The following is a 54,777-nucleotide window of genomic DNA, read 5'->3' as shown; positions in this document are numbered from 1 at the left end:
AGCAGGCGCTCGACTCCTACGAGAAGGCCAAGACGCAGCTCAACGCGGTCCAGCGGGCCGACCAGGTCCGCGAGGTCACCCAGACCCTTGAGGACGGCCGTTACGCGCTGGCCGTGGTGAAGGCCAAGGTCAACAACCGGCCGATCCCCGAGCGGCGCGCCCCCTGCTTCTTCAACCCGCAGCACGGCCCGTCGGCCCGTGACGTGCGCTGGGCCCCGCCCGGCGGCGCGGTGCGCGACGTGCCGGCCTGCGCGATGGACGCCGAGGCCGTCGAGCGCGGCTTCGACCCGCAGATGCGCGAGGTCATGGTCGACGGTCACCGTCGCCCCTACTACGACGCGGGCCCGGCCTACCAGCCGTACGCCTACGGCTACTACGGCGGCTTCGGCGACATCATGACCGGCATGTTCATCGGCACGATGATGGGCAGCATGTTCCACGGCGGCTGGGGCGGCGGCGGCTACGGCGCCGGTTACGCCGAGGGCTACCAGGACGGCGGCGGCGGGGGCGACCTCAGCGGCGGCGACTTCGGCGGCGGAGGGGACTTCGGCGGCGGTGGCGGCGGCTGGGGCGACTTCGGCGGCGGCGGCGGAGACTTCGGCGGTGGCGACTTCGGCGGCGGCGACTGGTAACCCTGCGCCGACCCTGACGGGCGCCCCCCCCCAATCCGGGGGGGGCGCCCGTTTAGTGTTTCGGGGTTAAACATCCCCGCACACTTCCGCGTTGAGGCCGTGTGAGTGAATCCGACGACGCCTCCTACGCCGCCTTCGTGGCGGCGGCCTGGGACAGGCACATGGCCGTCGCCGTCCTGCTCGCCGGCGACCGGCACCGGGGCGAGGAACTGCTGCAGGACTGCCTGGTGCGGCTGTACGTCCATTGGCGGCGCGTGCGGTCCGCCGACCCGCACGCCTACCTGCGGCGCATGCTGGCCAACGGCAACGTCAGCCGGTGGCGGCGGCGACGGCGGGAGGTGCCCACCGCCAGTCCGCCCGAGCACACCGATCCCCGTCAGCAGCTCCACGAGCCGCACGAGGACCTGCGTCGCGCCCTGCTCGCCCTGTCGCCCAGGCAGCGGGCGGTGGTGGTGCTGCGGCACTACGAGGACCTGACGGAGAAGGCGGTCGCGGCCGTACTCGGCTGCTCGGTCGGCGCCGTCAAGAGCCAGCACTCCAGAGCGATGGCGCGCCTGCGTACGGCTCTGCGCGAAGATCAGGAGACAGCACGATGAAGGACGACCAGGAACTCCTGGCGCGGGCACTGCGTGTTCTCGCCCAACGTGAAGAGCCCACGCCCGCGCCGGTGCCCGCGCTGGTGCGACGAGGGCGCCGGGCCAGGCGGATCCGCACCGCGACGCGGGCCGCCGTGGGGGCGCTGCTCGCCTCGGCGGCCGCCGTCGTGATCCTCGGCGGCGCCGGGATCGGCCCCGCGGGCGCGCCACCGAGCGCCCTTCCGGCCGGTACGCCGGCGTCCTCGGAAGGAGCGCGCCAGGCGTTGGACGCACGTTCCGTGTTGCTGGCCGCGGCCGAGTCCGCCGGGCACGGGCCCGCCGCCTCCGGCCGGTACTGGCACGTTCGCGCGCGCACCACCCAGCCGGTACGCCACCCGCAGGCGAAGAACCCGCCGTTCTCGGCCAGGCTGACGAACACCCAGGACACCTGGTACGCGGCCCGCCGGGGTGCGCCCAGCCGGACCGTGACCCGCCAGGACCCGAAGGTCACCTTCGCCTCCCCCGAGGACGAGGCTCGATGGAGGCGGCTCGGCTCCCCCGACCTGAGCGGGGGAAAGCCGTCGAGCAATGACTACGACATGCAACTCCACTTCCTGATCGGCAGCCACCGCTACACGCTCCGCCAACTGCTGGCCCTCCCGGCCGACGAGGAGAAGCTGGCGAGCCTGCTGCGGCGGCTGTTCGACGAGGAGGAGCCCGGCGACTGGTGGCCCGGCAAACCGACGTTCACCGCCTATGTGTGGGCGACGGCGCAGGACCTGCTCTCCGGTCCCATCAGCCCGGGAACCCGGTCCTCTCTGTATCGGGTGCTCGCGGAGCAGCCCGCGATCAGGTCGCTGGGCGAGGTCACCGACCCGCTGGGCCGTACCGGCGTCGCCCTGGCGCTGACCACGCCGGGCAGCGGCGAGGGCGCGGGCGAGTCGCGCCTGGTCGTGGACGTCGCGACGGCGCGGTTGCTCGCCTACGAGCTCCGCCCGCCGGGCCGGTCCGAGCCACTGATCCAGACCGCGTACGAGGAGACGGGCTGGGTCGACCGCCTGGGCGCACGTCCGTAGCGCGGCCGGCGACTCGAACGGTCTTCCGGTCGCGCGGCCTGCGAGCGGCCCGCCCGCTCGCGGGCCGCTCCGGGGTCGGTCAGGGGATCTGGCCTGGTTCGTCCACCACGCCCGTCGCCAGGTCGGCGCTCGCGTAGAACGTGCCCTTGCGGGCCATCACCTCACCGCCGATGACCTCGTCCTGGAGGGTGTCCACGCGCCTGCCGAGGAAGCGGTAGGTCGCGGCGTCCAGCACCAGGTACGACCGCGAGACGATCCGGCCCTGCGCGTCCCGCATCGGCCCCCCGGGGACGGAACCGGCGGGCTCGTAGGCGATGCCGATCCCCGCCCGGCCCGCCGCGTCCCGTACGCCGAGGTCCACCCGCACCCCGGGGAGCTCCGCGAGCGCGCGGAAGATGGCGGCCTCGACCTGCGGCGGCATGGGGACACCCGCGTCGAGGTAGACCGACAACACGCGGAACGCCCGCGCGTCCGGCTGCTCGGCCTCCGCTCCCTTCGGCAGGGTCGACCAGTGACGGTCGCCCCTGACGTGGTCCAGCAGCGCGGCGGGATCGGCGGGCAGGTCGGCGAGCTTGGCCGCGTACTGCCGGGGTGTCAGGTCGTCGTCGTCCGGGTCGGGGGTGATGTCCAGGGATTCCATGGAGCCGCCGTTCTGGCGGTACGCGTACCGGGTGCCGTCGTACCGGGTCCAGTATTCCTGGACCGTGCCTTGCTCCTCGGAGGGCTGCTTGACCAGATCCTTCCGGTACAACCACTGGTCGGGGCGCGGCTCGTGGTGCTTGCGGCGTCCCTCGGCCACCAGGGCGGCTTGGCGCAGCACCGTCTCGGCCCGTACCGGCATGGTGGTCACGGCGCCCGGCGGAGCGGGGGCCGGGGTGTGGGAACCGTTCACCGCCACGACGACGACGGCGGCGGCTGTCGCGGCGGCCAGCAGCGACGGCACCGCCCAGAACCGGCGCCGCCTCCGGGCCGGGGCCGGGGCGAGGACCGGCGGCGACGCCGGGGCCAGGGCTCGGGCGCGCACGGCGCGCAGGCGGTCGGCGTCGGGTTCGGGGGCGTCCGCGCGCAGCTCGCGCAGGAGCGTGAGGTCATCGTCCACGGCCGGGCTCCTCCTCGTCGGTGTCGTGGATGGCTGACGGCGCGGCGTCGTGGGTGGTTGAGGGGGCGGTGTCGTGGATGGCTGACGGGTCGATGCCGCCCAGGGCCGCCCGGGTCTTTCTCCTGGCGCGGTGCAGGCGCGAACGCACGGTCCCGATCGGGACGCCAAGCGCGCGGGCGACCTCCTCGTAACTGAGGTCGGCCCAGGCAATCATCAGCAGCACCTCGCGGTCCTGCGGCGACAGCGTCGCGAGCGCCCCCGCCAGCTCGCGGTGCGCCGCCCCGGCCGACACGCGGGCCTCTACCCGGTCGGCGTAGCTCTCGGCCACCGCGTCGAGGCCCGTCCTGGCCAGGGCGCGGTAGGCCCTGATCTCGGTACGGCGGTGCTTGCCGATCAGGTTGGCGGCGATGCCGTACAACCAGGGGCGGGCGTCGCGGTGGGTGGTGTCGTAGCGGGCCAGGCGGCGGAAGGCGTCCAGGAACGTCTCGGCCACGATGTCGTCGGCCAGCGAATCGCCCAGGCGGCGGGTGACGTATCTGTGGAGCGCGGGGGCGTGCCGGTCGTACAACGCCGAGAAGGCGGCGGGGTCGCTGCGGGCACGTCCGATCACCTCCGCGTCGTCCACCTCGGTGTCCTGCATCAAGATTCTCGGCTCCGTTCTTCGGGCTGGACACCCTCTTTCACCCGATGAGGCGGAACGAGTTCTCGCGGGGTCGACGGACGCGGCTCAGGTGCTGGCGCGGACGGCCAGACCCGGGGCCAGGAGCGTGGACTCCGGCACGGCCAGCTCCGGCCGGTCGAGCAGCAGGTCGCGCAGGGTCTCGTGGACCTCGTCGAAGGTTTCCTCGCAGGCCAGGGCCGTGCCCTTGAGTCCGTGCCGGGCCAGGGCGGCCACGAAGCCCTCGCGGGTGCGCCCGGCGAAGCCGGTGCCGCGTTCGTGCACCACCGACGGCGCGCCGAGCAGGGCGATCCCGGTGTGGCCGCGTTCGGCGAGGTGGGCGACACAGCGCGCGCCCGCGGCGGCGAAGTCGAGATCCACGCAGGTCAGCCCGGCGGGCTCGGCCGGGAACCCGATGAGCACGCTGGGCTCGGCCAGCTCGCGCAGCAGCGGGACGCGGCGGTCGTCCAGCTCGACGTCCATGAGGATCAGGGCGTCGACCATGGCGCCGGCGGCCACCCGGCGGATCCCGGCGGCGCCCTCGTCGGCCGTGAGCAGCAGCACGTCGTGGTCGAACCGGCGGGCGGCGGTGACGACGGCGCCGGCGAAACGCATGAGCACGGGCACGTGCATGCCCGCGCGCAGCGGCAGCACCAGCGCGATTACGTTCGACCGTTTGCTGGCCAGGGCGCGCGCGCCGGCGTTGGGGTGGTAGCCGAGGGCGCTGATGCTGTCGAGCACGCGTCTGCGGGTGCCGGCCGAGATCGTGCGCTTGCCGCTCAGCACGTACGACACCGTGCTGACGGCCACGCCGGCGTGCCTGGCGACCTCGGAGATCGTGACGGCGCGCTCGCTCAAGCCCCCGCTCCGAGGAGGTCGAGGTGGACCAGGGGCACGCCATCGTTCTCGAACACGACATAAACATCGTGCACGCCGCCGGGCGCCGCAAGCCCCGCGGTGAGGTCGTGGAAGTCGTACCGGGCGGTGTATATGTGGGGGCCAAGCCCCCATACCCCCGAGGGGCCCTGCCGGTCCCCGCACCCCTTGAACGCGGACCCGGTTACCGATGAACGCACTGCGCGTTGTCACCGCTGGCGCTGGACTTGCGCCACTCCGCGCCTTCAAGGTTCAGCTCGTCCATGTGGCTCACCGCGTTCTCCTGTTGAGTGTGCGCTGATTGCTGTCGTGCCCACTTTTCCCCCTCCGGCCACGGCTCCGAGGACGCTGTTCGGGCAGATGTGCCACGATGTTGAGCCACAGATGGTCCATCTGCACCCGCCCGGCACGTGGTGCCCGTCTCCGCCGGGCGTGCGCGGAGAGCTGGTATTCGACAGTCAGGCAGCGGGATGCTGATCAGCGAGCTAGTGCTTGAGAACATCAAGGGTTTCGGGGAGAAGGAGACCGGGGTTTCCCTCAGCTTCGTCCGCCCCGACGGCAGCCTGCCACGCTGGATAGTGATAGCGGGCCGCAACGGAGCCGGGAAGTCCTCGTTCCTGCAGGCCGTGGCTCTGGCCATCGCAGGCCCTTCGGTCGCCCGGACGTTGCGCGAGACCTTCTCCGACTGGATCCGTGAGGGCGCCGGCGAGGGACAGGCCAGGGTTCATCTGAGGTTCTCCGATTTCGACGCGTTCGCGCCTGGGCGGAAACCGAACTTCGACCCCTGGGCCGGGCTGCGGTGGATTCGCGAAGGCGAGGGGCCGGAGCCGTTGATGGAGAAGACGCGGGACAAGGCCCGGGAAGCGTGGGACCCCGGGCGCGGCCCTTGGTCCGCGAACCCCCAAGGCTGGTTCCTCGCGGGGTACGGCCCTTTCCGCCGCCTGTCACTCGCTCCGACGGAAGCGCAACGCCTGATGATGACGCCGGGGCGGCCGGCGAGTCTTGCCAGCTTGTTTCGGGAGGAGGCGTCTCTGTCCGAGTCGGTCCTGTGGCTGCAACAGCTCTATCTGCGAAGACTGGAAGGGTCCGAGGACGCCAGGAAGGTCGAGCAGGCGGTTCTCAGACTGCTGGACGACGGGCTGCTGCCGGAGGGGATGAAGGTCGAGCGGGTCACGTCCGAGGGCCTGTGGGTCACGACGCCGGACGGGATCGAACTCCCCCTCCGGTCCCTGAGCGACGGTTATCGTACGGTCGCGGCGTTGGTGCTGGACCTGGTGAAGCAGTTGTATTCCGTGTACGGCGACCTGAAGGAAGTCGACGGCGACCGGGTCGCGTTCGGGCATGAGGGTGTCGTCCTGATCGACGAGATCGACGTCCACCTTCATGTCTCATGGCAGCAGAGAATCGGTTTCTGGCTGAAGGAGCACTTTCCGAACCTCCAGTTCGTGGTCAGTACGCATAGTCCGTTCATCTGCCAGGCGGCGGACGACAGAGGACTGGTACGCCTGTCCGCCCCCGGCGAGCGGGAAGCGGCGAGAATCGTCGAAGGCGAACTGTTCAACCGTGTGGTGAACGGCACCGCCGACGACGCGGTCCTCACCGATCTGTTCGGCCTGGAGACGGCCTATTCGGCGCAGTCCGTGGCCCTGCGCAGTGAAGCGGCGGCACTGGAGAAGAAGGCGGTCGCCGACCATATGTCGTCCACCGAGCGCGCACGCCTGAAGGAGATCAGGTCGAAACTGCCGCGAACTCCGTCGCAGGACGTGGCGGACGCCATCAACCAACTCACCCTGAGTTTTGACGATGCAGAGGATTGAGCGGCTGCCTCTCGATGACGCTGTCGTGCGGAAGCTAGAGAAACTCACGCAGCGTGTCACCGCGGCGCCGGATCCGAAGACCGCGGCCCGTGACTTGTGGGCGAACCTCGACCGAGGGCTCAAGGAGGACATCCACGAAGTGCTGGCCCGGATGAGCACCGGGCTTGAGAGGTGCATGTACTGCGAGGACAGTCAGGGCACGGACATCGAGCACTTCCGCCCCAAGGCGGACTATCCACAGCAGGCATTCGCCTGGCTGAACTATTTGCTCGCCTGCAATCGCTGCAACAGCAACCACAAGCGGAACAGATTTCCGCTGGACGCTGCCGGAGAGCCGTTACTCATCGACCCCACATTCGATGATCCCGCGGACCATCTGTCCCTGAGTCCGACGACGGGAATGTACGCCGCCTTGGACGCCAGAGGCGCGGCGACCATAGACGTCTGCGGCCTCAACAGAAATGTCTGCGCGACCGGCAGGGCCAATGCGTGGACGGCTCTCGAATGCCTGATCGCCGCGTATGTCAGGTCCGTCGCGGACGGACGTCCGAGCAGAGCCGGAAAGATACTGGACGCCCTGCGGCAATACCCGTTCCAATCGGTCAGGACGATGATGTCCAGAATCTATCGGGAAGCGGAGGACCCGGCTCTGCTGCTCGCCGACGACGTCCTTCTGGCGTTCAAGGAGCATCCGGAACTCCTCTGATCGCGTCTCCGCGATCGGGCGTCCTAGCGGAGCACCTGGTAGGTCAGGTGGGTGACCAGGGCGGTGCCAGTGGGGGGTTTGGTGGGGGTGAGGGTGATGTCGCCGGCGTCGGCCAGGAGGCGTTCACCCCTGCCCAGGATCACCGGGGCGATGTGCAGGCGCAGTTCGTCGATGTGGCCGGCGGCCAGGTACTGGTTGACGGTGGCGGCGCCACCGGCGATGGAGATGTCGCGGTCCCCCGCGGCCTCGCGGGCTCGGGTCATGGCGGCTTCGATCCCGTCCGTGACGAAGTAGAACGTCGTGCCGCCCTTCATGGGCAGCGGCTCGCGCGGGTGGTGGGTGAGGACGAACACCGGCGCGTGGTACGGCGGCTCCTCGCCCCACCAGCCGGTCCAGTCCGGGTCCCAGTCGCCGCGGCCGGGGTCGAACATGTTGCGGCCCATGATGAACGCCCCGGCCGCTGTGATGGCCTCGATCACCTCGGCGTGCCGCTCCGGCTCCTCGAACATCCACTGGTGCAGCCGGTCGCCCACACCGTCGCCGAACGGGTTCTCCAGGCTCTGGTTGAGCCCCGCCACGTAGCCGTCGAGGGACGTTCCCATGTCGCAGGTGACCTTGCCCATCTCGGTTCGCCTCCTGTCTCGTGGCGCCCTGGCGGCGCCATCACCAGGGAGTCGGAGCCGGGGAGGGGTTCTCTACACGGCGCGGGGAAACTTTTCGCGAACGGGGGCGGGAGGAGTCGGGCGGGCGGCGGTCGGGTAGGTTCGCCGGTTAGGAAAGTTTCCTAATTCTAGGAGTGCACATGAAACTCGCCGTGATCGGGGGCGGTTCGACCTACACCCCCGAGCTCATCGACGGCTTCGCCCGGCTGCGCGACGAGCTGCCGCTCACCGAGATCGCCCTGGTCGATCCGGACGCCACCCGGCTCGACCTGGTGGCGGGCGTGTCCCGCAGGATGTTGCGCAGGGCCGGGCACCCGGCCGAGGTGGTCGCCACCGCCGACGTGGCCAAGGGGGTGGCGGGCGCGGACGCCGTGCTCTTCCAGCTCAGGGTGGGCGGCCAGGCCGCGCGGAACGTCGACGAGACGCTGCCGCTGCAATGTGGCTGCGTCGGGCAGGAGACGACCGGGGCGGGCGGGCTGGCCAAGGCGCTGCGCACGGTCCCGGTCGTGCTCGAACTGGCCGAGCAGGTACGCGCCCACGCGCCCGACGCCTGGATCGTCGACTTCACCAACCCCGTCGGCATCGTCACCAGGGCGCTGCTGGACGCCGGGCACCGCGCGATCGGCCTGTGCAACGTGGCCATCGGGTTCCAGCGCCGCTTCGCCCGGCACCTGGGCGTGGCGCCGGAGAGCGTCACGCTCGGTCATGTCGGGCTCAACCACCTGACGTGGGAGCGGTCGGTCCTGGTCGACGGCGTGGACGTGCTGCCGCGACTGCTCGCCGAGCACGGGCAGGAGCTGGCCGACGACCTGGGCCTGCCGCTCGGGCTGCTGCGCAGGCTCCAGGTGGTGCCGTCCTACTACCTGCGCTACTTCTACGCCCACGACCTGGTGGTGTCCGAGCAGCGGGCCAAGCCGTCGCGGGCGGCGGAGGTCGCGGCGATGGAGGAACAGCTCCTGAAGCTGTACGCCGACCCGGCCGTGGACACCAAGCCGGACCTGCTGGACAAGCGCGGCGGCGCCTACTACTCGGAGGCGGCGGTCGCGCTGATCGCCTCGCTGCTCGGCGACCGGGGCGACGTGCAGGTGGTCAACACCCGCAACGACGGGACACTGCCGTTCCTGCGCGACGAGGCGGTCATCGAGGTCCCGGCCAGGATCTCGGCGTCGGGGGCGGTGCCGCTGCCGGTCGATCCGGTGGAGCCGCTGTACGCGGGCCTGATCGCGAACGTCTCCGCGTACGAGGAGCTGGCGCTCGACGCGGCGCTGCGCGGCGGCGCGGACCGGGTGCAGAACGCCCTGCTGGCCCACCCGCTGATCGGCCAGGAGGCCGTCGCGGGCGAGCTGACCGGCCTGCTGCTGGCGGCGAACGAGCGGTACCTGTCATGGTGATCATCGCCGTGGACGCGGGCAACAGCAAGACCCACGTCGTCGTGCTCTCGGACGACGGCACGGTCCTGGCCCAGGGCGACGGCGGGCCGTTCGAGCCGCAGACCGTCGGCGTGCCGGCGGCGGTGGACGTCGTGGAGGAGGCGGTCAGGCGGGCGCTCGGCCCGGCGGCCGCTCCCCCGTACGCCGACCACCTCTACGCCTATCTGGCCGGGGCCGACCTGCCGGTGGAGGAGGAGGCCCTCGCGGCCGAGTTCCGCGCGCGCGGGATGGCGGCCGAGGTCGTCGTGGGCAACGACAGCTTCGCGCTGCTGCGTTCGGGGGCGTCCGGGCCGAGCGGCGTCGCCGTGGTGTGCGGCGCGGGCATCAACGCGGTCGGCGTCTCGCCCACCGGTCAGGTGGCCCGCTTCCCCGCGCTCGGGAAGATCAGCGGCGACTGGGGTGGGGGCGGCGGCCTGTCCGAGGAGGCGTTGTGGCACGCCGTCCGCGCCGAGGACGGCCGGGGCGCGCCGACCGCGCTCGCCGACCTGGTCAAGGCGCACTTCGGCACGCGGACGGTCGAGGAGGTGGTGCTCGGCGTGCATTTCGGGCAGATCGAGCGGCATCACCTGACCGCGCTGGCCCCCGGGGTGTTCGAGGCCGCCGCGTCGGCCGACGCGGTCGCGTTGGCGCTGGTCAGCCGGCTGGCCGACGAGATCGTGGTGATGGCCGAGGTGTGCCTGCGCCGGCTCGACCTGCTGGAGACGCCGACGGAGGTCGTGCTCGGCGGGGGCGTGCTGCACGCGCGCATCCCGCTGCTGGTCGCGATGCTGGAGGAGCGGTTCGCCGCGCGGGCCCCGCTGGCCAAGCAGGTCATCCCCGACCAGCCGCCGATCGTGGGCGCCGCGCTGAACGGTCTGGACCGCGTCGGGGCCTCCGAGGAGGCCAAGGCTCGACTCCGAGCGCAGTTCTAGAAGGTTCCGAGTGCAGTTCTAGAAGGTATTGACGCACGTGGGGCGGTAAGTCTAGAGTCAGCCGCCAACCGTCTGGAAGGTATCCGGACGGTTGGCGGTTCAAGGAGGCCACCCATGTCCACCAACCCCAGCCGACGTGAGGTTCTTCGACGTATCGGGCTCACCGCCCTCGCGACGGGCCCGGGCGCCGGGCTGCTCGCCGCGTGCGCCACCGGCCGATCCGCCGCCCCCGTCGCCTCCACTTCGGCCGCCCCCACCTCGGCCGCCAACCCCCTCGGCGTGGACGCCGCCCGGCAACTGGAAGTCGTGATCTTCAGCGGCGGCAACGGCGACGGCTACGCGACCGACCTGCACGAGGCCCTGTACAGCAAGGCGTACAAGACCGCCAAGATCAAGCACGTGCCCACGCAGAAGGTGGGCACGCAGCTCCGCCCCCGCTTCATCAGCGGCGACGCGCCCGACGTGGTCAACAACTCCGGCCCCGACGCCCTCGACCTGCAGTCGCTCGTCGCCGAGGGGCACCTCGCCGACCTGACGCCGCTGTTCGACGCACCCTCCCTGGTGGACCCGGCCAAGAAGGTACGCGACACGCTGGTCGGCGGCGTCTACGACAACTCCCTGATCGACGGCGTGCCGCGGGTGCTGCAGTACACGGTCGCCCACCGCGCCCTGTGGTACAACGCCAAGCTGTTCGAGAAGCGCGGCTGGCAGGTGCCGAAGACGTGGGCGGAGTTCAACGCCCTCGGCGAGGAGGCCAAAAAGGCGGGCATCGCGCTGTTCGCCTACCCCGGCCAGGTCGGGCCCTTCTACCAGCTCTGGAACCTCGTCTACAGCGCCGCCAAGGTCGGCGGCAACAAGGTGATCGTCGACATCGACAACCTCGCCGACGGCGCCTGGCAGGCCGAGCCCGTACGGCAGGCCGTCGCGGCGTGGGCGCAGGTGCAGCGCGACTTCGGCGACAAGGCGTACTTCGGGCTCGACCACACCCAGACGCAGGTCAAGCACCTGCAGGACAAGGTGCTGTTCTACCCCTGCGGCTCCTGGCTGGAGAACGAGATGGCCAAGGACCGGCCGGCCTCCTTCGAGTACGCGATCGCCCCGGTGCCCAGCATCACCGCCGCCGACGCGATGCCGTACGAGGCGATCATGATCGGGGTGAGCGAGGCGTTCTTCGTGGCGGCCAAGGGCAAGAACCCGCAGGGCGGCCTGGAGTACCTGCGCCTGATGTTGTCGCGGGAGGGCGCGCGCGGCTACACCGAGATGACCAAGAACCTCACCGTCGTCAACGGCGTGGTCGACGGCCTCGACCTGACCTCGGCCGTGCGCAGCGCGGCCAAGGCCCAGGAGGCCGCCGGGACGAACATCATCACCGACGCCCGCTTCGAGGGCTGGTACAAGGAGCTGTTCGACCACGGTCAGGTCCAGACGAACTCGGTGATGTCCGGACGGATCACTCCGGAGCAGTTCTGCGCGAACATGCAGAAGAAGGCGGACGAGCTCAAGGCCGATTCGTCGATCGCCAAGCAGACCCGGAGCGTCTGACCGATGAGGCGGCACGGCTTCGTCGCGGGCTTCCTCGCCCTGCCCGTGATCCTCTACGCGGTCTTCGTGATCAGCCCGTACGTCCAGGCGTTCCAGATCGCGCTGACCGACTGGCGCGGGGTCTCGGCGAACCTGAACTTCGTCGGCCTGGACAACTTCCGGCGGATGCTCGGCAACGACACGTTCTGGCAGGCGGTCCGCAACCACGCGGTCCTGCTGGTCACGGTGCCGTTGGTGACCATCGCCCTCGCGCTGGTCTTCGCGTACCTGCTGGGGGACTCGGCGGGCACGCCGGGCGCCAAGGTCTACCGGGTGATCTTCTTCCTGCCGCAGGTGCTGGCGGTCGCGGTGGTCGGGGTGCTGTTCAAGGCCGTCTACCGGCCGGATGCGAGCGGCGTGCTGAACGGCGCGCTGACGAAGCTGGGCGTCGAGCCGGTCGGCTGGCTGACGGACCAGAACCTGGCGCTGTGGTCGATCATCGCGGTGATGGTGTGGCAGGCGGTCGGCTTCTACGTCGTGCTGTTCTCGGCCGGTATGGCGGCCATCCCGAAGGACGTCTTCGAGGCGGCCGCCCTCGACGGCGCCGGACGGCTGCGCATGTTCTTCTCCATCACGCTGCCCCTGGTCTGGGACACCGTCCAGGTGGCCTGGGTCTATCTGGGGATCGCCGCGTTCGACGGGTTCGCATTGGTCAACGTGCTGTCGGTGGAGCAGGGCGGGCCGGACGGCGCGACCACCGTGCTGGCCACGGAGATCTACAAGAACGCCTTCTCCTACTCCCGTTTCGGCTACGCCTCGGCCATGGGCGTGGCGCTGTTCTTCCTGACCCTCACCTTCGCCGCGCTGACGTTGCGCGTGACCCGTCGCCAGAAGGTCGTCTACTGAAATGTTCCGAAAAATCAGCATCCAGGCCGTTCTTGGCCTCTGGGCGCTGCTCATCATCGCCCCGCTGCTGTGGACCCTGCTGGCCTCGTTCAAGAGCAACGCCGAGATCTTCGGCGACGCCCTGCAACTGCCCGGCGAGCTGCGCTGGGACAACTGGGCGCGGGCCTGGGAGCGGGCCAACATCGGCCGCTACATGCTCAACACGGTCATCGTGGTCTTCTTCGGCGTCGCCGGGACGATGCTGCTCAGCTCGATGGCCGCGTACGTGCTGGCCCGCTACCGCTTCCGGGGCAACCGGCTGGTCTACTTCCTGTTCGTCTCGGGCATGGCCTTCCCCGTCTTCCTGGCGCTCGTGCCGCTGTTCTTCGTGGTGGACGGGCTCGGGCTGCTCAACAGCCACGTCGGCCTGGTGCTGGTGTACATCGCCTACTCGCTGCCGTTCACGGTGTTCTTCCTGACGTCCTTCTTCAGGGCCCTGCCGGACGCGGTCGCCGAGGCGGCGATGATCGACGGCGCCTCGCACACCCGCACGTTCTTCCAGGTCATGCTGCCCATGGCCCGGCCCGCGCTGGTCAGCCTGACCATCTTCAACGTGCTGGGCCAGTGGAACCAGTACCTGATCCCGCTGGTCCTGCTGCCCGGCGACAAGAGCCTGTGGGTGATCACCCAGGGCGTGGCCGACATCTCCACCATCGCCGGGTACGAGGCCGACTGGCCCGGACTGTTCGCCGCTCTCAGCATGACAGTGCTTCCTGTCGTGCTGATCTATATCGTCTTCCAGCGACATATCCAGTCCGGGCTGACATCAGGAGCGCTGAAGTAGGCATGTCTTCGGGAAACCCCACCGTCTTCCGCACGCTCAACGAGCGCGCCGCGCTGACCCTGCTCCTGGAGCACGGCGGCCTCACCCGTGCCGAGCTGGAACTGCACACGGGCCTGTCCAAGGCGTCGGCGGCCGAGGTGCTGCGCAGGCTGGAGGGCAGCGGGCTCGCCAGGAAGGCCGGCCTCAAGCCCGGCAACGCCGGGCCGGCCGCGCAGATGTGGCAGCTCGACGGCGCGGCGGCGCGCGTCGCGGGAGTCGATCTCACCACCAGCTCGATCGAGGTGTCGGTCGCCGACCTGACCGGCCGGGTGCTCGGCAGCCACCGGACCGAGGCCACCGGCGACGCCCGGCGGCTGCTGGCCGAGACGCTCGGCGCGGCCGGCTTCGACCTGGACGAGCTCGACCAGGTCGTGGTGGGCGTGCCCGGCGTGGTGGAGGCCGACGGGCGGCGGCTGCGGCAGGCCGTGCAGCTTTCCGGCTGGTCCGGCCTGGACGAGCTGCCGGGCAACGTCCGCCTGGAGAACGACGTCAACCTGGTCGCCATCCGGGAGCTCCAGGAGCACGAGGACAGTAGTTTCGTCCTGCTCTGGGTGGGCGGCGGGGTCGGCGCGGGAGTCGTGCTGAACGGCGGGCTCTGGCGTGGCGTCACCGGGCGCGGCGGCGAGGTCGGCTCGGTCATCGTGCCCGACCCGGTCACCACCGGCCGCCGCTACGGACAGGACGGCGGGCCGCTCGGCGCGCTGCTCGGCGCCGAGCCGCTGGCCGCGCTGGCCGAGGCGCACGGCCTGGCCGGCGAACCCACGCTGACCGCCGTGAGCCGGACGCTGGCGGGCGCCGACCCGGGCTTCCTCGACGACGCCGCCGCACGGGTGGCGCTCGGCGTGACGGCCGCGATCGGCGTGCTGGACCCGGGCCTGGTCGTGCTGGCCGGGCCGTTGTGCGTCGCGGGAGGCGAGCCGCTCAGGGCGCGGGTCGCCGACCGCCTGGCCTCGACACCCCTGGTGCCGGTGACCGTCGCCCTCAGCGCCGCGCGCGGCAACGCCGTGCTCGACGGCGCCCTCTGCTACGCCCTGGACCTGACCCGCGAGCGGGTCTTCCAAGCCGGTACGGCCGGCCGTACCGGCGAATCCAACCCCTAAGGACGCACATGTTGAGAACCCTCGTGATCGCCGCTCATCCCGACGAGCCCGAGATCTACGCGGGCGGCACGGCCGCGCTGCTGGCCCAGGCCGGCCACGCGGTGAAGTTCCTGACGCTCACCAACGGCGACGCCGGGCACCACGTGCTGGAACGCGGTCCGCTGGCCCGCCGCCGCGCCCAGGAGGCCTGGCGCGCGGCCGATGCCCTGGGCGTGGTGGACTACGAGATCTTCGACGTGCACGACGGCATGCTGGAGCCCACCGTCGAGCTGCGGTTGCGGGTGCTGGCGGAGATCCGCGCCTGGCGTCCCGACCTGGTGATCGCCCTGCACGCCGACGGCGGCGGCCATCCCGACAACCGCGCCGCCGGGCAGCTGGCCGCGCACGCGGTCGAGTTCGCGATGACGCGCAACCTGGAGGTGGGCAAGCCGGCCCTGGAGCGCATGCCGGTGTGCCTGCTCATGACGGACTACGCCTCCGCCCCCGTGCACCGCCCCGACGTGGTGGTGGACGTGTCCCCCGTGCTGACGGCCAAGCTGGACGCCTGCCTGGCCCACGCCTCCCAGTTCCTGGAGTTCGCGCCGTGGCAGCGGGGCTTCCTGGACCAGGCGCCCGAGCCCGGCGACGTCGCGGCCGGACGGGCGTTCGTGCTCGAACACTGGGCGGACTTCGCGAAGGAGGAGACCTTCCAGCTCGCCGGCTACGGCAGGAGCACCGACGTCGAGGAGGTCAGGCGCCTGCTCGCCGGGAACCGCGAACCGGCCGCGTAGCCGCCCGCCTCAGCCGGTGTAGTTCTTGCCGGGGGCCTTGCCGGGGATCGGCTTGGCGACGACGGCGACGGGGATGAAGAAGCAGATCTGGCTGATCGCCAGGATGAGCGTCCACATGGCCTTGTCGTCGTAGTGGGCCGCCGCCCTGGCGTACAGCGCGTCCGGGACGCGTTCCCCGGACGGGTTCGCGGTGAGGACGGCCTCCACCAGCTCCAGCGCCACCCGTTCGGCGCCGGAGAAGTAGGGGGCGTCCCGCCAGGACGCCACGGCGGCCAGGCGCTCGTCCGGCTCCCCCGCCCTGCGCAGCAGGTCGGCCTGCCGGACCGTGTGGTACGTGCTGCCGACGATCTGCCCGGCGCGCAGTTGCACCAGGCCGACGGTGGTCCGCGGGATCGCGCCGTTGCGCGTGGCCTTGGTCATCGCGACGGCGATCTCTCCCAGTTCGGGGAAGAACCGGGAGGGATCGGGCAGACGCGACTGGAGGTTCTCCTGCTCGGTCGTCGTGGACATCGGCTTCCCTTCTTCTGCGATCGTCTTTCGGCGGTCCGACGACGCAGCGTCCGGGAATGTGAGGGTCAGGCCGCCGTCCAGGGGTGGAGCTTGTCGGGATTGCGTACCGCCCACAGGCGCTTGATCCGGTCGCCGGCCACGTCGAAGGCCACGACCATCACGGTGACGCCGTCCCGTTGAGCCACCAGGCCGGGCCGGCCGTTGACCGTGCGCTCCAGCAACGTCATGGACGGCGCCCGGACGCCGATCTCGATGGCGAAACGGGCGAGCCGGTCCGCGCCCTCGACCGGCCGGAGCACCGCGCTGACCACGCCGCCGCCGTCGGCGACGCCGACCGCGTCGGGGTCGAGGAGGGCGATGAGGGCCTCGATGTCCTTGGCCTCCCACGCCTGCTTGAACTCGCGGACGATGCCGGCCTGGCGGGCCACCGGCGTCACCGAGGTCCGCGCGGCGTCGATGCGGTGGCGGGCGGAGGAGGCCAGCTTGCGGCAGGCGGCCGGGGTGCGGCCGACGATCTCCGCCACCTCGGCGAAGGGGTAGCGGAAGACGTCGTGCAGGACGAACGCGACCCGCTCGGCCGGCGTCATCGACTCCAGCACGACGAGGAAGGCCATGTTGACCGACTCGTCCAGGGTGACCCGGTCGGCCGGGTCGTCGGCGGCCCATTCCGTGCGGTCGGGCAGCGGTTCGGGGATCCACTCGCCCACGTACCGTTCCCGGCGGGCACGGGCCGAGCCGAGCAGGTCCAGGCATATACGGCCGGCGACTTTGGTCAGCCACGCGCCCGGCGACTCGATGGCCTCCTGCTGCCGCCGCGACATGGCGTACCAGCGGGTGTAGGTCTCCTGGACGACGTCCTCGGCGTCGGCCAGCGAGCCCAGCAGCCGGTAGGCCAGGTTGATGAGCTGCCTGCGCTCGCTCATGATCGCGTCCAGGCTCGGGTCGGATGCGGTGGTCATGGTGGACGACTCCCTTAGTCGCTTTTGCCCTATTGTGTCCGACGAGACAGCGCCTCTGATCGTGAGGTCACCGCGCCGACCTCACATTTCCGGCGGTCACGTCGTCGGACTCTTGAAGGCAAGCCCCAGAAGCGGGCCGCCACCACCCGGCGGCCGAGGAGTTCCCCATGTTGCTGCGTGTCGCGATCACCCTGCAGACCCTGGCCCTGTTCGCCGCGCCGGTCACCGCCGGACTGCTGCTGTCGGTGCCCAACGGGCAGCCGTTGCACAGTGCCGCCGCGTACACGGTGTTCGGCGTGGCGGTGCTGCACCTGGTCGCCGCGATCCTGGCGTGGCGGCCGGGCGGCGGCTCCCCGAAGCCCATCATGCACGCGGCGGGGTTCCTGGTGCTGGTCAGCGCCCAGGTCGCGCTGGGCATCGCGCACGTGACGACCGTGCACGTGCCGCTGGGCGTGCTGCTGTTCGCCGGCAGCGTGCTTCAGCTCAGCCGGGTCTGGACGGCGCGGTCCAGCGACCGGGTCAGCCGCACGCCCTCCTCGGTGTAGCCGAGAGCCGCGTAGAAGCGGCGGGCGGTCGCGTTGTCCGCTGCCGGTCCACCGAGACGACGCCGACGACCCGGGTCCCCCGTACGGCGACGAAGACGGCTCCCCGTCGTTCCCCCGCCGAGGCGACGGACCCGGTGAGCCACCGCTCCGCCGCCCGTGCGGCGGCTTCGGCGTCCCGCCAGGACGCCACCCCCTCCGCCAGCCGTGGAGCCAGCGCCAGCACCCCCGGACGGTCCTCCTCGCGGAAGGGCCGAACACGGACGTGCGCCTGATCCGGATCCTCCATGCCGAGCAGCATGACAGGCCGGACCATCAGGAATAAAGCCCCGGGTACGCGGGTCAGGCCCGCTGCTGGATCCGGACCATGTTGCCCGACGGGTCGCGGAAGGCGGCGAGCGACTCGTCCAGGTCGTCGACGGTGATGTGGCAGTACTGGAGTGCGATGGTCATGCCGCCCAAGCCAGGCGTCGCCCGCCTCGGACCGCTTCTCCGTTCCTGACCGCTCTGCCGCGGCCCGGCGCGGGTGCTTCAGCGCAGGTCGCCGGTGATGATCCACAGGTGGCCGTACGGGTCGCGGAGGCGGCCCGAACGTTTGCCGTAGGGCCGGTTCTCGATCGGCACGACCGTCTCCGCCCCCTGGGCGGTCATGCGTTCGCCGACGGCGTCGGGGTCGCCGACCTCGACCTCCAGGAGCACCGGGGAGCCGCCCAGGTCGTCCGGCGAGAGCCAGCCCCACGCGGCGACGGCCGGTGAGACCCGGAAGGCGGCGCGCCCGAGGCGGTGCTCGATGACGGCGGGCCGCCCGTCCTCGCCCTGGTCGGCGCGGAACACCTGCTCGGCGCCCAGGGCGTCCTGGTAGAAGGCGGAGGCCCGGTCGGGGTCGGGCACGATGAGACGGGGAAAGAGGTTCAGGTCCATACGGCCATCGTGGCTTCGCGCGGCGACGGCGGTCTTGAACATCTGGGAACGCCTCGCGACGTGCCACCGGCGCCCGTGGGCGCCGGTGGGGCGGCGCGACGGGCGTCAGCGCGGGGGTTGGGGGGTTGGGCCTTCGGTGCGCAGCCATTCCGTGGGGGTGCAGCCGGCCATCGCGCGCCACTCGCGGGTGAGGTGGGCCTGGTCGGCGAAGCCCGACGCGGCGGCCACGTCCGCCAGCCCGGCCACGCCGGACCGCGCGGCGGCCACGAGCCGGGCCCGGGCGGCCTCGAACCGGACGAGCCGCTGGTACTCCTTCGGCGTCACCCCCAGCTCGGCGCGCACCGCGCCGCTCAGGTGGCGCCGCGAGCACCCGAGGAGCCGGGCGGCCTCCTCGACCCGGCCGGTCCCGGACAGGGCCGCCAGCGCCGCGCGGGGTGTACGGCGGGCGGCGCGGTCGCCGTGGCGGGCCAGGCCGGCGAGCAGGCGGCGTTCGACGAGGGCGCGGCGCTGGGCCCAGGACCGGCAGGCCGCCAGGCGCTCGGGCAGGTCGGCCAGCGCCGGGACGACGTCCGCGAGCTCGGCCACCTCCCCCGCCAGCGCCGACGCGGGGACCCCGAGCAGCGCGGCGGCGCCCGGCGGGGTGAGCGTCAGCCACAGCCCGCGCGTGCAACCCCGCTGCCGCAGCTCGGCCGCGTCCAGGTGCAGCCCGGCCACGGCGGCCCGCAGCCGCCGCCCCGGGCCCGGCCGCCCGACCCACGCGATGTCGACCGGGTCCGCCTCCGGGATCGTGATCGACAACGTGGACGACGGCAGCCCGCGATGAACCCCGCCAGAACCGGGCCCGAGGTCGTAGGCGGCCAGCGTCGTCACGTACGGCGACAGCGCGGCGGGCATCCCATTAGCGCTCACCCGGCCACAGTACGTGCCGCCACCGGTTCGACGTGCGGGTGAGGGGCAGGCAGGGCGGGGTAGCGGCCAGGGCATGCACACACTCGTCAAGGGACTGATCGCGGGAGCGGCAGGCACCACGGCGCTCAACACCGTCTCCTACCTGGACATGCTCGTCCGGGCGCGGGCCGCGAGCAGCACGCCGCGCCAGGCCGTGGAGAAGCTGTCCGGCCTGACCCACACCGACCTCGGCGACGGCGACCGGGGTGCCAACCGCGTGGAGGCGCTGGGCTCCCTCATGGGGTACGCGACCGGGATCGCCTCGGCCATCGCCTACGGGGTCCTGTCGGGGCGGCGCAGGTCGTGGCCGGTCGGGGTGCTGGCGCTCACCGCTCTGGCCATGTCCGGCTCGAACGTGCCGCTGACGCTGCTCGACGTCACCGATCCGCGCGAGTGGCCGGCGGGCGCGTGGGTCTCCGACGTGATCCCGCACCTGGCGTACGGGGTCACGGCGTACGCGGCGTACGAGCTGATGCGCTGACCTCGGCCGGGCGGATTCTGTCGGTCGCGCGGTGCATGATCGAGCCGTTCGACCGCGACCGCGAAGGAGCTAGGGATGTCCCCCACACATCCGCAGGTGACCGGCCACCCCTTTCTCAAGGCCATGTACGACGACGGCTACTACCCCGATCACGTCGTCGACAAGGGCCGGGCCGTCCTGCTGCGGTTGTGCGAGCGCATCGAGACCGAGCAGCCCGCCGACCTGGCGGCCCTCTACGCGCTCACGCATGCCGCGACGGAGGAGTTCAACGAGCTCGACGAGGAGTTCCACGAGGCCGGCAGCGAGATCGAGACCGTCGCGCGCGACGCGATCGGCGAGGAGTTCTGGTTCGTGGCCTCGACCTACGGCTTCCCCGAGGCGGATGTGGAGGAGCTGATCGCCCCCCGCGAGTGGTGATCCGCCCGCAGGCGTCAGGTCTGGAGGTTGAGGCGGGCGTAGGCCGCGGGCGGCATGCCGACGGCGGCCGTGAAGTCGCGGGTCAGGTGGGCCTGGTCGGTGTAGCCGAGCTCGGCGGCGAGCGTGGCGAGGTCGAGGCCCTGCTGCACGCGTTCCGCGGCCTCGTGCAGCCGGAAGCGGCGGATCACCCATTTTGGGCCGATGCCGACATAGTCCCGGAACAGTCGTTGCAGCGAGCGCACTGACCGGCCCGCTCTGGCGGCCAGTTCGTCGACCCTGGTCACGGTCACGTCGTCCTCCACCATCCCTACCAGCGCCGCGGCCTCCTCGGCCAGCGGGTCCGGCTCGGGCCCGAGCTCCAGCAGGAACGCCTCCACCAAGGCGATGGCGGCGCCCGGGTCCTGCTCGGCCAGCACGCCTTCGACCAGGGCCGGGCCGGAGGCCGCGAACATCTCGCCGATCTCCACGAACCGGCCGGTGAGCTCCGACACCGGGGCACCGAGCAGCGTCCGGAAGCCGCCGGGGCGGAAGCGGGTGCCGAGCGCCCGGCCGCTGCCCCGCATCGTGTACGAGAACCCGCCGTCGATCACGCCCGCGATCTGGTGGAAGTCCTGGACGATCGTCATGTTCACGGTCGGGTGCGACAGGATGCGCTGCTCGTACGGCTCGGCCAGGTCGGTCCAGGTGACGACCCAGAAGTGGTCCACGTACGCGGCCAGCTCCGGCGACTGCGCCTGCCGCGCGAAATCGAAGGCGGCGAGCCCCGCGTACGGGTTGACCCAGCCGCGCTGTCGCGTTTCTACAAGCCGTGCCTCGGGCAGGCGGGACATCATGTCTGCCATGGAAGACATGATGCCGCTGATGGCGCGGGCCACCGACCGGACCGCGGGTCTGGTGACCGGGGTGCGGCCCGAGCAGTTCGAATCCCCGACGCCCTGCGCGGAGTTCGACGTCAAGGCGCTGGTCAGCCACCTGGAATGGGTGGCGGAGATGTTCGAGTCGCTGGCGCGCGGCGGGGAGCGCACCGAGCAGGGCCCGTACGCGGGCGACTTCCCCGAGCGGGCCGGGCGCATGCTGGACGCCTGGTCGCGGCCGGAGGCGTGGGAGGGCACCTGCGACGCGCTGGGCGGCCTGCCGATGACCGTGGTGGCCCACCTGTGGCTGGTCGACATGGTCGTCCATGGCTGGGACCTGGCCAGGGCCACCGACCAGGCGTACGAACCGGACGCGGAGGCGGTGTCCCGGGGGCTGCGGTTCACCGAGGAGACGGTGGAGATGGGCCGGCGGCAGGGGGCGTTCGGGCCGCCGGTGGCGGTGCCGGACGACGCCCCGCCGTTCGACCGCCTGCTCGGCCTGATCGGCCGCGACCCGGCCTGGAAACCCTGAGAGGGGGCGCTGCGGCAGCTCCACATGCGCGCAGCACCCCCGCGGGGCCGGTCGGCAGGCCCCTGGTTGGGTCAGGCCACGAATCAACGCCCGGCAGGGACGGGCTCCGCGCCCTCCCGGGCGGGGACGGCACGCCGCCCGACGGCGACGAGCGCCGCGGCGATGTACAGGACCTGCTCCGGAACGCGCTGCCACAAGGGCGACGCCTCCCCGCCCGCGAACGGCACGTCGGAGACCGCCGCGTAGATGTTCGCCGGGAGCAGGAGGACGAACAGCAGAGCCAGGCAGAGCCCGGCGGCCCGGCGCGTGCCCGGCAGCACCAGCCCGAGCGCCCCGGCCAGCTCGAACACGCCGGTCAGGTAGACCATCGCGGCCGGGAACGGCACGAAAGGTGGCACCATGCGCACCAGGTCGCCATGGTTCGGCATGAAGGTCACACCCTCGGGGACGAAGTGCGCGCTCCCCGTCATGACCAGCATCACCGCCAGCCCGTGGGCCACGGACACCTGCCAGGTGCCGAACCGCCGCACCCCGAGCACGCCCAGCAACCGGAAGCCCACCGTCGCCACCAAGAGAACGATCACAGTCACCGGGAACACCTCATTGGATAGTAGCGTTATCCGAATATTGGATAATGCTACTATCCAATAAGTGTCATGGCAAACGGGCCGGCGAGACGTCCCCGAGCCGCAGGTCACCCTTGAAGACCAGGTCCGGGTGCTCCGGGACGACGAGGAAACCGCGCAGGTCGGTCCGTCGACGACGGGGACGGCTTCAGCGGTAGCCGGTCAGGCCGTCCGCCAGTTCTTCCTCGTCACCGTCCCGGTGCGCGGACAGGGCCTGTTGCAGGGCGAAGGTCGCCCGGATGACGGCGATGCGGCCGGCCGTCCCGCTGTCCGACCAGCCGCCCAGCGCGAGCACCCGGTCCAGGAACCGCGTGCCGTAGCCGGCTCCGACGGCCGCGAGGTCCTCGGCGGGATCGCCGATCGTGACCTCGTCCCAATCGATCACCCCGCCCAGCACGGGCAGTCCGTCCGCGCACTCCCACAGGACGTTCTCGGGGCCGAGATCGCCGTGCACCACCGCGTCGGCGACGTGCGGAAGGCCGTCGAGCGCCGCGAGCTCCCGCTCGGCCCGCCGGCGTCCGCCGTCGGACATGAGCCCGAACAGCTCGGCGCGGACGTCCGCCGCGAACTCCCGCCATCGATCGCGCGGCGCCGGCAGGGCCGCTCGCACGCTCTCCTCGGCGCCGATCCTGGCCAGTTCGGTGAGCAGCGTGACGTACTGAGCCGCCGCGGCCTCGGCCACCCGGGCATCTTCGAGCGCCTCGGCCTCCAGCGGGGCTCCGGGAACGCGGCTGAGCACCAGGAACCGCGGCTGGTCCGCGCCGTGGCCGCCACCCTCCGACAGCGGCCGGGGCGTACGGAACCCGAGCTCGAACCCGGCGAGCAGGCGCAGGACGGCGGCCCGCTGCGGCAGCCGGGTGGCGGCGGCCTCGGTGCGAGGCAGGCACACGACCCGGTCCGCGCCGATCACCACCTGGTGGAACTGCCCCTGACGGACGGTGAGGTCCTCCAGGTCGACGCCCGGCAGCAGCCGGCTCAGCAGAGCACGATTCATCCGCGACATCTCCTCAGGGCGTCATCGGCCACGGCGCTAGATGCCGATGGCGGCCTCGGGCTGCATGAGACGGCGGGCCGCCTCGGTGATCGAGCCCGACAGCGACGGGTAGACCGCGAACGTGTGGGCGACCTGGTCGACCGTCAGCCGCTGCTGCACGGCCAGCGACACCGCGAGGATCAGCTCCGAGGCGCGCGGGGCCACGATCACGCCGCCGAGCACGATGCCGGTGTGGGGGCGGCAGAACAGCTTGACGAAGCCGTCGTTGAAGCCCTGCATCTTGGCCCGCGCGTTGGTGGCCAGCGGCAGCTTGACCACGTTCGCGTCGATCTCGCCCGCCTCGATCGAGCGCTGCGCCACGCCGACCGCCGCGATCTCGGGGTCGGTGAAGATGTTGGAGGCCACCGTGGCCAGCCGCAGCGGCTGGACGGCCTCGCCCAGCGCGTGCCACACGGCGATGCGGCCCTGCATGGCGGCGACCGAGGCCAGCATGAGCACGCCGGTGCAGTCGCCGGCCGCGTAGACGCCCGGCGCGGAGGTGCGGGAGACCTTGTCGACCTTGACGAAGCCGTTGCGGTCGAGCTGGACGCCGGCCTCCTCAAGGCCCATGCCGCCGGTGTTGGGGACCATGCCGACCGTCATCAGCGCGTGGGAGCCCTCGGCCGTGCGGCCGTCCTCCAGGGTCACCACCACGCCGTCGGCCGTGCGCTTGACGGAGGCCGCGCGCGAGCGGCCCATGACGTTCATGCCGCGCCGCCGGTAGACCTCTTCGAGCACCTCGGCGCCGTCGGCGTCCTCGTTGGGCATCATCCGGTCGCGGCTGGAGACCAGGGTGACCTCCGCGCCGAGCGAGCGGTAGGCGCCGGCGAACTCGGCGCCGGTCACGCCGGAGCCGATCACGATCAGGTGCTCGGGCAGCTCCTCCAGATCGTAGAGCTGCCGCCAGGTGAGGATGCGCTCGCCGTCGGGCTCGGCCCCCGGCAGCACGCGCGGCGTCGCGCCGGTGGCCACCAGCACCACATCGGCCCTGATCGTACGGTCGCCCGCGCGGACGACCTGCGGATCGACCAGCCGCCCCCGCGCCTTGATGATCTCGACGCCCTCGGCCTCGACCCGGGTCGCGATGTCGGCCGACTGGGCCTGGGCCAGCTCCTTGACCCGCTTGTTGACCAGCGGCAGGTCGACGCCGACCACGCCCGCGTCGCCGTCGGGGCCGCCCGAGAACGACACGCCGAGCGAGGGCGCGTCGAGAAGTGCCTGCTTGCGGACGGAGGTCGCGATCAGCGTCTTGGACGGCACGCAGTCGGTGAGCACGCAGGCTCCGCCCGGGCCGTCCTGCTCGACCATCGTGACTTGCGCGCCTAGCTGGGCGGCCACCAGCGCCGCTTCGTAGCCGCCTGGTCCGCCACCAATGATCACGATCCTCGTCACGTGTCCCATTCTCCCGCACGTGCCCCCGGAAGCCGCAACCGGGCCATGGCGGGATGACGCTCCCGTGGACATGGGGGACACATGGGCCTTCCGTGCCCGGCTTGATGGACCGACACGCCGGGTCAGCGTGGCAGGATGGCGCGGTAGCTGGATGACGAGCGGCACCCGGCGAGAGGGGTGGATCGTGGCGTGGCTTTCGGATCAATCAGGGAAGCCGAATGATCTACGGCTGTATGCCTCCTACGGGATGAACATGGACCCCGAGCAGATGGCCATGCGCGCCCCGCACTCCCCGATCTGGGGGGTCGGCTGGCTGACCGGCTGGCGGCTGACCTTCGGCCGCACCGACAGCAAGTGGGAGAGCTCGATCGCCACCATCGTGGAGGATCCCGACGAACACGTCTTCGTCGTGCTCTACGACGTGCCCGAGTGGGAGGAGACCTCGCTCGACCAGTGGGAGGGCGCGGTCCGCGGGGCGTACCACAAGGTGCGGCTGCGGGTGCAGACCCTCGACGGCGAGGCCGTGGCCTGGTTCTACGTGCTCGACGGCTACGAGGGCGGCCTGCCCTCGGCCCGCTACCTGTGCAACCTGGCCGACGCGGCCGAGCGTGCGGGCGCCCCCGACGACTACGTCAAGGAGCTGCGGGAGCGCCCCTGCACCTCGGCGCCCTAGCGCAGCGGCTCGTCCTTGGTCTCACGCAGCACGAAGACGTAGACCAGCGTGGAGATCAGGGCCAGGGCGGACATGTACCACGGGAACATCCCGGGGTTGCCCGCCTTCTGGAGCGCGGTGCCGATCAGCGGCGCGGTGCCACCGAAGATCGCCACGGTCAGCGAGTACGGGAACCCGGCCCCCGCCGCCCGAACCCGGGTCGGGAACAGCTCGGAGTTCACCGCGGCCGAGACCGAGGTGAAGCAGCCCAGGAACACCATGCCGATCATCTGCACGACGAGCAGGCTCGCGAAGGAGTCGGTGAGCAGCCCGAGCAGCGGCACCGGCAGGATCAGGAAGCCGAGCCCGAACGCGATCAGCATCGGCTTGCGCCCGATCTTGTCCGACAGCAGGCCGAGCAGCGGCTGCAAGAACATGAAGAACACCAGCGAGATCGTGCCGACCTGCAGCGACTCGGCCTTGTCGAACGAGACCGTGATCTGCGCGTAGGTGGGCAGGAAGCTGGTCCAGGTGTAGTACGCGACGGTGCCGGCGATCGTGATGCCGACGATGGTGAGCGCGGACTTCGGGTGGAGCCTGAGGAACTCGAACATGCCCGGCCGCTTGACCTCACCCCGCTGGATCTCCTCCGCGACCGCCGAGGTCTCGTCGGCGCCCTTGCGGATCCACAGGCCGACGAGGCTGAGCAGTGCGCCCACCAGGAACGGGATGCGCCAGCCGTAGGAGCTCATGTCCTCCTTGACCAGCGTCGCGGTGAGCACCGCGGCCAGTCCGGAGGCGATGAGCTGGCCGATGGTGGTGCTGACGTACTGGAAGGAGGAGAACAGGCCGCGACGGCGCGGCGGGGCCGACTCGACGAGGAACGTGGTGGCGGCGGCGAACTCACCGCCCACGGACAGGCCCTGGACGAGCCGGGCCAGCGTCAGGATGACCGGTGACAGCAGCCCCACGGCCTCGTAGGTGGGGGTCAGGCCGAGCAGCAGCGAGCCGCCGCCCATCAGGACGATGGTGAAGGTCATGGCGGACTTGCGGCCGTACCGGTCGGCGAAGGCGCCCACCAGCAGACCACCGAGGGGCCGCATGAAGAAGCCCACCGCGAAGACCGCGAACGAGCTCAGCAGCGGCACCAGGCTGTTGCCCGAGCTGTCGGGGAAGATCTGCGCCGAGAAGACCGTGGCCAGGAAGGTGTAGGCGTACCAGTCGTACCACTCGACCACGTTGCCGATGCTGGCCGCCATCAGCTGACGGACCCTGCTCTTGGGTATGCCGAGCGGCGATTGCGCGACGGGGGAGGTCGACACGGCATGTCTCCTTTTGCTGACACGTGGGGTGATGGCTTACTGTGCATTCGGAAGACCGAAACAGTCAAATGTCTGGGCAATTATTTACAAACCCGACACGGAAGCGGTTGCAGGTGGACGTTCTCGACCGACGGCTCGTCGCCGCGCTCCAGGTCAGCCCGCGCGCCACGTGGGGCGAGATCGGCCGGGCGGTGGGCGAGCACGAACGCACGGTCGCCCGCCGGCTCCAGCGACTCATCGCCGACGGCGTCGTCCGTGTCACCGCGATCTACGACGACCTGCGCACCGGCCACGGCCGCCCCGCGCACCTGCACGTCCAGGTGCGGCCCGGCACGGCGGCCCAGGTGGCCAGGTCGCTCACCGACCGGCGCGACACGCGGTCGGTCTATGCGCTGACCGGGGCCGCCGACCTGGCCTGCGAGCTGGTGCCGCCGTCCCGGCAGGACCTGCACACCATCCTGTCCCACGACATCAGCGACATCGACGGCGTGCTCCAGACACAGACCCAGGTCGTGCTGCACACGTTCACGACCGTGGCCGAGTGGCACGCGCCCTTCCTGACCGAGCGGGAGGTCGCCGAGCTGCGCCCCGCGCCGCCGCCGCCCGACCTGCCCGACGAGGACGGCCTGTCGCCGCTGGAGAAGGAGATCGCCGAACTGCTGGCGGCCGACGGCCGGGCCGCCTTCACCACGATCGCCGAACGGCTCGACCTCTCCGTGCCGACCGCCCGGCGGCGGGTCGGCTCGCTCATCGACCGGCGGTTACTGCTGCCGCGCGCCGAGGTCGAGCCCGCGCTGCTCGGGCTGGAGGTCGAGGCCATGCTGTGGCTGAAGGTGCGGCCGTACGGGCTCGGCGAGACCGGCCGGCGCCTGGCCGCGCACCCCAACGTGCGGTACTGCGCCGCCACGTCGGGCACCCACTCCCTCATCGTGCAGGTGGCGGTGGCCCATGAGGCGGACCTCTATCGTTTCATGACCGACGTGCTCGGCCGGCTCGACGAGATCACCGACAGCGACCTGACCCTCATCACCCGCGCGTACAAACGCGGCCACCTTCACAAGTCCGGACTGCTCACCCTGGAGAAGACGCCATGACACCTGCCGAGAAGGAAGTCGCCGACCTGTGCGTGGAGCTGATCCGCGTCGACAGCAGCAACTACGGGGACGGCAGCGGCCCCGGCGAGCGGGCCGCGGCCGAGGTCGTCATGGCCCGGCTGGACGAGGTCGGCATCGAGGCGACGTACGTCGAGAGCGAGCCGGGGCGCGGCAACGTGGTCACCCGCGTCGAGGGCACCGACCCGTCCCTGCCGGCGCTGCTCGTCCACGGTCACCTCGACGTGGTGCCCGCCAACGCCGCCGACTGGTCGGTCGACCCCTTCGCCGGCGAGGTCAGGGACGGCTACATCTGGGGCCGCGGCGCCGTGGACATGAAGGACATGGACGCGATGATGCTGGCCGTGCTGCGCCAGCTGAAGCGCGAGGGACGCCGCCCGCGCCGCGACATCGTCTTCGCCTGGGTCGCCGACGAGGAGGCCGGCGGCGTGTACGGCGCCAAGTACCTCACGGCCCACCACCCCGAGCTGTTCGAGGGCGTGACCGAGTCAATCAGCGAGGTCGGCGGCTACTCGCTGGAGGTCGACCCGTCGCTGCGGCTGTACCTGATCGAGACGGCCCAGAAGGGCCTGGCCTGGATGAAGCTGGTCGCCGACGGCACCGCCGGGCACGGCTCGATGCTCAACTCCGACAACGCGGTCACCGAGGTCGCCAAGGCCGTGGCCCGGCTCGGCGGGCACGAGTGGCCGCTGACCTACACGCCGACCGTGCGCCAGTTCCTCACCGAGGTCGCCGACGCCTTCGGCCTGCCGTTCGACGAGGACGACCCGGCCCCACTGCTGGACAAGCTCGGCCCGCTGGTGCGGTTCGTCGGCGCGACGCTGCGCCACACCACCAACCCGACCCAGCTCGACGCCGGCTACAAGTCCAACGTCATCCCCGGCCAGGCCACGGCCGTCGTGGACGGGCGCTTCCTGCCCGGCTTCGAGGACGACTTCTTCAAGACCGTCGACTCGCTCATCGGGCCGAACGTGCGCCGCGAGTTCGTGCACCACGACATCGCGCTGGAGACGACGTTCGACGGCGCGCTGGTCGAGTCGATGATCGCGGCGCTGAAGGCCGAGGACCCGACGGCGCGGGCGGTGCCGTACTGCATGTCGGGCGGCACCGACAACAAGACCTTCTTCGCCGACCTCGGGGTGCGCGGCTTCGGGTTCGTGCCGCTGCGGCTGCCCGGCGACATGGACTTCGCCTCGATGTTCCACGGCGTGGACGAGCGGGTGCCGGTGGACGCGCTGCAGTTCGGGGTGCGGGTCCTGGACAGGCTGCTCCTAAACTACTGAGATGTGAGCAACGACGCATACACCCTGGCCGTAGAGGCCGCCGCCGCCCTGACCGGCGCGGCCGGCCTCGACACCTTCGACGTGGCCCTCGTCATGGGGTCGGGGTGGGTTCCCGCCGCTGACGCGATCGGGCAGACCGTGGCCGAGATCCCGTTCACCGATCTGCCCGGCTTCCGCGCCCCGGCCGTGGCCGGGCACGGTGGCAAGATCCGCGTCGTCCGCACCCCGTCCGGGCGGCACGCGCTGGTCTTCCTCGGCCGCACCCACCTGTACGAGGGCCTGGGCGTCGACGCGGTCGTCCACGGCGTGCGCACGGCGGCCGCGGCGGGCGTGCGCACGATCGTCCTGACCAACGCGGCGGGCGGTCTGCGGCCGGAGACCCAGAACGTCGGCGACCCGGTCCTGATCAGCGACCACGTCAACCTGACCGGCGCCAACCCGATCACCGGCACCACCTTCATCGACCTCACCGAGGTCTACTCGCGCCGCCTGCGCGCCCTGGTCCGCGAGATCGACCCGACCCTGGCCGACGGCGTCTACGTGGCCTTCCGCGGCCCGACGTACGAGACGCCGGCCGAGATCCGGATGCTGCGCACGCTCGGCGGCGACCTGGTGGGCATGTCCACCGTGCTGGAGGCCATCGCCGCCCGCGAGGCGAACCTGGAGGTGCTCGGCGTCTCCCTGGTCACCAACCCGGGGGCGGGCCTGTCCGGCGAGCCGCTCAACCACGAGGAGGTCCTGGAGGTGGGCCGCGCCACGGCCGCCCGCATGGGCGTGCTGCTGGCCAAGGTGGTGGACCGCCTGTGACCCCCGGCCTCCCGCCCGAGTCCGGTGGTGACGTGCCGCTGCCGCCCGTCGACGCCGACCTGCTGCGTCGCGCCCGTCAGTGGCTGGCCCAGGACCCCGACCCGGACACCCGGGCCGAGCTGTCCGGCCTCCTGGAGGACGACGACCTGCCCGCCCTGCGCGAGCGGTTCCAGGCCAAGCTGGAGTTCGGCACCGCCGGCCTGCGCGGCGAGCTGGGCGCGGGCCCCAACCGGATGAACCGGGTCACCGTCATGCGCGCCGCCGCCGGTCTGGCCGGTGTGCTCGGCCCCGGCAAGCACGTCGTGATCGGCTACGACGCCCGGCACAAGTCCGACGTGTTCGCCAGGGACACCGCCGCCGTCCTGACCGGCGCGGGACTGCACGTCTCGCTGCTGCCGCGCCCGCTGCCCACGCCGGTGCTGGCCTTCGCCGTGCGCCAGCTCGGGGCCGACGCGGGCGTGACGGTCACGGCCAGCCACAACCCGCCCAGGGACAACGGCTACAAGGTCTACTGGGGCGACGGCTCGCAGATCGTGCCGCCGGTCGACCGGGAGATCTCGGCCGCCATCGACGCCGTGGGCCGGGTCGACCAGCTTCCCCTCGACGGCCCCGGCACGCTCACCGAGCTGGGCGAGGACATCGTCGACGACTACATCGACGCGGTCACCGCCCTGCCGCTGGGCGAGGCGCGCGACCTGCGGGTGGCGTACACGCCGCTGCACGGGGTGGGCTCCGGGACGCTGACGGGCGCCTTCCTCGCGGCCGGCTTCGAGACGCCGATGGCCGTGGAGGAGCAGCGCAACCCCGACCCCGACTTCCCGACGGTGGCCTTCCCCAACCCGGAGGAGCCCGGGGCGATGGACCTGGCCGTCGCGCTGGCCGCCAAGCTCGGCTCCGACCTGATCCTGGCCAACGACCCCGACGCCGACCGGTGCGCGGTCGGCGTGCCGCTGCCCGACGGCACGTGCCGCATGCTAACCGGCGACGAGGTCGGCGGCCTGCTGGCCGAGCACGTGATCACGCACACCACGGGCGACCGCCTGGTGGCCACCACGATCGTCTCCTCGACGCTGCTGAGCAAGATCGCCCAGGCCCACGGCGTGCGCTACGGCGAGACGCTGACCGGGTTCAAGTGGATCATGAAGGCGGGCGAGGGCCTGGTCTTCGGCTACGAGGAGGCCATCGGCTACAGCGTCGGATCCGACGCCGGCCTGCCGGTCCACGACAAGGACGGCATCGGCGCGGCCCTGACCGTGGCGGCCGTCGCCGCCGCCGCCAAGCGCGACGGGCGCACCCTGCTCGACCTGCTCGACGACCAGGCCGTCCGGTACGGCCTGCACGCGACGTCCCAGCTCAGCTTCCGGGTCGCCGACCTGTCGCTGATCTCCGGGGCGATGGACCGCCTGCGCGCCGCCCCGCCGTCCCGGCTCGGCGACCACGAGGTGGAGGCCGTCGACGACCTGAGCCGCGGCGACGGCGGCCTGCCGCCGACCGAGGGCCTGCGCTTCCGGCTGTCCGACGGCGGCCGCGTCGTGGTCCGCCCGTCGGGCACCGAGCCGAAGCTGAAGTGCTACCTGGAGGTGGTGGTGCCGGTGACGGGCGAGGTGTCGCAGGCCCGCGCGTCCGCCGCCCGCGACCTCGACGCCCTGAAGGCCGACCTCACCACCGCCCTGGAACTCTGAGCGCCTCCGGTCCCGCTCGGGCCAGGGGTTTCCGGGGGCCGGGCCCGCGTCGCGTCGCGGGCCCGGGGTCTCGGGGTCACATGTCGGCGCCGGCCGAGAACATGATCGGCCGGACCTCGACGGCCAGGCCCTCGATCCGGCTGTCCGGGATCATCCCGGCCAGCTCGATCGCGCGTTCGCGGCTCTCGCAGTCGACGATGTAGTAGCCGCCCATGTACTCCTTGGCCTCCAGGTAGGGGCCGTCGGTCACGGCGGGCAGGCCGTTGCGGGTGCGGACGACGGCGCTGGTCGACGGGTCGCCGAGCGCCTGCGTGCCGATCATCTCGCCCGACTCCTGGATCGTCTTCATGAACGCGCCGTGGCCGTTCATGATCAGCTCGCGCTGCTCCTCGGTCAGGGTGTCCATGACCTGCTGGTTCACCTGCATGATCAGCAGAAACTTCATCGTCTCTCCTCGTGGTCGTGCGAGTTCCGTCGTGCTGGAGTCGGAGCCGGTGCGGCCCTCTCGACATCCCCGCGGAACTTCTCCGGAAAGCATGTCGAGCGCGCGACCCCCGCTCCGACCTCCTGGCGGAACCGATGACACCAGGAGGGTGCCGACATGCCGAATCTCACCGAGACCGCCGCCGAGCCCCGGGCCGGGCGGCGCGAATGGGCCGGGCTGGCGGTGCTCGCCCTGCCGACCCTGCTCGTCGCGGTCGACATCAACGCGCTGTTCCTGGCGCTGCCCCGGCTGAGCGTGGACCTGGGGGCCGACGCCGTCCAGCAGTTGTGGATCATCGACATCTACGGGTTCATGGTCGCCGGGCTGGTGATCACGATGGGCGGCCTCGGCGACCGGATCGGCCGCCGCCGGCTGCTGCTGACCGGCGCGGCGGCCTTCGGCGTCGCCTCCGTCGTGGCGGCGTACGCGACCGGCCCCGCCATGCTGATCGCCGCCCGTACCGTGCTGGGCGTGGCGGGGGCCACGCTCATGCCCTCCACGCTCGCGCTCATCACCAACATGTTCCGCGACGCCCGGCAGCGCGGCACGGCCATCGCCGTCTGGGCCACCTGCCAGTTCGCCGGGGCCGCGCTCGGGCCGGTCGTCGGCGGGCTGCTCCTGGAGCACTTCTGGTGGGGGTCGGTGTTCCTGCTGGCCGTGCCGGTGATCGTGGTGCTGCTCGTGGCCGGCGTCCTGCTGCTGCCGGAGTTCCGCGACCCGGACGGCGGGCGCATGGACCTGGTCAGCGTGGCGCTGTCGATGCTGGCGATCCTGCCGGTGGTCTGGGGCGTCAAGGAGCTGGCCGCCTCGTCGGTGTCGGCCGGGCCCGGCGTGCCGCTCGCGGTGATCGCGGTCGGTCTCGCGTTCGGGGCGGCGTTCGTACGGCGGCAGCTCACGCTCGACGCTCCCCTGCTCAACCTGCGCCTGTTCGCCCAGCGGCCGCTCACCCTGATCCTGACCGCGCTCGTGCTCGCCGGGATCGCGATGGCGGGCACCGGTCTCCTGGTCACCCAGCTCCTGCAGTCGGTGCTGGGGTACACCCCGGCGCAGTCGGCGCTGTGGTTCGCGCCCATGGGGCTCGGCGTCGCGCTGGGCACCACGCTGACCCCGGCGCTCACCCGCCGCCTGGCCCCCCGGACGGCCGTCGTGGGCGGCCTGACGCTGTCGGCCGCCGGGGCGGCGCTGCTCACGCAGGCCGGGTCCGGGCTGCCGGTGGTGATCACCGCCATCACCGTGCTGGCGCTGGGCACCGGCCCGCTGTTCGCCCTGGGCACGGGGATCGTGGTCGGTTCCGTGCCGCCGGAGAAGGCCGGGTCGGCGGCCTCGCTGGCCGAGTCCGGCAACTTCCTCGGCGGCACGCTCGGTCTGGCCCTGCTCGGCACGGTCGGCGCGGCCGTCTACCACCACGCCCTGCCCGCGGACGTGCCCGAGGCCGCCAGGGAGACCGTGGCGGGCGCGGCGGCCGTGGCCGCGCGGCTCGCCCCGGCGCAGGCCGCCGAGCTGCTGCGGGCCAGTCACGCCGCGTTCGTCAGCGGGCTCGTGACGATCGGCCTGGCGGGCGCGGCCCTGTTCGTGCTGGCCGCGCTGCTGACCTCACGGCTGCCCCGCGCCGAAGCGGCGTGACGGGCCCGGTGGCTGGCCGGGATGACCGGCCCGGCTTCTGGCCGGATGAGGGGCCGGATGACGGGTCGCGTCATCCGGCCGAGTGTCAGGCCAGGCGGAACTGCAGGTCGATGTCCCACTTGTTCAGGTCGGGCTCGACCCGCGGGTCCGTCCGGTACAGCTCCAGCCGGCAGCCCCAGTGCTCGGTCCCGCCCTTCTCGGTCATGTCCCAGGTCAGGCCCTGTTCGGCGGCCCACGTCAGCACCGACTCGATGACGCCGGAGAGCTGGTCGGGGTGGCCGTGGTGGGACTCGGTGACGAAACGGCCCGCGGGCAGCGTGCCCGCGTGGAGCTCGCCCTCCCCCGCCACGGGAGCGGTGACGGGCACGCCCGCCTCCACCACCAGCCGGTCCTGCGGCAGGTCGATGCTGTCGTACCGGAAGAACGGGGCTCCGGCGGGCGTGTGCCCGCGCTCGGCGAGCCAGCCGATCATCTCCGCGATCCGGTCCCCGACGAGGCCGAAGCTGGTCATCGTGATGGTCTTCCGGATCCCGATGTAAGGACGCTCGGGAAATTCGACGATCTGTGGCATGTGTCTGTCCTCCTTCACCTGTCAGTACGGAGCGCGCCCCCGAAACTCATCGGCAGGCCGAAGGACGACACGAGCCCGGGATCGAGAAAGGTGGTCATGCCGGTGACGACTCCGCCGCCGATCTCCAGGACTACCAGGGCGAACGCCTTCCCGTCCCGGTACTGGGCGAAGGCGGGCGCGCCGTTCGCCCTGGCCGGCAGCAGGCGGGTGCCGTCGCAGGGCGCCGCGGCGGCCATCAGGACCGCCCTGATCGCCTCCCGGCCGCGCAACCACCACGCGAACGGCGGCATCGACATCGTCGCGTCCTCGCGCAGCAGCGAGACCAGCGCGTCCACGTCGTACCGCTCGAAGGCCGAGACGTAGCGGTCGAGCAGCCTCTCGTCCACCTCGGTGTCCTCCGGAGTGACGGCGGGCAGGCGGGCGCGGGCGCGCTGCAACGCGCTGTTCACGGACGCGACGCTCATCTCCAGCAGGCCCGCCACCTCGGCGGCCTGCCACTTCAGCACGTCACGCAGGATCAGCACGGCCCGCTGCCGCGCCGGCAGCCGCTGCAACGCGGCCACGAACGCCAGCCGCACGCTCTCCCTGGCCACCGCCAGCTCCGCCGGGTCGGCCGGGAGCACGCGGTCGTCGGGGACGGGCCACACCCAGGCGTCCCCGGGCAGCGGCTCGCCGAGCGGGTCTCCCGGACGCGCCGCCGGCCCGAGGTCCATCGCCCGCGCCCGCCGCTGCGGCCCGCGCAGCATGTCGAGGCAGACGGACGTGGCGAGCCGGAACAACCACGGGCGCAACGGCCCCCGCCCGGCCTGGTACGTGCGCCAGGCCCGGACGAACGTCTCCTGCACCGCGTCCTCGGCCTCGAAGCCCGAGCCGAGCATGCGGTAGCAGTAACCGGTCAGCTCGACCCGGTGGAGTTCCAGCTCGGCCGCCTCCACTAGATCGGGGCCACCTCGATCTGCAGCTCGTGCACCCATTCCGCGCGGTCGTCCGGGCAGTGCAGCGACACCTCGCGCGCCAGGTCGAGCGAACGGTAGCCGTTCTCCTCGATCCAGTGGGCCAGGGCCTGGAAGGTCGGCCCGACGGCCTCCATCGGGCCGTGGTGGATGATCGTGGCCGCCGTGCCGATGGCGGGCAGGTCCCTGATCTCGAAGTCGTGGCGGGGGTCGGGGTCGGCGTTGACCGGCAGGCAGGCGTGCACCATGACCGAGCCGTCGTCCTCCTGGCGATAGTGGGCCAGGCCGGGGCCGACCACCTTGAGGCCGGCCTGCTCCACGCGGGCGCAGATCTCGGCGAACAGCGGCTGGATCACCGGGCCGACGTCCTCGCCCTCGTAGCTGGCGGCTCTGGCGCTGAGCTGGGCGACCCGTACCGGGCTGACCTTCTTCAGCATGACTTCCGCGGTTCTCATGTGCCCCTCCGTCTCGATGCTGCGGAGTCTCGCCTCGACGCCGCGCAGCCTGGCCAGGTCGGCGCTGATCTGCGCCTCAAGCTGGGCGCGGCGCAGCCGTACCATGCCGTGGAGCTCCTCGGTGCTGACCTTCTCGTCCAGGATCGCCCGGACCTGGTCCAGCGTGAAGCCGAGGTCCTTGATGGCGACGATGCGGTTGAGCCTGGCCAGTTGCGCGGCCTGGTAGGACCGGTAACCGGTGAGCGGGTCCACCTGCGCGGGACGCAGCAGACCGATGGCGTCGTAGTGGCGGAGCATGCGTACGGACACGAGCCCCAGCCTGGCGAATTCTCCGATGCTGAACATGTCCGCTCCAGGAGTAGGGGCTCACACGGTGTCAGAGTCAACCTATGGCGGTTTCTACAGACATGGGGTATTTTCCAGCGTAATAAGCAACCGAACGTTCGGTAGGTGGCCGTGGACGTGGACGCACTGCTCCGGATCAGGACGGCGGCCGTGCGGCTCTTCGCCCGGCAGGGCTACGCCGCCACCGGCATCAGAGACCTGGCCAGGGCGGCGAACCTGACCAACGCCGGCATCTACCACCACGTCCCCAGCAAGGAAGCCCTGCTCGCCGACCTCATGCGGACCGGCCTCCAGGGCCTGATCGACTCGACCGCCCGCGTCCTGGACGGGGCCACGCGTCCCGCCGACCGCCTCGCCCTGCTGATCACCTCGCTCACCGCCCTGCACGCGCGCAGCCCCCTGACCAGCCGCGTCATGGACGGCGAGCTCCGCTCCCTCACCCCTGGCTCCCCCGCCCACACCGAGGTCATCGCCCTGCGCGACGCCTACGAGAGCCACTGGAGGAGCGCCCTGGCCGACGGCGTCGCCGAGGGCGTCTTCCACCTCGCCGACCAGAGGCTGACCCGCCTCGCGCTCATGTCCATGTGCACCGGCACCAGCGAGTGGTACCGCCCCGACGGGGACTCGACGCTGGAGCAGGTGTGCGCGGAGTTCGTCACGATCGGCCTGGCCGCCGTGCGCGCCGCCGTCCCGGTCGTGGCGCCTCTCGATCCACGCCTGCTGCCCGACTTCCCGTGGGAGCCGCCGGATGCACACCACGATCCCCGACCTGCTGAGGACCGCCGCTAGCACGTACGGCGAACGCGAGTTCCTCCGCTTCCCCGCCCCCTCACCGACCGTCCCCGCGACCTCGCTGAGCTTCGCCGAGGCCGACGCCGAGTCCGACCGCCTGGCCCGCGCGCTGGCCGCCCGAGGGGTACGCCCCGGCGACCGGGTGGCCGTCATGCTGGACAACGAGCCGTGGTGGCCGTTGAGCTGGTTCGCCGTCCTGAAGGCGGGGGCGGTCACCGTCCCCGTGAACGTGCGCTACCAGGCCGCCGACCTGGAGCACGTCCTGCGCGATTCCGGCGCGGTCGCCACCCTCGCCGGCCGGGCCCACGCGGCGCGCGTGCCCGGCGTGGTGCACCTCGTGGACACGCTGACAGATGGCCCACCTCTCGACATATCCCCCAGCGCGGACAATGTCGCTAATTTCCAGTACACGTCGGGGACGACGGGCTTCCCCAAAGCCTGCCTGCTCACCCACGACTACTGGGTCAGGACCGCGCGGGTCGTCGCCGACCTCGTACGCCTGCGCGACGACGACGTCCTGCTGATCGCCCAGGCGTACTCGTACATGGACCCGCAATGGACCACCCTGCTCTGCCTGGCCGGCGGCATCCCGCTGGTGGTCCTCCCGCGCTTCTCCGCCTCCGGCTTCTGGCCCGCCGTCCGCGAGCACGGCGCGACCCTCACGTACGTGCTGGGCACCATGCCCCTGCTGATGCACAAGCAGCCGCCGAGCCCCCTCGACCGCGACAACCGGATGCGGCTCGTGCTCTGCTCCGGCATCGTCCCGGGCCTGCACCGCACGTTCGAGGAGCGCTGGGGCGCACCCTGGCGCGAGCTGTACGGCTCCACCGAGAGCGGCTGCGACCTGATGGCCGCCCCGGACGCGGACGACACGGTCGGCACCGGCGCGATGGGCACGCCACCGCCCGGCAAGGAGGTCCGGCTCGACGACGAGACCGGTGAGATCCTGGTCCGCGGCGCGCCCATGATGAACGGCTACTGGAACCATCCCGAGGCCACCGCGCACGCCTTCCGCGGCGGCTGGTACCACACCGGCGACCTGGGCGTACGCGACGAGCTAGGGCGTATCCGACATGCCGGGCGGCTGACGGACATGGTCCGCAGGGGCGGTGAGAACATCTCGTGCGCCGAGGTCGAGAGCGTGCTCGCCGGGCATCCCGCGGTCCTGTCCGCGGCCCTGGTCCCCATCCCCGACGACCTCTTCGGCGAGCTGCCCAAGGCGTTCATCCAGCTCCGCCCCGGACACGCCGCCGACGCGGGCACAGCCGCCGCCGTCATCGCCCATGCCAGGGAACGCCTGGCCCGCTTCAAGATCCCGGCGTACGTGGAGTTCGTGGAGTCGTTCACGCTCACCCCGTCCGCCCGCATCGAGAAGCGCCACCTGCTCCGCCCCGGCCGCGACCAGCGCGCCGCCCCCGCCATCCCCACGGAGGACCCGGCATGATCGACGTGACCGTACGCGACGAGGTGGCCCTGATCACCCTCACGCGCCCCGAGAAACTGAACGCCCTCACCGCCGGCATGCGCAGGGACCTGGCCGCGGCCGTCCGCGCGCACGGCCGTACGGCGAGGGGCATCGTGGTGACCGGCGCCGGCCGGGCCTTCTCGGCGGGCGAGGACATCGCCGAGGCGGCGGGCAAGCCGCTGGAGGCGGAGGTGGAGCTGTTCCACGACATGACCAGGGCCGTGCTGGAGACCGAGGTGCCGGTGGTCGCCGCGGTCAACGGCCTGGCCGTCGGCGGCGCCGCCGAGTGGACGCTCTGCTTCGACACGCGGCTCGGCGCCCCGGCCGCCGAGTACTTCTTCCCCGAGAACCACCTCGGCCTGTCGATCTCGAACGCCGCCGGTCACCTGCTGCCCCGGCTGGCGGGAGGCCGGGCGCTGCGGCTGGTGCTGGACTCGGCCCGCCTGGACGCCGCCGCCGCGCTTGCGGCCGGGCTGCTGGACGAGCTCGTGCCCGCCGAGAAGCTGGTGGAGACGGCGATCGCGCGGGTGCGCCACTGGACGCGGCCGGGCACCGCCACCGCCACGCACCTCCGGCTGCTGCGCCCGGCGCTCGCCGACGTCGAGCGCGCCTTCGAGGCCGAGACCGAGGCGGCCCGGCAGGTCGAGCGGGCGGGCCTGGCCCAGGCAGGCATGACCCGCTTCCTCACCCGCCGGACCTCCTGACATCGCGCCGTCCGCCCGCCCACCCGGGCCGGCGGACGGTCAGGCGATGACGACGGCGGCGACGATCAGGGCGACCGCGGCCACGAGGACCGCGATCGAGTCATAGGACCAGGTGACCCTGGCCGGGGTCGCCGGCTCCTCGCGGCGGCGGGCGGCCTCGGCGCGGTCGCGGATCTGGTCGCCCACGAAGTCGGCGTGCGTCTTGCCGGTGAACGCCTCGGCGGCGGCCTGCTCGGCCTTGCTCACCGTGGTCTCGACCCGGAACCGGCCGCCGCGCTCGGGCTTGGGCACCCCGCGCCGCTGCGCCTTGGACCGCTCGCGGGCGCTGCTCATCGGCGTCCACAACCGCAGCACCTGCTCGTCGGCGCCCTCGCCGCCGTGGCGGACCGCGATGGAGTGGGTGACCGTCACCTCGCCGACGGACGCCCACGGCAGGAACGTCGTGCGCAGCGGGTTGCGGGCCAGCAGGCCCTCCTCGCCGACCACGGTGGCGGGCCTGATCGCGATCGCGTAGACGAGCGCCGACATCGCCCCGAGCACGGCCAGCGCCACCATGGACGGCTTGCCGTTGTAGTGGGCCGTCAGGTCCCACACGTTGAACGCCACGAAGACCAGCCACGCGCAGCCCAGCACGAAAGCGGTCTTGGACCGGTAGGTGTGCTTCACGGCTGCCACTTGATCTGCGCGAACCCCGGCTTGATCACGCCGTTGATCAGCGCCAGCCGCTCGTCGAACGGGAGGAAGGCCGACTTCATCGCGTTGACCGTGAACCACTGGAGGTCGTCCCAGTCGTAGCCGAACGCCTCGACCAGTTTGGCGAACTCCAGCGACACGCTCGTGGAGCTCATCAGCCGGTTGTCGGTGTTGACGGTGACCCGGAAGTGCAACCTGCGCAGCAGCCCGATGGGATGCTCGGCGATCGAGGCGGCGGCCCCGGTCTGGAGGTTGGACGTGGGACACATCTCCAGCGGGATGCGCTTGTCGCGCACGTACGCCGCCAGCGGCCCCAGCTTGGCCGACCCGTCGCCGGCCACCGCGATGTCGTCGATGATCCGCACGCCGTGGCCCAGCCGGTCGGCGCCGCACCACTGGATGGCCTGCCAGATCGACGGCAGCCCGAACGCCTCGCCGGCATGGATCGTGAAGTGCGCGTTCTCCCGCTGGAGGTACTCGAAGGCGTCGAGGTGCCGGGTGGGCGGGTAGCCGGCCTCGGCCCCGGCGATGTCGAACCCCACGACGCCGGCGTCGCGGTAGCGCACGGCCAGCTCGGCGATCTCCATCGAACGCGCCATGTGCCGCATCGCGGTCAGCAGCGTGCCGACCCGGATGCCGCGCCCCTGCGAGCCGAGCGTGAACCCTTCGAGCACCGCCTCCACCACCTGGTCGAGGCTCAGCCCCATGGTGGTGTGCTGCTCGGGGGCGAAGCGCACCTCGGCGTAGACCACGCCGTCGTCGGCGAGGTCGCGGGCGCACTCGGCGGCCACCCGGACCAGGGACTCGCGGGTCTGCATGACCGCGACCGTGTGGTCGAAGGTCTCCAGGTAGCGCTCAAGCGACCCGGAGTCGGCGGCCTCCTCGAACCACAGGCGCAGGTTGTCGGGGTCGGTGGAGGGCAGCCGCCCGTAGTCGATCTCCCGTGCGAGCTCGACGATCGTCTCGGCGCGCAGCCCGCCGTCGAGGTGATCGTGCAACAACACCTTGGGAGCCAGCCGGATCTTGTCAAGCGTGGGGCTCATCTGGCCATGATATGAGCACACTCCTCCGCCGCCGCACACGTCGCGCCCGCCTGTGGACGACCCCTCCGGCACACCCGCGCGGCCTCCCGGGTCAGTCGCGGCCCGCGGCCTCCGGCGCGAAGGCGGGCAGGCACACGGCGACGTACTCGGCGCCGTCGGGGCCCGCGCTGTAGCGCACCCTCTCCCCCGGCGAGGTCACCACCGACTGGCCGGCGGCGATCTCGACCGTGCCGCCGTCGTGCTCGACGAGCACGCTGCCGCGCAGGACCACGGTGTACTCGGTGAACGACGGCGTCTGGGCGGGCTCGGCCCAGCCGGGCGGGGCGGTCATGTGGGCGATCGAGACCTGCTCGTCGCCACTGTTGACGCGCCCCACGTGCTCGTCGATGAGCTTGCCGCCGGGGACGGGGATGCGGGTCGGGCCCTCGATCTTTCTCACCACGGGGATCAGTGTGCCACGTCGAGCACCAGCCGGCTCGGCGCGGACTGCTCCTTCACCCGGAAGCCGGCCTTGCGGGCGAGCGCCAGGCCGATGCCCACGCGTCCCTCGAAGTCGCCGGTCCTGACGACGTCGGAGACGTTCTTGAGGTTGGCCGGGTAGACGGGGCCGCCCTTCCAGGTGGGATTGCCGTCGTCGTCGTGCGCGTTGGCGGGGACCAGGGTGAGCTGCAGGTACGCGCCGCCGCGGACGCCCATGGGCTCGCCGGAACCGTCCTCCAGGAACTCGTCCACCCATTTGACCTTGTATCCGGGAATGTCGCCCTTGAGATCGATGACCACCCGGTCGTAGCCGTCGTGGGTGGCGTACCGGACGCCGGTCACCACGGCCGGGTCGAGGCCGTCGCGCTCGACGTCCACCTCGGCGGTGCTGGTGGGGACGTCGGAGGGGGTGCTGCGTGGGGTGGCGGCCGGGCTGGTCTCCGCGGGGGTGTCCAGCCGGGCGGTCTGCGTGACGGTGCCGCACGCGGTCAGCACGGCGAGGCAGGCGAGCGGCGCGACGAGGCGAAGGCGCGACGACCGGTCGCAGGTCGGGGATGACGGGCGCATGCCCGGTAGATGCCCAGCCCACGGGCCTGCAAGCGGCTCCACGGCGGATCGGTCCGGGTTTCCGGGGCACTTCCGCGCGGCCGGGACTGCCTCTACGCTGATCAACCTCCAAGGAGTCATACAAGTGAGCAAATCCCACGACTTATCGGCTTTTCTGGCGTCCTATGAGCCCTCGTTCGCGCGGACGGCGTACCTGCTGACCGGCGACGTGGACAAGGCGCGCGAGCTGACCGTCCACGCCCTGCTCGCGGCCTGCCGCCGGTGGTCCGCCATCCGCTACCACCGCCCGGCCGACGCGGTGCTGCGCGAGCTGTACGGACGGTTCCTGGGCGCGACGGGCGAGCCCTGGCCGCTGCCGGAGGGCCACCTGTTCACCGGGCTCGCCCCGACGACCCGCGCGGCCGTCGTCGTCACCTTCCACGACGGGCTGAGCCTCCCGCACGCGGCCGCGGTCACGGGCCTGTGGACCGGCGCCCTGGACGACGAGCTGCGGCGGGCCCGCGCCCGGCTCCGCGCCTCCCACCCGCACCTGTTCCCGGACGAGCCTCCCCGGACCGACACGACGCCTTCCTCCCCCTGGACGCTCGGCGCCGCCCCCGAGCCCGCCGCCCCGGCGGAGGAGGGTCAGGACGCGGATCCGGCCCTGCGCGCCGCCCTGCTCTCCCTGGCCGCCGAGCTGCCGCGCACCGACCTCGCCGGCACCGTCCTGCGCCGGCTCACGACGCGGCGCAGGGTACGGGCGTCGGTGTGGACGCTCGCCTCCGCCGGCCTGGTCGCCGCGCTGGTCGCGACGGTCGTGGCGGGCCTGTCCGCGGTGGCCGACAACGTGAACGAGGCGATGGCCCGCTCCCCCTTCGACCCCGGGGCGGCGGGCGCCGCCGAGGAGACCCGCGACCCGCTGCCCGCCGCGCTCCCCGACCCGGTCCGCTTCGCCTATCCGGGCTACTGCCGCGACGCCGAGGTGGACGCCCACGACCCCCGGCCCTGCGGCCAGTGGGTGCTCACGACCCGGTCGGGCACGGAGTGGCGGCTGCCGGGCGCGCGGGCCGGCTACGACCCGGCCACCGGCGACTCCATGCCGCTCGCCCTCAGCCAGGACGGCCACCGGCTCGCCTACCAGAACCCGCAGGGCCGCTACCTGGTCCACGACCTGCCCACGGGCGCGGTCAAGCGCATCGAGGCGACGGCCGGGGACGGCGAGGCGCACATCGCGTCGTCCCCGGACGGCCGCTACTTCTCGCTGTCCTTCGGCGCGTCCGGCGACGGCGCGGTGCTCGACTTCCGGACGGGCACGACCAGCACCGTACGCGGCGAGGACGTCGAGATCCTGGCCGTGGACGACGACGGCACGCGCGTGGTCGCCGAACGCCGGGACACCACCGACGTGCCCGGCCACGCCTCCGTCAGCACGCTCAGGCTGGACGGCGCGCGCACCCGCACGAAGGGGTTCCGGATCGACCCCGCCCTCGTCGAGCACGGCGCCGCGCTCTCGCCCGACGGCCGCCTTCTGGCCCTGGTGACGGCCGACGCCCGGCTGGTCACCATGGACGCCCGCACCGGCCGCGTCGCCGGCCCCCGCACCCGCCTGGACGACGACGACCTCGAAGTGATCAGGGTGGAACGCTGGCTGGGCCCCGGCAAGGTCCTCGTGCGCCTGTGGGACCGCGAGGACGTGTACCTGATCCAGGTGGACGTCCGCACCGGCGAGGCCAACGCCTTCGACGACTCCGCGACGGAGTGGATCGACTACTCCGACCCGATCGGCGCGCTGGAGGAATGAGGAAGAGGGCCCCGCTTCGAGCGGAACCCTCTTCCCTGCCGCGCGGAGGTCAGACGGCCTCGAAGACCTTCGCGTCCTCCTGCTCGACCGCGGCGGCCTTGCCCGAGCGCAGGCCGGTGGCCGAGATCACCAGCCCGACCAGGGCCAGCACCAGCGCGACCACGATCGCCGAGCGCAGCGCGCCGATCGACAGCGTCTCGCCGCCCGAGGTGAGCACGGCGGTCACCACGGCCAGCACGATCGCGCCGCCGACCTGGCCGGAGGTGTTGAGCAGCCCGGAGGCCAGGCCCTGCTCGTCGTCGTCCACGCCGTTGGTGGCCTGGATGTTCAGCGCGGGGAAGGACAGGGCGAAGGCCACGCCCAGCAGGACCATGCCGGGGATCACCAGGCCGCCGAGGCTCGGCGTCTCGTCGATGCCCAGGAAGACCGCGTACCCGCCGGCCAGGGCCGCGGCGCCGATGACGATCAGCTTGCCGGTGCCGAACCTGTCGGCGAAGTCGCCCATCTTGGTCGAGGTGACCGCGACGAGCAGGCCCGCGGGCAGGAACGCCAGGGCCGTGCCGAGCGCCGACCAGTGCAGCAGGTTCTGGAAGTACTGCATGGCCACGAACTGGAAGGCCACGTACGAGCCCATCAGGATGAGCAGCCCGAGGTTGGCCCGCACGATGTGACCCGAGCGCAGGATGCCGAGCCGCACCAGCGGGTGCTTCAACCGCAGCTCGGTGAAGACGAACAGGCCGAGCAGCACCGCCACGGCCACCAGCGAGCCGATCGTCCGGAACGAGGCCCAGCCGGCCTCGGGAGCCTGCACGACGGTGAAGACCAGCAGCAACATCGAGGCGGTGATCAGCACGGCGCCGATGAGGTCGTGACCGCCCTCGGCGCGCTCCTCCTGGCCCTTCGGCAGCACCTTCAACGCGGCGATCAGCGCGATGACCGCGACCGGCACCGGCATGAGGAGCGTCCACTGCCAGCCGAGCCCGGTCAGCAGGCCGGAGAGCACGAGGCCGAGCGAGTAGCCGCTGGCGGCGCAGGCGGTGAAGATGCTCAATGCCTTGTTGCGCTCCGGCCCCTCGGGAAACGTGGTGGTGATGATCGACAAGGCGGCGGGCGCGGTGAAGGCGGCGGCCACCCCCTTGACGAACCGGGCGGCGATCAGCAGGCCCCCGTCGTCCACGACACCACCCAGCAACGACGCGACGGCGAAGACGCCCAGAGCGACCAGGAAAACCCTGCGCCGCCCGAGCAGGTCGGCGGTCCTGCCCCCGAGCAACAGAAGACCGCCGTAGCCGAGCACGTAGCCGCTGACCACCCACTGCAGGGAAGAGGTGCTGAGGCCCAGGTCGTGCTGGATGGCCGGCAGGGCGACACCGACCATGGAGACGTCAAGGGCGTCAAGGAAGATCACTGCACAGAGCACGGCGAGCGCGCCCCAACGGGATGAGGAAGAGGACATGAGTCAGAACAATACATGCGCTCGCATCTAATGCAAGTGCATTTAATGCCGTTGCATGAATCTTCCCGAGATGGTAACCTCCGCGACATGGACGAGGAGTTCGTGGTCGAGACCTGGCATTACGTCCTGGCCAAACACGCCAAGGCCATGTGCGCGCTGGAGCGGGAGCTCGGCGAGCGGCACGGGCTCGGGCCCAGCGAGTTCGAGGTGCTCGACCGCATCGTCCACAACGACAGGAAGCTGCGCATCCAGGAGCTCTGCGAGGAGGTCCACCTGAGCCAGAGCGCCCTGTCCAGGGTCGTGGCCAGGCTGGAGAAGAGCGGGCTCGTCACCCGCGACACCTGCGTCTCCGACCGCCGGGGCGTGTTCGTCTGCATCACCGACGAGGGGCGCGAGCGGTACACCGAGGCGCTGCCCACGCAGCGCGCCGTGCTCGCGGACGTCTTCACCGACGTCCCCGCCGTCACCACCTAGCCGGCCCGCGAGAAAGACCGGCGGCCGTCCCCGGCAGGGGTCCGGCCGCCGCGCACGAGTGATCCCGGTGGTCAGCCGATGCGGTCGATGACCAGGGGCAGCAGTTCGCGCCCCGACTCGGCGACCTCGTAGCCGCCCGCCAGCGCCTCCAGCGCCCGCTCGAACCTGGCCGTCTCGTCCGCGTGCAGCGTCATCAGCGGCTGCCCCTCGCGGACCAGGTCGCCGGGCTTGGCGTGCAGCACGATCCCGGCCCCGAACGACACCGGGTCCTCCTTGCGCGCCCGTCCGGCGCCGAGCCGCCAGGCGGCCAGCCCCACCGCGTACGCGTCGAGGTGGGCCAGCATCCCGGACGACGGCGCCGCGACCGTCATGGTCTCGGCCGCCCTCGGCAGGACCGCGTCGGGGTTGCCGCCCTGGGCGGAGATCATCCGCCGCCACGCGTCCATGGCCGAGCCGTCGCGCAGCGCGTCGGCCGGGTCCTTGCCGGAGACCCCGGCGGCCGCCAGCATCTCGCGCGCCAGCCGTACGGTCAGCTCCACCACGTCGGACGGCCCGCCGCCGGCCAGCACCTCGATCGACTCCTCGACCTCCAGCGCGTTGCCCACGGCGCGGCCGAGCGGCCGGTCCATGGCCGTCAGCAGCGCGACCGTGCGCACGCCCGCGTCACCGCCGAGCGCGACCATGGTCTCGGCCAGCTCGCGGGCCGTCTCGGTCGTCTTCATGAACGCCCCGGAGCCGACCTTCACGTCGAGCACCAGCGAGCCGGTGCCCTCGGCGATCTTCTTCGACATGATCGAGGAGGCGATCAGCGGGATCGACTCGACCGTGCCGGTGACGTCGCGCAGCGCGTAGAGCTTCTTGTCGGCCGGGGCCAGGCCCGAGCCCGCCGCGCAGACCACCGCGCCGGCCGTGCGCAGGACGTGCAGCATCTGGTCGTTGGAGAGCGAGGCCAGCCAGCCCGGGACGGACTCCAGCTTGTCCAGGGTGCCCCCGGTGTGCCCGAGGCCGCGCCCGGAGAGCTGGGGCACGTACGCCCCGCACGCCGCCACCAGCGGGGCCAGCGGCAGCGTGATCTTGTCGCCGACGCCGCCCGTGGAGTGCTTGTCGGCCGTGGGCCGGTCGAGCATCGACCAGTCCATGCGCTCGCCCGAGCGGATCATGGCCTGCGTCCAGTCGGCGATCTCGCGCCGGTTCATGCCGTTGAGCAGGATGGCCATGGCCAGGGCGGACATCTGCTCGTCGGCCACGTCACCGCGGGTGTAGGCGGCGATCACCCAGTCGACCTGGGCGGTGCTGAGCTCGCCGCCGTCGCGCTTGGCGCGGATGACCTCGATGGCGTCCATGGTCACGTGCTCCTGCTGAGGTCGTCGGGGCCGAACGCGTACGGCAGGATCTGCGCCATGCGCTTGGGGCCGTCGACGGTCTCGACCAGCAGGTCCTCACCGCCGAACTCGTACAGGAGCTGACGGCAGCGCCCGCACGGCATGAGCAGCTCGCCGTGGCCGTCGACGCAGGTGAAGGCCACCAGCCGGCCGCCGCCCGACATCTGCAACGCCGACACCAGGCCGCACTCGGCGCACAGGCCGAGCCCGTAGGAGGCGTTCTCGACGTTGCAGCCGGTGACGATCCGGCCGTCGTCGACGACCGCCGCCGCCCCCACCGGGAACTTGGAGTACGGCGCGTAGGCGTTGCGCATGGCCGTGGCGGCCTCGGCGCGCAGGCCGTCCCAATCGATGTTCAATGTTGATCCCCCCGACGGAAGCGTACGCCGTCGGCCTTGGGCATCCGCAGACGCTGCGAGGCGACCAGGAGCACGAGCAGCGTGAGCACGTGTGGCGTGATGAAGACGAACTCGCCCGGCAGCGTCTCCACGGTCCGCCAGAGCCAGAACAGCACGAGCGCGCCCACCGCCGCGGCGGCGATCACGGTGTAGTCCTTGACGCCCCTGGTCACGACCTCGGCCGGCTGGCTCGGCGCGACCAGCTTGCGGATCTGGAGCGCGATGTAGATCACCAGCAGCAGCGACCCGAACAGGAAGAACGTGGTGACCGCGTTGGCGTCGCCGGAGCTGCGCAGTTGCAGGCCGCTGGCGTAGCCGAACAGCGACGAGCCGGCCGCGAGCCCGCCGGGCCGCCAGTTGCCGAAGATCATGGCCGCCAGGCCGATGAAGCCGCGTCCCTGCGTCTGGCCCTCGACGTACTTGTTGGAGACGAAGACCAGGAACACGCCGCCGAGCCCGGCGAACGCGCCGGAGACGACGACCGCGAGGTACTTGATCCGGTAGACGTTCACTCCCAGCGACTCGGCCGCCCACGGGTTCTCCCCCGCCGAACGCAGCCGCAGCCCGAACGACGTGCGCCACAGCACCAGGTACGTCACCGGCAGCAGCAGCACGGCCAGGATGATCAGCGCGTTCACGTCGTGGGTGAGGCCGCGCAGGATGCCGGCCAGGTCGGAGAGCAGGAACCAGTGGGTGTTCTCCAGCTTGCCGAGCAGGTCGGGGCCGGACGACAACACGGGCAGGCTCACCTCGGGGGCGCCCGAGCTGATCGCCGGCGAGGTGGTGATGCCGGCGCCCTTCGCGCTGGCCGAGGTGCCCTCGCCGTAGAGGACCTCCGACAGGAAGCGGGTGATGCCGGGGCCGAGCAGGTTGATGGCGACGCCGCTGATGATGTGGTCGACGCCGAACGTGACGGTCGCGATCGCGTGGATGAGCCCGCCGAGCGCGCCGCCGAGCAGCCCGGCGAGCAGCGCGGCCACGGCGCCCCACTGGTATCCGGCCCAGCCGGCGAACCAGGTGCCGAGCACCATCATGCCTTCGAGGCCGATGTTGACCACGCCGGCCCGCTCGGCCCACAGGCCGCCGAGACCGGCCAGCCCGATCGGCACCGCGAGCAGCAGCGCCGCGTTGAACGTGCCGGAGGAGGTCAGGTCGTCCTGGCCGGAGATGATCCGCACCAGCGACAGCAGCAGGATGAGCGCGGCGACGCCGAGCAGCGCCAGATGGTATTTGCCGACCCTGCTCATGCTGCCACCTCAACCGGTCTGTTCGTGTCGAGCTGCCGGGCGGCCCGCTGCTCCTCAAGCCGCATGGCGATGCGGTTGGTCACCTCGTTCGCGATGACCACCAGCAGGACGATGACGCCCTGGATGATCGTGATGACCGACGACGGCACGTCCGCGATCTGCAGCGCGCCCTGCGCCCGGTCGAGGAAGGCGAACAGCAGCGCGGCGATCGCGATGCCGACGGGCTTGTTCCTGCCCAGCAGCGCCACCGCGATGCCGAGGAAGCCGAGGCCGGCGGTGAAGTTGGAGTTGAAGGCGCCCTTGTCGCCGAGGATCTCGGGCAGGCCGATGAGCCCCGCGATCGCGCCGGACAGCACCATGGCCGCGATGACCATCTTCTTCGGGTTGACGCCCGAGGCGAAGGCGGCCGGACCGTTGAGCCCGCTGGCCTTGACGTTGAAGCCGAACCGCGTGCGCTCCAGCACGACCCAGACCACCAGGCCGAGCACGACGGCCACGAGCAGGAAGCCCCACACGCCGCCGCCGCGGGTGGGCGGCAGCAGCCCGAACCAGTCGAAGACGAAGTTCAGGTTGGGGAACATGGCCGACTCGGGCAGCTGCGGCGTGGTCGTGGTGAGCTGACCGGCGGCCCGCTGGCCCGCGAACGGGCCGCGTACCAGGTAGGAGGCCAGCGAGATCGCGATGTAGTTGAGCATGATCGTGGAGATGACCTCGTTGACGCCGCGGGTCACCTTCATGACCGCGGGGATCAGCGCGTACGCGCCGCCCACGACCGCCGCGACGACGATGATCACCAGGATCTGGATCGGCTTCGGGGCGGTGAACGTCGAGCCGACGTAGGCCGCGCAGATGGCCGCGATCCGGTACTGGCCCTCGACGCCGATGTTGAAGAGGTTCATGCGGAAGCCGACCGCCACCGCGAGACCGGCGATGAACAGCGGCACCGCCCGGTTGAGGAACGCCGCGATGCCGTTGGACACCGAACGCGCGGTCTCGCCGAAGTCGAAGAAGGCGGCGAACGCGTCGATCGGGCTGGCGCCCGCCGCGATGATCGCCACGCTGGAGATCGCGATCGCCAGGACGATGGCGACGATGGCGCCTGCGACGGTGAGCAGCGCCCGGTTGAGCCCGGCGGGCATCACGTCTCCTCAGTACCGGCGATGGCGCCGGTCATGTAACCGCCAAGCCGCTCGGGCGTGACGTCGGACGGGTCGAGTTCGGCCACGAGCCGGCCGCGCAGGATGACCCTGATCGTGTCGGACAGGCCGATCAGCTCGTCGAGGTCGGCCGAGATCAGCAGCACGGCCAGACCGGCGGCCCGCGCGTTGCGCAGGTGGTCCCAGATGGCGGCCTGGGCGCCGACGTCCACGCCGCGGGTGGGGTGGGCGGCGATGAGGAACGACGGCTCGCCGCTCATCTCGCGTCCGACGATCAGCTTCTGCTGGTTGCCGCCGGACAGGGCCAGGGCCAGGGTGTCCACGCTGGGGGTGCGCACGTCGTACTCCTTGACGATGCGCTCGGTGTCGGCCTTCGAGGCGCGGCGGTCCACCCAGATGCCGCGGCGCGCCGGGGACCTGGTCTGGTGGCCGAGCACCCGGTTCTCCCACAGGGACGCCTCCAGCAGCAGGCCCTGCCGGTGGCGGTCCTCGGGGATGTAGCCGATGCCGGCCTCCCTGCGCTTCAGCGTGGACCAGGCGCTGACGTCCACGCCGCCGAGGGTGATCGTGCCGTGGGCGGGACGCATGCCCATGATCGCTTCGATCAGCTCGGACTGGCCGTTGCCCTCGACGCCGGCGATGCCCAGGATCTGGCCCGCGTGGATGTCGAAGGAGACGTCGTCAAGGATCAGGCGCTTGCCCTCCTCGCGGAGCTTGTCGACGTACAGGCCGACGGAGGTGCCCTTGGGCACCGGACGGAAGCCGTCGGCCTCCATCGTCAGCCGGGACACGCTCAGCGTGACGCTCTCCCGCACGGTGGACTCGCGGGTCTCCGGCGTGGGCAGCTCGCTGCCGACCATCAGCTCGGCGAGCCGGCGGGCGGTGACCTCGGCGGGGTTCACGCTGGCGACGGTGGTGCCGCGGCGGATCACGGTGATCGCGTCGGCGATGTTCAGCACCTCGTCGAGCTTGTGCGAGATGAAGATGACGGTCAGGCCCTCGGCCTTGAGCTCGCGCAGGTTCTCGAACAGCTCCTCGACCTCCTGCGGCACGAGGACCGCCGTCGGCTCGTCGAGGATGAGGATGCGGGCGCCGCGGTAGAGGACCTTGAGGATCTCCACCCGCTGGCGGTCGCCGACGCCGAGGTTCTCCACCAGCGCGTCGGGGTCGACGCGCAGGCCGTGGCTGCTGGCCAGCTCGGCGATGCGGGCCCGCGCCCTGCCGGTGTCGAGCACGCCGGCCTTGGTGGGCTCGGCGCCGAGGACGATGTTCTCCAGCACGGTGAAGTTGTCGGCCAGCATGAAGTGCTGGTGGACCATGCCGATGCCGACGTCGATGGCGTCGCTGGGGGTGCGGAAGGTGACCTCGCGGCCGTTGACCCGGATCGTGCCCTCGTCCGGCTTCTGCATGCCGTAGAGGATCTTCATCAGGGTCGACTTGCCGGCGCCGTTCTCGCCGACGATCGCGTGCACCGTGCCGGGTTCGACGGTGATGCGGATGTCGTGGTTGGCGACGACGCCGGGGAAACGCTTGGTGATGCCCTCCAGCTCTACGGCGGGTTGCACCGCGGCGAGGGTGTCCGAGCTCATTTCGCCTCTCCTAGAGCATGGGGGGCGGACGGGGCGGATAGCGAGAAGGCCCGAAGTGGGGACTCCGGGCCCTCGGTCGTCCGTTCCTACCCAGATTACGGCTTGGACGGAACCGTGATTTTGCCGTCGACGATGTCCTTCTTGGCAGCGTCGAGCTTGTCCTTGATGTCGTCGATCTCGCCACCGGTGGTGGACAGACCCACGCCGTCGACCTTGAGGTCGTAGACGGTGTTGCTGCCGCCCTTGGCACCGCCCTGGAAGGCCTTGACGAACTCGAAGACGCCGACGTCCACGCGCTTGAGCATCGAGGTCATGATGACCGACTGCAGGTCGGTCTCCTTGACCGTCTGCCGCTGGTCGGAGTCGACGCCGATGGCCTTCTTCTTGGCCGCGGCGGCCGCCTGGAACACGCCGAGGCCGGAGTCGCCGGCGGCGTGGTAGACGATGTCCGCGCCGTCCTGGTACATCTTCTCGGCCGCGACCTTGCCCTTGTCGGGGGCCTTGAAGCCGGAGAAGTCACCGTCGGGGGTGAGGTACTTGATGTCGATCTTGATGTCCGACTTGACCGACTTGGCGCCCATCACGAAGCCCGCCTGGAACTTCTTGATCAGGTCGTTCTCGACGCCGCCCACGAAGCCGACGTGGCCGGCCTCCGACTTGGTCGCCGCGGCGACGCCCGCCAGGTAGGAGCCCTGCTCCTCGGCGAACAGCAGGCCGGTCACGTTCGGGCCGTTGGAGGCCGAGTCGACGACGGCGAACTGCACGTCGGGGTACTCGGCGGCGGTCTTCTTGATGTCGTCGCCGTAGGCGAAGCCGACGCCGATGATGGGGTTGTAGCCCGCGTCCGCGAGCTGGCGCAGCAGGTCGCCGCGGTTGGAACCGTCGGCCGCCGGGCTGAGCTCCTTGATGTCGGCGTTCAGCTCAGTCTTGGCCTTCTCCAGGCCGGCGTAGGCGGCGTCGTTGAACGACTTGTCGCCACGGCCGCCGACGTCGAACGCCAGACCGACCTTCAGCCCGCCCTTGGGGGCCTCGCTGCTCGCGCCGGAGCTCGGCTGCGTGCTCGCCGAGGTGCCTCCACCCTCGCCGCCACAGGCCGCGACTGCCATGAGCATGACGCCGGCTACCGAGCCGACGGCAATCCTGCTGAATCGCTTGCCGAGCAAGGCGACTCCCTTCCATTTCCTCGCCGTCGAACTTCATCGCAGGCGCGAAGAAACGTACGGCACCTGCACGGAAGATAGTTGCTTGACCAGGGCAGACCAAACCGGCACACAGGGTCGCAACCGCTCCGTTATCGACATCAAGCGCGTCCGTGACCTGAATCTGGGTTCAGGCACTTGGGATGGTGTCCGAAGATTTTGCCCAAGTTTGGTATGGAAGGGGCCCTTGCCGAGCGGTCGATCATGGCAGAGATTCCGATCAACGGTGGAAATTTCGTATCGGAGCCCCGTATGCAGCCTTGGAAGACACTGGCCGTACCGCTGGTCGCGATCCTCGCCGTGACCTTGGGCGGCCCCACCCCCGCGACGGCGGACACCCCCGCCCTGAAGATCGAGAACAACGCCACCCAGCCCGTCTTCTCCCGTGCCGACGCCGTCAAGCAGACGGTGTTCGTGGAGGTCGCCGGGACCGACAGCGACGACGACGGGAAGCCCGACCGCGTCGCCATGGACATCCTGCGCCCCAAGGAGACCGACCAGGGACTCAAGGTCCCGGTGATCATGGAGGCCAGCCCGTACTACGCCCCGGGCAACGACGTCCCCAACCACCCCGTGGACGTGGACGAGAACGGCAACCCGCTGCCCACCCTGAAGTCGCCCTCGAACAAGCTCGCCAGTGAGCCGTTCGACGGCTACTACGACAACTACTTCCTGCCCCGCGGCTACGCCATCGCCCTGGTCGAGAACGTGGGCAGCGCCCGCGCGACCGGCTGCCCGACCTCCGGCGACCGCAACGAGACCGCCGGCCCCAAGGCCGCCATCGACTGGCTGAACGGCCGCGCCCGCGGCTTCGACGCCGACGGCAACGAGGTCAGCGCCACCTGGTCCACCGGCAAGGTCGGCATGATCGGCGTCTCCTACAACGGCACCCTGCCCAACGCCGTCGCCTCGACCGGCGTCGAGGGCCTGAAGACGATCGTCCCGATCGCCGCCATCTCCAGCTGGTACGACTACTACCGCGCCAACGGCGGCGTCCTGGCCCCCGGCGGCTACCAGGGCGAGGACCTGGACGTGCTGGCCAAGTTCGTGCTGACCAGGGACAAGGGCTTCGAGGTCTGCGGCGCCAAGATGGACGCCCTCGCCGCGGCCCAGGACCGGATCACCGGCGACTACGGCCCGCTCTGGGACGCCCGCAACTACCTCAACGACGTGAACAAGGTGAAGGCCAGCGTCTTCCTCGTGCACGGCCTCAACGACTGGAACGTCAAGACCAAGCAGTTCGCCCAATGGTGGAACGCCCTGGCCGAACGGCACGTGCCGCGCAAGATCTGGCTGCACCAGGGCACCCACATGAACCCCTTCAACCTGCGCACCGCCGAGTGGCTGCGCCAGCTGCACGGCTGGTTCGACCACTGGTTGCAGGGCATCGACTCGGGCATCATGCGCGAGCCGCAGGCCGACGTGGAGATCGGCGTCGGCGAGTGGCAGCAGCACGCCTCCTGGCCGCTGCCCGGGGCCACGACGGTCTCGCTGCACCCGGCCGCGGGCGAACGGCTCGGCCTGCTGCCCCGGCCGCTGTCGCCCGAGGAGTCCTTCGTGGACCAGAGCGCCAGGAGCGCCGAGCAACTGGTGGAGGCGACCGGGGCCGATCCGAACCGGCTGGCGTACCGGACCGGCGAGCTGCCCGCCGACGTGCGGATCTCCGGCACGCCGACGGTGTCGGTGCGGGCCTCGTTCAAGGACGGCGCCTCGCCGTACCTGACGGCGTTGCTGGTGGACTACGGCACGGACGTGCGCCCGGACGGCAGCCTGCTCTCGACCGGCCAGAGCTACTGCTACGGCGAGGGCGTCCCGGGTGACACGGGCTGCACGACGCTGCGGCGGCTCGGCACGGCGACGACCGCGTACAAGATCGTCTCCAGGGGATGGCTGGACGTGCGCAACCGCCATCGCGCCGACCGCACCGAACCGCTGCGCCCCGGCAAGGAGTACACCTTCACCTGGGACTTCCAGCCCAAGGACTACCTGTTCAAGAAGGGCCACCGGCTGGGCCTGGTGATCATCTCGACCGACCGCGACTACACCCTGCGCTACCCGGCGGGCACCCGGGTCACCGTGTCGCCGGGGCACTCGTCCCTGCGGCTGCCGGTGGTCTTCGGCAGGCTCTCCTGACACGCCGACGGCCCCCCCCGGGGCGGGGGGGGGGGGCGGACCAGGGGGCGGCCCCACGGGGTGGTGGTGTTGTGTTGGTGCGGGGCGCCCTGCCAACACGCGGGGCAGGGCGG

Annotated in this window: 56 protein-coding genes and 1 pseudogene (1 of these 57 only partly in view); 28 read left to right on the top strand and 29 right to left on the bottom strand. The window is 71.6% G+C overall.

All coding sequences use genetic code 11. The features are described 5' to 3' along the window. The 3 genes from ABZ815_RS26810 to ABZ815_RS26800 form a co-directional block, all read left to right on the top strand. Nucleotides 1-632, top strand: the end of a protein-coding gene (locus tag ABZ815_RS26810; protein WP_357702488.1) for a hypothetical protein. 772 nt of this gene lie to the left of the window's left edge; only the last 632 of its 1,404 coding nucleotides appear in the window; the start codon falls outside the window, past its left edge; it ends in the stop codon at nt 630-632. 101 nt (nt 633-733) lie between these two features. Continuing rightward, entirely contained in the window at nt 734-1,228 is a 495-nt protein-coding gene (locus tag ABZ815_RS26805) for a SigE family RNA polymerase sigma factor (protein ID WP_357702486.1), read from the top strand. Further along, on the top strand, nt 1,225-2,283 hold the full coding sequence (locus tag ABZ815_RS26800) for a CU044_5270 family protein (RefSeq protein ID WP_357702484.1): 1,059 nt from the start codon (nt 1,225-1,227) through the stop codon (nt 2,281-2,283). The genes ABZ815_RS26805 and ABZ815_RS26800 overlap by 4 nt, the downstream gene beginning before the upstream one ends. A 79-nt stretch (nt 2,284-2,362) precedes the next feature. On the opposite strand, the gene ABZ815_RS26795 is transcribed toward ABZ815_RS26800, so the two are convergent. The 3 genes and pseudogenes from ABZ815_RS26795 to ABZ815_RS26785 form a co-directional block, all read right to left on the bottom strand. Then, entirely contained in the window at nt 2,363-3,382 is a 1,020-nt protein-coding gene (locus tag ABZ815_RS26795) for a CU044_5270 family protein (protein ID WP_357702482.1), read from the bottom strand. Continuing rightward, entirely contained in the window at nt 3,372-4,022 is a 651-nt protein-coding gene (locus tag ABZ815_RS26790) for an RNA polymerase sigma factor (protein ID WP_357702480.1), read from the bottom strand. Before ABZ815_RS26790 ends, ABZ815_RS26795 begins: the two co-directional genes overlap by 11 nt. A gap of 141 nt (nt 4,023-4,163) precedes the next feature. Then, a pseudogene (locus tag ABZ815_RS26785) lies at nt 4,164-4,898 on the bottom strand (LacI family DNA-binding transcriptional regulator); the annotation flags it as partial. Between the two features lie 488 nt (nt 4,899-5,386). On the opposite strand from ABZ815_RS26785, the gene ABZ815_RS26780 reads away from it, so the two are divergent. After that, complete coding sequence (locus ABZ815_RS26780; protein WP_357702478.1) at nt 5,387-6,733, top strand: AAA family ATPase; 1,347 nt, start codon at nt 5,387-5,389, stop codon at nt 6,731-6,733. Continuing rightward, a complete protein-coding gene (locus ABZ815_RS26775) occupies nt 6,720-7,439 on the top strand; it encodes a hypothetical protein (RefSeq protein ID WP_357702476.1) in 720 nt (239 codons plus the stop codon). The genes ABZ815_RS26780 and ABZ815_RS26775 overlap by 14 nt, the downstream gene beginning before the upstream one ends. Before the next feature lie 23 nt (nt 7,440-7,462). Here the strand turns inward: ABZ815_RS26775 and ABZ815_RS26770 are convergent, their stop codons facing one another. Continuing rightward, the gene (locus tag ABZ815_RS26770) at nt 7,463-8,062 is read right to left on the bottom strand and encodes a dihydrofolate reductase family protein (RefSeq protein ID WP_357702474.1); all 600 of its coding nucleotides are present in this window, start codon (nt 8,060-8,062) and stop codon (nt 7,463-7,465) included. A 179-nt stretch (nt 8,063-8,241) separates the two neighbouring features. Here ABZ815_RS26770 and ABZ815_RS26765 point away from each other — a divergent pair, with 179 nt between their 5' ends. From ABZ815_RS26765 to ABZ815_RS26735, 7 genes are all read left to right on the top strand, one after another. Beyond that, nucleotides 8,242-9,492 carry a 6-phospho-beta-glucosidase gene (locus ABZ815_RS26765; protein WP_357702472.1) on the top strand — a complete coding sequence of 417 codons (1,251 nt, stop codon included), beginning with the start codon at nt 8,242-8,244 and terminating at the stop codon, nt 9,490-9,492. Further along, nucleotides 9,486-10,442: a BadF/BadG/BcrA/BcrD ATPase family protein gene (locus tag ABZ815_RS26760; RefSeq protein ID WP_357702470.1), complete on the top strand. Its 957-nt coding sequence runs from the start codon at nt 9,486-9,488 to the stop codon at nt 10,440-10,442. The genes ABZ815_RS26765 and ABZ815_RS26760 overlap by 7 nt, the downstream gene beginning before the upstream one ends. A gap of 114 nt (nt 10,443-10,556) precedes the next feature. Further along, nucleotides 10,557-11,984: an N-acetylglucosamine/diacetylchitobiose ABC transporter substrate-binding protein gene (gene ngcE, locus ABZ815_RS26755; RefSeq protein WP_357702468.1), complete on the top strand. Its 1,428-nt coding sequence runs from the start codon at nt 10,557-10,559 to the stop codon at nt 11,982-11,984. A 3-nt stretch (nt 11,985-11,987) separates the two neighbouring features. Next, nucleotides 11,988-12,869 carry a sugar ABC transporter permease gene (locus tag ABZ815_RS26750; RefSeq protein ID WP_357702466.1) on the top strand — a complete coding sequence of 294 codons (882 nt, stop codon included), beginning with the start codon at nt 11,988-11,990 and terminating at the stop codon, nt 12,867-12,869. Between the two features lies 1 nt (nt 12,870). After that, nucleotides 12,871-13,692: a carbohydrate ABC transporter permease gene (locus tag ABZ815_RS26745; protein ID WP_357702464.1), complete on the top strand. Its 822-nt coding sequence runs from the start codon at nt 12,871-12,873 to the stop codon at nt 13,690-13,692. Between the two features lie 2 nt (nt 13,693-13,694). Continuing rightward, nucleotides 13,695-14,831 carry an ROK family protein gene (locus ABZ815_RS26740; RefSeq protein WP_357702462.1) on the top strand — a complete coding sequence of 379 codons (1,137 nt, stop codon included), beginning with the start codon at nt 13,695-13,697 and terminating at the stop codon, nt 14,829-14,831. Nucleotides 14,832-14,839: 8 nt separating this feature from the next. Continuing rightward, on the top strand, nt 14,840-15,601 hold the full coding sequence (locus ABZ815_RS26735; protein WP_357702460.1) for a PIG-L family deacetylase: 762 nt from the start codon (nt 14,840-14,842) through the stop codon (nt 15,599-15,601). Between the two features lie 9 nt (nt 15,602-15,610). Here ABZ815_RS26735 and ABZ815_RS26730 read toward each other — a convergent pair whose 3' ends face one another. After that, entirely contained in the window at nt 15,611-16,111 is a 501-nt protein-coding gene (locus ABZ815_RS26730; protein WP_357702458.1) for a carboxymuconolactone decarboxylase family protein, read from the bottom strand. A 65-nt stretch (nt 16,112-16,176) separates the two neighbouring features. Next, nucleotides 16,177-17,070, bottom strand: a complete 894-nt coding sequence (sigJ, locus tag ABZ815_RS26725; RefSeq protein ID WP_357702457.1) for an RNA polymerase sigma factor SigJ — start codon at nt 17,068-17,070, stop codon at nt 16,177-16,179. Between the two features lie 167 nt (nt 17,071-17,237). On the opposite strand from sigJ, the gene ABZ815_RS26720 reads away from it, so the two are divergent. Beyond that, a complete protein-coding gene (locus ABZ815_RS26720; protein WP_357702455.1) occupies nt 17,238-17,615 on the top strand; it encodes a hypothetical protein in 378 nt (125 codons plus the stop codon). On the opposite strand, the gene ABZ815_RS26715 is transcribed toward ABZ815_RS26720, so the two are convergent. The 3 genes from ABZ815_RS26715 to ABZ815_RS26705 form a co-directional block, all read right to left on the bottom strand. Then, complete coding sequence (locus tag ABZ815_RS26715) at nt 17,590-17,901, bottom strand: hypothetical protein (protein WP_357702453.1); 312 nt, start codon at nt 17,899-17,901, stop codon at nt 17,590-17,592. The two genes, ABZ815_RS26720 and ABZ815_RS26715, sit on opposite strands and share 26 nt — an antisense overlap. Before the next feature lie 242 nt (nt 17,902-18,143). Continuing rightward, nucleotides 18,144-18,533, bottom strand: a complete 390-nt coding sequence (locus ABZ815_RS26710) for a VOC family protein (protein WP_357702451.1) — start codon at nt 18,531-18,533, stop codon at nt 18,144-18,146. Nucleotides 18,534-18,638: 105 nt separating this feature from the next. Next, on the bottom strand, nt 18,639-19,442 hold the full coding sequence (locus tag ABZ815_RS26705; RefSeq protein WP_357702449.1) for a helix-turn-helix domain-containing protein: 804 nt from the start codon (nt 19,440-19,442) through the stop codon (nt 18,639-18,641). Nucleotides 19,443-19,515: 73 nt separating this feature from the next. Here ABZ815_RS26705 and ABZ815_RS26700 point away from each other — a divergent pair, with 73 nt between their 5' ends. Next, the gene (locus tag ABZ815_RS26700) at nt 19,516-19,962 is read left to right on the top strand and encodes a hypothetical protein (protein WP_357702447.1); all 447 of its coding nucleotides are present in this window, start codon (nt 19,516-19,518) and stop codon (nt 19,960-19,962) included. 75 nt (nt 19,963-20,037) lie between these two features. Next, on the top strand, nt 20,038-20,379 hold the full coding sequence (locus ABZ815_RS26695; RefSeq protein WP_357702445.1) for a DUF5713 family protein: 342 nt from the start codon (nt 20,038-20,040) through the stop codon (nt 20,377-20,379). 14 nt (nt 20,380-20,393) lie between these two features. Here ABZ815_RS26695 and ABZ815_RS26690 read toward each other — a convergent pair whose 3' ends face one another. Then, a complete protein-coding gene (locus ABZ815_RS26690) occupies nt 20,394-21,221 on the bottom strand; it encodes a helix-turn-helix domain-containing protein (RefSeq protein WP_357702443.1) in 828 nt (275 codons plus the stop codon). Between ABZ815_RS26690 and ABZ815_RS26685 the strand changes: the two genes are divergently transcribed. Next, a complete protein-coding gene (locus ABZ815_RS26685; RefSeq protein ID WP_357702441.1) occupies nt 21,220-21,765 on the top strand; it encodes a TIGR03086 family metal-binding protein in 546 nt (181 codons plus the stop codon). The genes ABZ815_RS26690 and ABZ815_RS26685 overlap by 2 nt on opposite strands. 83 nt (nt 21,766-21,848) lie before the next feature. Here the strand turns inward: ABZ815_RS26685 and ABZ815_RS26680 are convergent, their stop codons facing one another. From ABZ815_RS26680 to ABZ815_RS26670, 3 genes are all read right to left on the bottom strand, one after another. Next, nucleotides 21,849-22,355, bottom strand: coding sequence for a hypothetical protein (locus tag ABZ815_RS26680; RefSeq protein WP_357702439.1), 507 nt, complete (start codon nt 22,353-22,355; stop codon nt 21,849-21,851). A gap of 184 nt (nt 22,356-22,539) precedes the next feature. Then, on the bottom strand, nt 22,540-23,385 hold the full coding sequence (vph, locus tag ABZ815_RS26675; protein WP_357702438.1) for a viomycin phosphotransferase: 846 nt from the start codon (nt 23,383-23,385) through the stop codon (nt 22,540-22,542). Nucleotides 23,386-23,421: 36 nt separating this feature from the next. Next, complete coding sequence (locus ABZ815_RS26670; RefSeq protein ID WP_357702436.1) at nt 23,422-24,816, bottom strand: NAD(P)H-quinone dehydrogenase; 1,395 nt, start codon at nt 24,814-24,816, stop codon at nt 23,422-23,424. Between the two features lie 247 nt (nt 24,817-25,063). On the opposite strand from ABZ815_RS26670, the gene ABZ815_RS26665 reads away from it, so the two are divergent. Next, on the top strand, nt 25,064-25,489 hold the full coding sequence (locus tag ABZ815_RS26665) for a gamma-glutamylcyclotransferase (RefSeq protein ID WP_357702434.1): 426 nt from the start codon (nt 25,064-25,066) through the stop codon (nt 25,487-25,489). Here the strand turns inward: ABZ815_RS26665 and ABZ815_RS26660 are convergent. Continuing rightward, entirely contained in the window at nt 25,486-26,790 is a 1,305-nt protein-coding gene (locus tag ABZ815_RS26660; protein ID WP_357702432.1) for an MFS transporter, read from the bottom strand. The genes ABZ815_RS26665 and ABZ815_RS26660 overlap by 4 nt on opposite strands. Before the next feature lie 113 nt (nt 26,791-26,903). Between ABZ815_RS26660 and ABZ815_RS26655 the strand changes: the two genes are divergently transcribed. From ABZ815_RS26655 to ABZ815_RS26640, 4 genes are read left to right on the top strand one after another with little or no spacing between them, the layout of a single operon-like run. Next, entirely contained in the window at nt 26,904-27,884 is a 981-nt protein-coding gene (locus tag ABZ815_RS26655; protein ID WP_357702430.1) for an Lrp/AsnC family transcriptional regulator, read from the top strand. Further along, nucleotides 27,881-29,185, top strand: coding sequence for a M20/M25/M40 family metallo-hydrolase (locus ABZ815_RS26650; protein ID WP_357702428.1), 1,305 nt, complete (start codon nt 27,881-27,883; stop codon nt 29,183-29,185). Before ABZ815_RS26655 ends, ABZ815_RS26650 begins: the two co-directional genes overlap by 4 nt. 3 nt (nt 29,186-29,188) lie before the next feature. Next, on the top strand, nt 29,189-29,992 hold the full coding sequence (locus ABZ815_RS26645; RefSeq protein WP_357702426.1) for a purine-nucleoside phosphorylase: 804 nt from the start codon (nt 29,189-29,191) through the stop codon (nt 29,990-29,992). Between the two features lie 38 nt (nt 29,993-30,030). Then, nucleotides 30,031-31,674, top strand: a complete 1,644-nt coding sequence (locus ABZ815_RS26640) for a phospho-sugar mutase (protein WP_357702723.1) — start codon at nt 30,031-30,033, stop codon at nt 31,672-31,674. A gap of 76 nt (nt 31,675-31,750) precedes the next feature. Here ABZ815_RS26640 and ABZ815_RS26635 read toward each other — a convergent pair whose 3' ends face one another. Next, a complete protein-coding gene (locus ABZ815_RS26635; RefSeq protein ID WP_357702424.1) occupies nt 31,751-32,119 on the bottom strand; it encodes a YciI family protein in 369 nt (122 codons plus the stop codon). Between the two features lie 156 nt (nt 32,120-32,275). Between ABZ815_RS26635 and ABZ815_RS26630 the strand changes: the two genes are divergently transcribed. Beyond that, nucleotides 32,276-33,781: an MFS transporter gene (locus ABZ815_RS26630; RefSeq protein ID WP_357702422.1), complete on the top strand. Its 1,506-nt coding sequence runs from the start codon at nt 32,276-32,278 to the stop codon at nt 33,779-33,781. 85 nt (nt 33,782-33,866) lie between these two features. Here ABZ815_RS26630 and ABZ815_RS26625 read toward each other — a convergent pair whose 3' ends face one another. From ABZ815_RS26625 to ABZ815_RS26615, 3 genes are read right to left on the bottom strand one after another with little or no spacing between them, the layout of a single operon-like run. After that, complete coding sequence (locus tag ABZ815_RS26625) at nt 33,867-34,352, bottom strand: GyrI-like domain-containing protein (RefSeq protein WP_357702420.1); 486 nt, start codon at nt 34,350-34,352, stop codon at nt 33,867-33,869. Between the two features lie 14 nt (nt 34,353-34,366). Then, entirely contained in the window at nt 34,367-35,287 is a 921-nt protein-coding gene (locus ABZ815_RS26620) for a sigma-70 family RNA polymerase sigma factor (protein ID WP_357702418.1), read from the bottom strand. Further along, a complete protein-coding gene (locus tag ABZ815_RS26615; protein ID WP_357702417.1) occupies nt 35,287-36,105 on the bottom strand; it encodes a MerR family transcriptional regulator in 819 nt (272 codons plus the stop codon). The genes ABZ815_RS26620 and ABZ815_RS26615 overlap by 1 nt, the downstream gene beginning before the upstream one ends. A 117-nt stretch (nt 36,106-36,222) precedes the next feature. Between ABZ815_RS26615 and ABZ815_RS26610 the strand changes: the two genes are divergently transcribed. The 3 genes from ABZ815_RS26610 to ABZ815_RS26600 are packed head-to-tail and all read left to right on the top strand — an operon-like array spanning nt 36,223 to nt 39,066. Continuing rightward, complete coding sequence (locus ABZ815_RS26610; protein WP_357702415.1) at nt 36,223-36,894, top strand: TetR/AcrR family transcriptional regulator; 672 nt, start codon at nt 36,223-36,225, stop codon at nt 36,892-36,894. Continuing rightward, a complete protein-coding gene (locus tag ABZ815_RS26605) occupies nt 36,854-38,341 on the top strand; it encodes an AMP-binding protein (RefSeq protein ID WP_357702413.1) in 1,488 nt (495 codons plus the stop codon). Before ABZ815_RS26610 ends, ABZ815_RS26605 begins: the two co-directional genes overlap by 41 nt. After that, the gene (locus ABZ815_RS26600) at nt 38,338-39,066 is read left to right on the top strand and encodes an enoyl-CoA hydratase/isomerase family protein (protein ID WP_357702411.1); all 729 of its coding nucleotides are present in this window, start codon (nt 38,338-38,340) and stop codon (nt 39,064-39,066) included. The genes ABZ815_RS26605 and ABZ815_RS26600 overlap by 4 nt, the downstream gene beginning before the upstream one ends. A 39-nt stretch (nt 39,067-39,105) precedes the next feature. Here ABZ815_RS26600 and ABZ815_RS26595 read toward each other — a convergent pair whose 3' ends face one another. The 4 genes from ABZ815_RS26595 to ABZ815_RS26580 all read right to left on the bottom strand — a co-directional run bounded on the left by ABZ815_RS26595 (nt 39,106) and on the right by ABZ815_RS26580 (nt 41,849). Continuing rightward, nucleotides 39,106-39,732, bottom strand: a complete 627-nt coding sequence (locus tag ABZ815_RS26595) for a PH domain-containing protein (RefSeq protein ID WP_357702409.1) — start codon at nt 39,730-39,732, stop codon at nt 39,106-39,108. Beyond that, nucleotides 39,729-40,802, bottom strand: coding sequence for an adenosine deaminase (locus tag ABZ815_RS26590; protein ID WP_357702408.1), 1,074 nt, complete (start codon nt 40,800-40,802; stop codon nt 39,729-39,731). The genes ABZ815_RS26595 and ABZ815_RS26590 overlap by 4 nt, the downstream gene beginning before the upstream one ends. Before the next feature lie 91 nt (nt 40,803-40,893). Then, nucleotides 40,894-41,244, bottom strand: coding sequence for a cupin domain-containing protein (locus tag ABZ815_RS26585; RefSeq protein WP_357702406.1), 351 nt, complete (start codon nt 41,242-41,244; stop codon nt 40,894-40,896). Between the two features lie 5 nt (nt 41,245-41,249). Continuing rightward, nucleotides 41,250-41,849, bottom strand: a complete 600-nt coding sequence (locus ABZ815_RS26580) for a hypothetical protein (RefSeq protein WP_357702404.1) — start codon at nt 41,847-41,849, stop codon at nt 41,250-41,252. A gap of 124 nt (nt 41,850-41,973) precedes the next feature. Between ABZ815_RS26580 and ABZ815_RS26575 the strand changes: the two genes are divergently transcribed. Continuing rightward, a complete protein-coding gene (locus ABZ815_RS26575) occupies nt 41,974-43,629 on the top strand; it encodes a hypothetical protein (protein WP_357702402.1) in 1,656 nt (551 codons plus the stop codon). Between the two features lie 49 nt (nt 43,630-43,678). Here the strand turns inward: ABZ815_RS26575 and ABZ815_RS26570 are convergent, their stop codons facing one another. Beyond that, complete coding sequence (locus ABZ815_RS26570) at nt 43,679-45,037, bottom strand: MFS transporter (protein ID WP_357702400.1); 1,359 nt, start codon at nt 45,035-45,037, stop codon at nt 43,679-43,681. A 135-nt stretch (nt 45,038-45,172) separates the two neighbouring features. On the opposite strand from ABZ815_RS26570, the gene ABZ815_RS26565 reads away from it, so the two are divergent. After that, nucleotides 45,173-45,559 carry a MarR family transcriptional regulator gene (locus ABZ815_RS26565; protein ID WP_357702398.1) on the top strand — a complete coding sequence of 129 codons (387 nt, stop codon included), beginning with the start codon at nt 45,173-45,175 and terminating at the stop codon, nt 45,557-45,559. Between the two features lie 71 nt (nt 45,560-45,630). Here the strand turns inward: ABZ815_RS26565 and ABZ815_RS26560 are convergent, their stop codons facing one another. The 6 genes from ABZ815_RS26560 to ABZ815_RS26535 all read right to left on the bottom strand — a co-directional run bounded on the left by ABZ815_RS26560 (nt 45,631) and on the right by ABZ815_RS26535 (nt 52,495). Further along, a complete protein-coding gene (locus ABZ815_RS26560) occupies nt 45,631-46,902 on the bottom strand; it encodes a thymidine phosphorylase (protein WP_357702396.1) in 1,272 nt (423 codons plus the stop codon). Between the two features lie 2 nt (nt 46,903-46,904). Then, nucleotides 46,905-47,300: a cytidine deaminase gene (locus ABZ815_RS26555; protein WP_357702394.1), complete on the bottom strand. Its 396-nt coding sequence runs from the start codon at nt 47,298-47,300 to the stop codon at nt 46,905-46,907. Continuing rightward, nucleotides 47,297-48,586, bottom strand: coding sequence for an ABC transporter permease (locus ABZ815_RS26550; protein WP_357702392.1), 1,290 nt, complete (start codon nt 48,584-48,586; stop codon nt 47,297-47,299). The genes ABZ815_RS26555 and ABZ815_RS26550 overlap by 4 nt, the downstream gene beginning before the upstream one ends. Beyond that, nucleotides 48,583-49,725 carry an ABC transporter permease gene (locus ABZ815_RS26545; protein WP_357702390.1) on the bottom strand — a complete coding sequence of 381 codons (1,143 nt, stop codon included), beginning with the start codon at nt 49,723-49,725 and terminating at the stop codon, nt 48,583-48,585. The genes ABZ815_RS26550 and ABZ815_RS26545 overlap by 4 nt, the downstream gene beginning before the upstream one ends. Continuing rightward, the gene (locus ABZ815_RS26540) at nt 49,725-51,332 is read right to left on the bottom strand and encodes an ABC transporter ATP-binding protein (protein ID WP_357702388.1); all 1,608 of its coding nucleotides are present in this window, start codon (nt 51,330-51,332) and stop codon (nt 49,725-49,727) included. The genes ABZ815_RS26545 and ABZ815_RS26540 overlap by 1 nt, the downstream gene beginning before the upstream one ends. A gap of 95 nt (nt 51,333-51,427) precedes the next feature. Next, nucleotides 51,428-52,495 carry a BMP family ABC transporter substrate-binding protein gene (locus ABZ815_RS26535; RefSeq protein ID WP_357702386.1) on the bottom strand — a complete coding sequence of 356 codons (1,068 nt, stop codon included), beginning with the start codon at nt 52,493-52,495 and terminating at the stop codon, nt 51,428-51,430. A 288-nt stretch (nt 52,496-52,783) separates the two neighbouring features. On the opposite strand from ABZ815_RS26535, the gene ABZ815_RS26530 reads away from it, so the two are divergent. Continuing rightward, nucleotides 52,784-54,664 carry a Xaa-Pro dipeptidyl-peptidase gene (locus tag ABZ815_RS26530; protein WP_357702384.1) on the top strand — a complete coding sequence of 627 codons (1,881 nt, stop codon included), beginning with the start codon at nt 52,784-52,786 and terminating at the stop codon, nt 54,662-54,664. Nucleotides 54,665-54,777 lie beyond the last annotated feature (113 nt).

This window comes from Nonomuraea sp. NPDC047529, from assembly GCF_040642995.1.
Classification (GTDB): Bacteria; Actinomycetota; Actinomycetes; order Streptosporangiales; family Streptosporangiaceae; genus Nonomuraea.
The sequence above is the reverse complement of the archived record's forward strand: the minus strand, read 5'-3'. Positions and strand labels throughout refer to the sequence as shown.

What these genes read in the sequence shown, in the direction of transcription:
- ABZ815_RS26800 (WP_357702484.1), top strand. Translation starts at nt 1,225, where the DNA reads ATGAAGGACGACCAGGAACTCCTGGCGCGGGCACTGCGTGTTCTCGCC.
- ABZ815_RS26790 (WP_357702480.1), bottom strand. Translation starts at nt 4,022, where the DNA reads ATGCAGGACACCGAGGTGGACGACGCGGAGGTGATCGGACGTGCCCGC.
- ABZ815_RS26780 (WP_357702478.1), top strand. Translation starts at nt 5,387, where the DNA reads ATGCTGATCAGCGAGCTAGTGCTTGAGAACATCAAGGGTTTCGGGGAG.
- ABZ815_RS26775 (WP_357702476.1), top strand. Translation starts at nt 6,720, where the DNA reads ATGCAGAGGATTGAGCGGCTGCCTCTCGATGACGCTGTCGTGCGGAAG.
- ABZ815_RS26770 (WP_357702474.1), bottom strand. Translation starts at nt 8,062, where the DNA reads ATGGGCAAGGTCACCTGCGACATGGGAACGTCCCTCGACGGCTACGTG.
- ABZ815_RS26765 (WP_357702472.1), top strand. Translation starts at nt 8,242, where the DNA reads ATGAAACTCGCCGTGATCGGGGGCGGTTCGACCTACACCCCCGAGCTC.
- ABZ815_RS26760 (WP_357702470.1), top strand. Translation starts at nt 9,486, where the DNA reads ATGGTGATCATCGCCGTGGACGCGGGCAACAGCAAGACCCACGTCGTC.
- ngcE (WP_357702468.1), top strand. Translation starts at nt 10,557, where the DNA reads ATGTCCACCAACCCCAGCCGACGTGAGGTTCTTCGACGTATCGGGCTC.
- ABZ815_RS26750 (WP_357702466.1), top strand. Translation starts at nt 11,988, where the DNA reads ATGAGGCGGCACGGCTTCGTCGCGGGCTTCCTCGCCCTGCCCGTGATC.
- ABZ815_RS26745 (WP_357702464.1), top strand. Translation starts at nt 12,871, where the DNA reads ATGTTCCGAAAAATCAGCATCCAGGCCGTTCTTGGCCTCTGGGCGCTG.
- ABZ815_RS26740 (WP_357702462.1), top strand. Translation starts at nt 13,695, where the DNA reads ATGTCTTCGGGAAACCCCACCGTCTTCCGCACGCTCAACGAGCGCGCC.
- ABZ815_RS26735 (WP_357702460.1), top strand. Translation starts at nt 14,840, where the DNA reads ATGTTGAGAACCCTCGTGATCGCCGCTCATCCCGACGAGCCCGAGATC.
- ABZ815_RS26730 (WP_357702458.1), bottom strand. Translation starts at nt 16,111, where the DNA reads ATGTCCACGACGACCGAGCAGGAGAACCTCCAGTCGCGTCTGCCCGAT.
- sigJ (WP_357702457.1), bottom strand. Translation starts at nt 17,070, where the DNA reads ATGACCACCGCATCCGACCCGAGCCTGGACGCGATCATGAGCGAGCGC.
- ABZ815_RS26720 (WP_357702455.1), top strand. Translation starts at nt 17,238, where the DNA reads ATGTTGCTGCGTGTCGCGATCACCCTGCAGACCCTGGCCCTGTTCGCC.
- ABZ815_RS26715 (WP_357702453.1), bottom strand. Translation starts at nt 17,901, where the DNA reads ATGGAGGATCCGGATCAGGCGCACGTCCGTGTTCGGCCCTTCCGCGAG.
- ABZ815_RS26710 (WP_357702451.1), bottom strand. Translation starts at nt 18,533, where the DNA reads ATGGACCTGAACCTCTTTCCCCGTCTCATCGTGCCCGACCCCGACCGG.
- ABZ815_RS26700 (WP_357702447.1), top strand. Translation starts at nt 19,516, where the DNA reads ATGCACACACTCGTCAAGGGACTGATCGCGGGAGCGGCAGGCACCACG.
- ABZ815_RS26695 (WP_357702445.1), top strand. Translation starts at nt 20,038, where the DNA reads ATGTCCCCCACACATCCGCAGGTGACCGGCCACCCCTTTCTCAAGGCC.
- ABZ815_RS26685 (WP_357702441.1), top strand. Translation starts at nt 21,220, where the DNA reads ATGGAAGACATGATGCCGCTGATGGCGCGGGCCACCGACCGGACCGCG.
- ABZ815_RS26690 (WP_357702443.1), bottom strand. Translation starts at nt 21,221, where the DNA reads ATGGCAGACATGATGTCCCGCCTGCCCGAGGCACGGCTTGTAGAAACG.
- vph (WP_357702438.1), bottom strand. Translation starts at nt 23,385, where the DNA reads ATGAATCGTGCTCTGCTGAGCCGGCTGCTGCCGGGCGTCGACCTGGAG.
- ABZ815_RS26665 (WP_357702434.1), top strand. Translation starts at nt 25,064, where the DNA reads ATGAACATGGACCCCGAGCAGATGGCCATGCGCGCCCCGCACTCCCCG.
- ABZ815_RS26650 (WP_357702428.1), top strand. Translation starts at nt 27,881, where the DNA reads ATGACACCTGCCGAGAAGGAAGTCGCCGACCTGTGCGTGGAGCTGATC.
- ABZ815_RS26635 (WP_357702424.1), bottom strand. Translation starts at nt 32,119, where the DNA reads ATGAAGTTTCTGCTGATCATGCAGGTGAACCAGCAGGTCATGGACACC.
- ABZ815_RS26630 (WP_357702422.1), top strand. Translation starts at nt 32,276, where the DNA reads ATGCCGAATCTCACCGAGACCGCCGCCGAGCCCCGGGCCGGGCGGCGC.
- ABZ815_RS26625 (WP_357702420.1), bottom strand. Translation starts at nt 34,352, where the DNA reads ATGCCACAGATCGTCGAATTTCCCGAGCGTCCTTACATCGGGATCCGG.
- ABZ815_RS26615 (WP_357702417.1), bottom strand. Translation starts at nt 36,105, where the DNA reads ATGTTCAGCATCGGAGAATTCGCCAGGCTGGGGCTCGTGTCCGTACGC.
- ABZ815_RS26605 (WP_357702413.1), top strand. Translation starts at nt 36,854, where the DNA reads ATGCACACCACGATCCCCGACCTGCTGAGGACCGCCGCTAGCACGTAC.
- ABZ815_RS26600 (WP_357702411.1), top strand. Translation starts at nt 38,338, where the DNA reads ATGATCGACGTGACCGTACGCGACGAGGTGGCCCTGATCACCCTCACG.
- ABZ815_RS26590 (WP_357702408.1), bottom strand. Translation starts at nt 40,802, where the DNA reads ATGAGCCCCACGCTTGACAAGATCCGGCTGGCTCCCAAGGTGTTGTTG.
- ABZ815_RS26580 (WP_357702404.1), bottom strand. Translation starts at nt 41,849, where the DNA reads ATGCGCCCGTCATCCCCGACCTGCGACCGGTCGTCGCGCCTTCGCCTC.
- ABZ815_RS26565 (WP_357702398.1), top strand. Translation starts at nt 45,173, where the DNA reads ATGGACGAGGAGTTCGTGGTCGAGACCTGGCATTACGTCCTGGCCAAA.
- ABZ815_RS26560 (WP_357702396.1), bottom strand. Translation starts at nt 46,902, where the DNA reads ATGGACGCCATCGAGGTCATCCGCGCCAAGCGCGACGGCGGCGAGCTC.
- ABZ815_RS26550 (WP_357702392.1), bottom strand. Translation starts at nt 48,586, where the DNA reads ATGAGCAGGGTCGGCAAATACCATCTGGCGCTGCTCGGCGTCGCCGCG.
- ABZ815_RS26545 (WP_357702390.1), bottom strand. Translation starts at nt 49,725, where the DNA reads ATGCCCGCCGGGCTCAACCGGGCGCTGCTCACCGTCGCAGGCGCCATC.
- ABZ815_RS26540 (WP_357702388.1), bottom strand. Translation starts at nt 51,332, where the DNA reads ATGAGCTCGGACACCCTCGCCGCGGTGCAACCCGCCGTAGAGCTGGAG.
- ABZ815_RS26530 (WP_357702384.1), top strand. Translation starts at nt 52,784, where the DNA reads ATGCAGCCTTGGAAGACACTGGCCGTACCGCTGGTCGCGATCCTCGCC.